This is a genomic window from Mesorhizobium huakuii (assembly GCF_014189455.1).
Lineage (GTDB): Bacteria > Pseudomonadota > Alphaproteobacteria > Rhizobiales > Rhizobiaceae > Mesorhizobium > Mesorhizobium huakuii_A.
The window spans coordinates 905,452-960,351 of the sequence record NZ_CP050296.1; the positions used below are offsets into that span (position 1 = coordinate 905,452).

The 54,900-nt window shown below is 63.9% G+C and carries 60 protein-coding genes and 6 pseudogenes (2 of these 66 cut by a window edge); 21 read left to right on the forward strand and 45 right to left on the reverse strand.

The genetic code is table 11. The features are described 5' to 3' along the window. From HB778_RS04475 to HB778_RS04550, 16 genes and pseudogenes are all read right to left on the reverse strand, one after another. A protein-coding gene (locus HB778_RS04475) for a tetratricopeptide repeat protein (protein WP_432421259.1) crosses the window boundary here: on the reverse strand, positions 1-717 show its 5' portion. The gene continues 621 nt to the left of window position 1, outside the view; only the first 717 of its 1,338 coding nucleotides appear in the window; it begins with the start codon at positions 715-717; the stop codon falls past the left edge of the window. Beyond that, positions 606-1,361 (reverse strand): annotated as a pseudogene (locus HB778_RS04480) (tetratricopeptide repeat protein); the annotation flags it as partial. The gene HB778_RS04475 and the pseudogene HB778_RS04480, both read right to left, overlap by 112 nt. 227 nt (positions 1,362-1,588) lie before the next feature. Further along, positions 1,589-2,704, reverse strand: a complete 1,116-nt coding sequence (locus HB778_RS04485) for an alkene reductase (RefSeq protein WP_183461820.1) — start codon at positions 2,702-2,704, stop codon at positions 1,589-1,591. 43 nt (positions 2,705-2,747) lie between these two features. Continuing rightward, entirely contained in the window at positions 2,748-3,038 is a 291-nt protein-coding gene (locus HB778_RS04490) for an ArsR/SmtB family transcription factor (protein ID WP_013894257.1), read from the reverse strand. 204 nt (positions 3,039-3,242) lie between these two features. Then, complete coding sequence (locus HB778_RS04495; RefSeq protein WP_432421233.1) at positions 3,243-3,617, reverse strand: hypothetical protein; 375 nt, start codon at positions 3,615-3,617, stop codon at positions 3,243-3,245. Positions 3,618-3,816: 199 nt separating this feature from the next. Beyond that, the gene (locus tag HB778_RS04500) at positions 3,817-4,260 is read right to left on the reverse strand and encodes a helix-turn-helix domain-containing protein (protein WP_183461822.1); all 444 of its coding nucleotides are present in this window, start codon (positions 4,258-4,260) and stop codon (positions 3,817-3,819) included. Between the two features lie 223 nt (positions 4,261-4,483). Next, a complete protein-coding gene (locus tag HB778_RS04505; protein ID WP_183461824.1) occupies positions 4,484-5,182 on the reverse strand; it encodes an RES family NAD+ phosphorylase in 699 nt (232 codons plus the stop codon). Then, positions 5,176-5,586 carry an MbcA/ParS/Xre antitoxin family protein gene (locus HB778_RS04510; RefSeq protein WP_183461826.1) on the reverse strand — a complete coding sequence of 137 codons (411 nt, stop codon included), beginning with the start codon at positions 5,584-5,586 and terminating at the stop codon, positions 5,176-5,178. Before HB778_RS04510 ends, HB778_RS04505 begins: the two co-directional genes overlap by 7 nt. 66 nt (positions 5,587-5,652) lie before the next feature. After that, on the reverse strand, positions 5,653-6,090 hold the full coding sequence (locus HB778_RS04515; protein WP_183461828.1) for a hypothetical protein: 438 nt from the start codon (positions 6,088-6,090) through the stop codon (positions 5,653-5,655). Between the two features lie 79 nt (positions 6,091-6,169). Continuing rightward, positions 6,170-7,603, reverse strand: coding sequence for an aldehyde dehydrogenase family protein (locus tag HB778_RS04520; protein WP_183461830.1), 1,434 nt, complete (start codon positions 7,601-7,603; stop codon positions 6,170-6,172). Between the two features lie 176 nt (positions 7,604-7,779). Beyond that, positions 7,780-8,163, reverse strand: a complete 384-nt coding sequence (locus HB778_RS04525; protein WP_183461832.1) for an ACT domain-containing protein — start codon at positions 8,161-8,163, stop codon at positions 7,780-7,782. Positions 8,164-8,190: 27 nt separating this feature from the next. After that, a complete protein-coding gene (locus tag HB778_RS04530) occupies positions 8,191-8,658 on the reverse strand; it encodes a GNAT family N-acetyltransferase (protein ID WP_183464997.1) in 468 nt (155 codons plus the stop codon). Between the two features lie 490 nt (positions 8,659-9,148). Further along, a pseudogene (locus HB778_RS04535) lies at positions 9,149-9,889 on the reverse strand (SDR family oxidoreductase). Between the two features lie 23 nt (positions 9,890-9,912). Continuing rightward, positions 9,913-10,902 carry an aldo/keto reductase gene (locus HB778_RS04540; protein ID WP_183461834.1) on the reverse strand — a complete coding sequence of 330 codons (990 nt, stop codon included), beginning with the start codon at positions 10,900-10,902 and terminating at the stop codon, positions 9,913-9,915. A gap of 52 nt (positions 10,903-10,954) precedes the next feature. Beyond that, positions 10,955-12,373, reverse strand: coding sequence for an MFS transporter (locus HB778_RS04545; protein ID WP_183461836.1), 1,419 nt, complete (start codon positions 12,371-12,373; stop codon positions 10,955-10,957). Between the two features lie 17 nt (positions 12,374-12,390). Further along, positions 12,391-12,786, reverse strand: coding sequence for a (R)-mandelonitrile lyase (locus HB778_RS04550; RefSeq protein WP_183461838.1), 396 nt, complete (start codon positions 12,784-12,786; stop codon positions 12,391-12,393). A 168-nt stretch (positions 12,787-12,954) separates the two neighbouring features. On the opposite strand from HB778_RS04550, the gene HB778_RS04555 reads away from it, so the two are divergent. The 6 genes and pseudogenes from HB778_RS04555 (at position 12,955) to HB778_RS04580 (ending at position 17,365) form a co-directional block, all read left to right on the forward strand. Beyond that, on the forward strand, positions 12,955-13,848 hold the full coding sequence (locus tag HB778_RS04555; RefSeq protein WP_183461840.1) for a LysR family transcriptional regulator: 894 nt from the start codon (positions 12,955-12,957) through the stop codon (positions 13,846-13,848). Positions 13,849-13,916: 68 nt separating this feature from the next. Further along, positions 13,917-14,293: pseudogene (locus tag HB778_RS04560) on the forward strand (ester cyclase). A 70-nt stretch (positions 14,294-14,363) separates the two neighbouring features. Beyond that, positions 14,364-14,645 (forward strand): type II toxin-antitoxin system ParD family antitoxin, encoded by a 282-nt coding sequence (locus HB778_RS04565; protein ID WP_183461841.1) that lies wholly within the window; start codon positions 14,364-14,366, stop codon positions 14,643-14,645. Continuing rightward, on the forward strand, positions 14,642-14,926 hold the full coding sequence (locus HB778_RS04570; RefSeq protein WP_183461843.1) for a type II toxin-antitoxin system RelE/ParE family toxin: 285 nt from the start codon (positions 14,642-14,644) through the stop codon (positions 14,924-14,926). Before HB778_RS04565 ends, HB778_RS04570 begins: the two co-directional genes overlap by 4 nt. A 126-nt stretch (positions 14,927-15,052) precedes the next feature. Beyond that, complete coding sequence (locus HB778_RS04575) at positions 15,053-16,117, forward strand: YeiH family protein (RefSeq protein WP_183461845.1); 1,065 nt, start codon at positions 15,053-15,055, stop codon at positions 16,115-16,117. A gap of 198 nt (positions 16,118-16,315) precedes the next feature. Continuing rightward, positions 16,316-17,365, forward strand: a complete 1,050-nt coding sequence (locus tag HB778_RS04580) for an alpha/beta hydrolase family protein (RefSeq protein ID WP_183461847.1) — start codon at positions 16,316-16,318, stop codon at positions 17,363-17,365. A 52-nt stretch (positions 17,366-17,417) separates the two neighbouring features. Here the strand turns inward: HB778_RS04580 and HB778_RS04585 are convergent, their stop codons facing one another. From HB778_RS04585 to HB778_RS04610, 6 genes and pseudogenes are all read right to left on the reverse strand, one after another. Continuing rightward, the gene (locus tag HB778_RS04585) at positions 17,418-17,915 is read right to left on the reverse strand and encodes a GAF domain-containing protein (RefSeq protein WP_183461849.1); all 498 of its coding nucleotides are present in this window, start codon (positions 17,913-17,915) and stop codon (positions 17,418-17,420) included. Between the two features lie 34 nt (positions 17,916-17,949). After that, positions 17,950-18,405 carry a GYD domain-containing protein gene (locus HB778_RS04590; protein ID WP_244661811.1) on the reverse strand — a complete coding sequence of 152 codons (456 nt, stop codon included), beginning with the start codon at positions 18,403-18,405 and terminating at the stop codon, positions 17,950-17,952. A gap of 247 nt (positions 18,406-18,652) precedes the next feature. Next, positions 18,653-19,530, reverse strand: a pseudogene (locus HB778_RS04595) (AraC family transcriptional regulator). A 410-nt stretch (positions 19,531-19,940) separates the two neighbouring features. Continuing rightward, positions 19,941-20,099, reverse strand: coding sequence for a hypothetical protein (locus HB778_RS04600; protein ID WP_179297959.1), 159 nt, complete (start codon positions 20,097-20,099; stop codon positions 19,941-19,943). 147 nt (positions 20,100-20,246) lie between these two features. Further along, the gene (groL, locus tag HB778_RS04605) at positions 20,247-21,878 is read right to left on the reverse strand and encodes a chaperonin GroEL (RefSeq protein WP_183461851.1); all 1,632 of its coding nucleotides are present in this window, start codon (positions 21,876-21,878) and stop codon (positions 20,247-20,249) included. A gap of 91 nt (positions 21,879-21,969) precedes the next feature. Continuing rightward, positions 21,970-22,305 carry a co-chaperone GroES gene (locus HB778_RS04610; protein WP_183461853.1) on the reverse strand — a complete coding sequence of 112 codons (336 nt, stop codon included), beginning with the start codon at positions 22,303-22,305 and terminating at the stop codon, positions 21,970-21,972. A gap of 246 nt (positions 22,306-22,551) precedes the next feature. Here HB778_RS04610 and HB778_RS04615 point away from each other — a divergent pair, with 246 nt between their 5' ends. Together HB778_RS04615 and HB778_RS04620 are read left to right on the forward strand one after the other, a co-directional pair. Next, positions 22,552-22,806 carry a hypothetical protein gene (locus HB778_RS04615; RefSeq protein WP_095200470.1) on the forward strand — a complete coding sequence of 85 codons (255 nt, stop codon included), beginning with the start codon at positions 22,552-22,554 and terminating at the stop codon, positions 22,804-22,806. Continuing rightward, a complete protein-coding gene (locus HB778_RS04620; RefSeq protein WP_095200469.1) occupies positions 22,803-23,069 on the forward strand; it encodes a DUF1488 domain-containing protein in 267 nt (88 codons plus the stop codon). Before HB778_RS04615 ends, HB778_RS04620 begins: the two co-directional genes overlap by 4 nt. A 67-nt stretch (positions 23,070-23,136) precedes the next feature. Here HB778_RS04620 and HB778_RS04625 read toward each other — a convergent pair whose 3' ends face one another. The 4 genes from HB778_RS04625 to HB778_RS04640 all read right to left on the reverse strand — a co-directional run bounded on the left by HB778_RS04625 (position 23,137) and on the right by HB778_RS04640 (position 25,497). Next, entirely contained in the window at positions 23,137-23,358 is a 222-nt protein-coding gene (locus HB778_RS04625) for a DUF6500 family protein (protein WP_183461855.1), read from the reverse strand. 63 nt (positions 23,359-23,421) lie between these two features. Further along, complete coding sequence (locus HB778_RS04630; protein WP_095200467.1) at positions 23,422-23,613, reverse strand: hypothetical protein; 192 nt, start codon at positions 23,611-23,613, stop codon at positions 23,422-23,424. A gap of 4 nt (positions 23,614-23,617) precedes the next feature. Continuing rightward, positions 23,618-23,824 (reverse strand): hypothetical protein, encoded by a 207-nt coding sequence (locus HB778_RS04635; RefSeq protein ID WP_183461857.1) that lies wholly within the window; start codon positions 23,822-23,824, stop codon positions 23,618-23,620. Positions 23,825-24,438: 614 nt separating this feature from the next. Beyond that, entirely contained in the window at positions 24,439-25,497 is a 1,059-nt protein-coding gene (locus tag HB778_RS04640) for a diguanylate cyclase domain-containing protein (protein WP_183461866.1), read from the reverse strand. A 665-nt stretch (positions 25,498-26,162) separates the two neighbouring features. Here HB778_RS04640 and HB778_RS04645 point away from each other — a divergent pair. From HB778_RS04645 to HB778_RS04665, 5 genes and pseudogenes are all read left to right on the forward strand, one after another. Then, positions 26,163-27,206, forward strand: a complete 1,044-nt coding sequence (locus tag HB778_RS04645; RefSeq protein WP_183461868.1) for a LacI family DNA-binding transcriptional regulator — start codon at positions 26,163-26,165, stop codon at positions 27,204-27,206. A gap of 62 nt (positions 27,207-27,268) precedes the next feature. Continuing rightward, a complete protein-coding gene (locus HB778_RS04650; protein WP_183461870.1) occupies positions 27,269-28,516 on the forward strand; it encodes an ABC transporter substrate-binding protein in 1,248 nt (415 codons plus the stop codon). Between the two features lie 197 nt (positions 28,517-28,713). Continuing rightward, a complete protein-coding gene (locus tag HB778_RS04655; RefSeq protein ID WP_183461872.1) occupies positions 28,714-29,643 on the forward strand; it encodes a carbohydrate ABC transporter permease in 930 nt (309 codons plus the stop codon). Further along, complete coding sequence (locus tag HB778_RS04660; RefSeq protein ID WP_095200463.1) at positions 29,643-30,500, forward strand: carbohydrate ABC transporter permease; 858 nt, start codon at positions 29,643-29,645, stop codon at positions 30,498-30,500. Before HB778_RS04655 ends, HB778_RS04660 begins: the two co-directional genes overlap by 1 nt. 21 nt (positions 30,501-30,521) lie before the next feature. Next, positions 30,522-32,496: pseudogene (locus HB778_RS04665) on the forward strand (glycoside hydrolase family 127 protein). A 33-nt stretch (positions 32,497-32,529) separates the two neighbouring features. Here HB778_RS04665 and HB778_RS04670 read toward each other — a convergent pair. From HB778_RS04670 to HB778_RS04715, 10 genes are all read right to left on the reverse strand, one after another. After that, positions 32,530-33,624 (reverse strand): acyltransferase family protein, encoded by a 1,095-nt coding sequence (locus tag HB778_RS04670; RefSeq protein WP_183461874.1) that lies wholly within the window; start codon positions 33,622-33,624, stop codon positions 32,530-32,532. A gap of 713 nt (positions 33,625-34,337) precedes the next feature. Then, positions 34,338-34,730 (reverse strand): DUF1801 domain-containing protein, encoded by a 393-nt coding sequence (locus tag HB778_RS04675; protein WP_183461876.1) that lies wholly within the window; start codon positions 34,728-34,730, stop codon positions 34,338-34,340. Between the two features lie 34 nt (positions 34,731-34,764). Continuing rightward, positions 34,765-35,193 carry a DUF1801 domain-containing protein gene (locus HB778_RS04680; RefSeq protein ID WP_183461878.1) on the reverse strand — a complete coding sequence of 143 codons (429 nt, stop codon included), beginning with the start codon at positions 35,191-35,193 and terminating at the stop codon, positions 34,765-34,767. Positions 35,194-35,204: 11 nt separating this feature from the next. Further along, complete coding sequence (locus HB778_RS04685; RefSeq protein WP_183461880.1) at positions 35,205-35,426, reverse strand: hypothetical protein; 222 nt, start codon at positions 35,424-35,426, stop codon at positions 35,205-35,207. Between the two features lie 39 nt (positions 35,427-35,465). Then, a complete protein-coding gene (locus HB778_RS04690) occupies positions 35,466-35,858 on the reverse strand; it encodes a VOC family protein (RefSeq protein WP_183461882.1) in 393 nt (130 codons plus the stop codon). A gap of 70 nt (positions 35,859-35,928) precedes the next feature. Then, a complete protein-coding gene (locus HB778_RS04695) occupies positions 35,929-36,360 on the reverse strand; it encodes an SRPBCC family protein (protein ID WP_183461884.1) in 432 nt (143 codons plus the stop codon). After that, entirely contained in the window at positions 36,357-36,680 is a 324-nt protein-coding gene (locus tag HB778_RS04700) for an ArsR/SmtB family transcription factor (RefSeq protein WP_183461887.1), read from the reverse strand. Before HB778_RS04700 ends, HB778_RS04695 begins: the two co-directional genes overlap by 4 nt. An 89-nt stretch (positions 36,681-36,769) precedes the next feature. Further along, positions 36,770-37,504 carry a gamma-glutamylcyclotransferase gene (locus tag HB778_RS04705; protein WP_183461889.1) on the reverse strand — a complete coding sequence of 245 codons (735 nt, stop codon included), beginning with the start codon at positions 37,502-37,504 and terminating at the stop codon, positions 36,770-36,772. Positions 37,505-37,726: 222 nt separating this feature from the next. Continuing rightward, a complete protein-coding gene (locus tag HB778_RS04710; protein ID WP_183464998.1) occupies positions 37,727-38,248 on the reverse strand; it encodes an Hsp20/alpha crystallin family protein in 522 nt (173 codons plus the stop codon). A 514-nt stretch (positions 38,249-38,762) separates the two neighbouring features. Further along, positions 38,763-39,671, reverse strand: a complete 909-nt coding sequence (locus HB778_RS04715; RefSeq protein WP_183461891.1) for a LysR family transcriptional regulator — start codon at positions 39,669-39,671, stop codon at positions 38,763-38,765. 97 nt (positions 39,672-39,768) lie between these two features. Here HB778_RS04715 and HB778_RS04720 point away from each other — a divergent pair, with 97 nt between their 5' ends. After that, complete coding sequence (locus HB778_RS04720) at positions 39,769-40,995, forward strand: MFS transporter (RefSeq protein ID WP_183461893.1); 1,227 nt, start codon at positions 39,769-39,771, stop codon at positions 40,993-40,995. Between the two features lie 228 nt (positions 40,996-41,223). Continuing rightward, positions 41,224-41,862, forward strand: a complete 639-nt coding sequence (locus HB778_RS04725; RefSeq protein WP_244661812.1) for a DUF2270 domain-containing protein — start codon at positions 41,224-41,226, stop codon at positions 41,860-41,862. Positions 41,863-41,882: 20 nt separating this feature from the next. Here HB778_RS04725 and HB778_RS04730 read toward each other — a convergent pair whose 3' ends face one another. The 5 genes from HB778_RS04730 to HB778_RS41265 form a co-directional block, all read right to left on the reverse strand. After that, complete coding sequence (locus tag HB778_RS04730; protein WP_183461894.1) at positions 41,883-42,026, reverse strand: hypothetical protein; 144 nt, start codon at positions 42,024-42,026, stop codon at positions 41,883-41,885. 168 nt (positions 42,027-42,194) lie between these two features. After that, positions 42,195-43,076: an ABC transporter permease gene (locus tag HB778_RS04735; protein ID WP_183461896.1), complete on the reverse strand. Its 882-nt coding sequence runs from the start codon at positions 43,074-43,076 to the stop codon at positions 42,195-42,197. After that, positions 43,073-44,026 (reverse strand): ABC transporter permease, encoded by a 954-nt coding sequence (locus HB778_RS04740; RefSeq protein WP_432421260.1) that lies wholly within the window; start codon positions 44,024-44,026, stop codon positions 43,073-43,075. Before HB778_RS04740 ends, HB778_RS04735 begins: the two co-directional genes overlap by 4 nt. 14 nt (positions 44,027-44,040) lie before the next feature. Then, positions 44,041-45,675, reverse strand: coding sequence for an ABC transporter substrate-binding protein (locus HB778_RS04745; RefSeq protein WP_183461898.1), 1,635 nt, complete (start codon positions 45,673-45,675; stop codon positions 44,041-44,043). A 53-nt stretch (positions 45,676-45,728) separates the two neighbouring features. After that, positions 45,729-46,052 (reverse strand): DUF427 domain-containing protein, encoded by a 324-nt coding sequence (locus tag HB778_RS41265; RefSeq protein ID WP_244661960.1) that lies wholly within the window; start codon positions 46,050-46,052, stop codon positions 45,729-45,731. 46 nt (positions 46,053-46,098) lie between these two features. Here HB778_RS41265 and HB778_RS41270 point away from each other — a divergent pair, with 46 nt between their 5' ends. Further along, positions 46,099-46,299 (forward strand): hypothetical protein, encoded by a 201-nt coding sequence (locus HB778_RS41270; RefSeq protein ID WP_244662034.1) that lies wholly within the window; start codon positions 46,099-46,101, stop codon positions 46,297-46,299. On the opposite strand, the pseudogene HB778_RS41275 reads toward HB778_RS41270, so the two are convergent. Together HB778_RS41275 and HB778_RS04755 are read right to left on the reverse strand one after the other, a co-directional pair. Continuing rightward, positions 46,207-46,503: pseudogene (locus HB778_RS41275) on the reverse strand (DUF427 domain-containing protein); the annotation flags it as partial. The gene HB778_RS41270 and the pseudogene HB778_RS41275 sit on opposite strands and share 93 nt — an antisense overlap. A gap of 12 nt (positions 46,504-46,515) precedes the next feature. Continuing rightward, entirely contained in the window at positions 46,516-47,868 is a 1,353-nt protein-coding gene (locus tag HB778_RS04755) for an LLM class flavin-dependent oxidoreductase (protein ID WP_183461900.1), read from the reverse strand. A gap of 285 nt (positions 47,869-48,153) precedes the next feature. Between HB778_RS04755 and HB778_RS04760 the strand changes: the two genes are divergently transcribed. After that, entirely contained in the window at positions 48,154-49,875 is a 1,722-nt protein-coding gene (locus HB778_RS04760; protein WP_244661961.1) for a dipeptide ABC transporter ATP-binding protein, read from the forward strand. A 172-nt stretch (positions 49,876-50,047) separates the two neighbouring features. After that, positions 50,048-50,995 (forward strand): helix-turn-helix domain-containing protein, encoded by a 948-nt coding sequence (locus tag HB778_RS04765; RefSeq protein WP_183461902.1) that lies wholly within the window; start codon positions 50,048-50,050, stop codon positions 50,993-50,995. Between the two features lie 165 nt (positions 50,996-51,160). Here HB778_RS04765 and HB778_RS04770 read toward each other — a convergent pair whose 3' ends face one another. Continuing rightward, a complete protein-coding gene (locus tag HB778_RS04770; RefSeq protein WP_244661813.1) occupies positions 51,161-51,994 on the reverse strand; it encodes a methyltransferase domain-containing protein in 834 nt (277 codons plus the stop codon). Positions 51,995-52,085: 91 nt separating this feature from the next. Beyond that, positions 52,086-52,499: a DOPA 4,5-dioxygenase family protein gene (locus HB778_RS04775; protein WP_183461904.1), complete on the reverse strand. Its 414-nt coding sequence runs from the start codon at positions 52,497-52,499 to the stop codon at positions 52,086-52,088. A 658-nt stretch (positions 52,500-53,157) separates the two neighbouring features. Between HB778_RS04775 and HB778_RS04780 the strand changes: the two genes are divergently transcribed. From HB778_RS04780 to HB778_RS04790, 3 genes are all read left to right on the forward strand, one after another. Then, a complete protein-coding gene (locus HB778_RS04780; RefSeq protein WP_183461905.1) occupies positions 53,158-53,631 on the forward strand; it encodes a hypothetical protein in 474 nt (157 codons plus the stop codon). A 93-nt stretch (positions 53,632-53,724) separates the two neighbouring features. Beyond that, positions 53,725-54,558, forward strand: a complete 834-nt coding sequence (locus HB778_RS04785; RefSeq protein ID WP_183461907.1) for an SPFH domain-containing protein — start codon at positions 53,725-53,727, stop codon at positions 54,556-54,558. Beyond that, positions 54,555-54,900, forward strand: partial view of a hypothetical protein gene (locus HB778_RS04790; protein WP_183461909.1) — the 5' portion only. It continues 191 nt past the right edge of the window; the window shows 346 of its 537 coding nt (coding positions 1-346); it begins with the start codon at positions 54,555-54,557; the stop codon falls past the right edge of the window. Before HB778_RS04785 ends, HB778_RS04790 begins: the two co-directional genes overlap by 4 nt.

A 54,900-nucleotide genomic window follows, 5' to 3' on the forward strand; every position in this document is an offset into this window, starting at 1 on the left:
CCAGCTGCGGCCCCGGCTGACATAGGCGCCGGCATCCTCCGGGTCGCGACTGATCGCCTGGTCGAAGTCGGCTATTGCGTAGTCGAACAGGCCCTTGCGGTTCCAGGCATCGCCCCGGTTCCGGTAGGCGCTGACAAATCCGGCGTCGGTCAGGATCGCCATATTGTAGTCGGCGATGGCAAGGTCGTACTGGTTCCTGGCCATCCGCACGAGCCCCCTGCCATTATAGGCCTGCGCGTATTTCGGATCGATGGTCACGGCTTGGTCGTAGGCCGATATGGCACGGTCAAGGTCGCCCTTATCCCACCACGCCAAACCGAGATTGTCATAAGCCAGCACATAGTTGGGATCGAGGGCGGTCGCTTTGACATAGTCAACGATGGCGCGGTCGACATCATGTTTCCGCGCCCACATCCAGCCGCGGCTGTTGTAAGCCACCGCGTCGTTCGGAGCGACGGCGATCGCCTGATCGTAATTCGCGATGGCACGGTCGTAGTCCCGTCTACGCTCCCAGACCTTGGCGCGGTTGCGGAAAGTCTCGGCATCGCTGGGGTCGATCCTGAGGCCTCGTCGTAGTCTGCCATGGCGCGATCGGTGTCGCCCCGCTTGACCCAGGCGTCGGCGCGCCAGCGATAGGCATCGACATGCTTCGCGTCGAGGCTGATCGCCTGGCTGTAGTCCGCTATGGCGCGTTCCGGATTGCCCTTGGAGGTCCAGGCCAGTCCAAGGTTGAAATACTGGTCGGGATTCTCGGGATCGAGAAACACCGCCTGGCTGTAGCTGGTGATGGCGCTGTCATAGTCGCCCTTGCGCAGATACGCATTGCCGAGAAGGTTGTAGACATCGCTGGTTTGCGGTTCGAGACCGATCGCCTTTTTGAAATCGGCGATCGCGCGGTCTTCGTCGCGCTTCTGGCTGTGCCAGATCAGGCCTCGGTTGCCATATGCGAGAGCGAATTGCGGATTGAGCTCTATCGCCCTGCTGTAGTCGGCGAGCGCCCGGTCATAGTCCTTCTTGTGGCTCCAGGTCAGGCCACGATTGTTGAGGGCATCGGCGTCCTTGGGATCGAGTTCGATCGCCTTGTCGTAATCCGACAGGGCGCGATCATATTCGCCGGCCGCGTCCAACGCGTTGCCGCGATCGAAATAGGCAATTTCCCGATCGCTTGCCGAGGTCGCCTTGTCCTCAATCACATTGGTGCAGGCGACGATCCGGTTGGGCGGTGCAAGCTTGTCATTGGCGCAGACATCCATACGGCTGTCGGCAGCCAGGGCGGGAGCGCCGAGCGACAGCAGGATGGCCAGACCCGCGAGAGGTTGCCGCGCCTTTACAATCGATCGCAGGAATCTGGGAAGCATCATGTCAGCAGTTTTGAAGCACAATTGCCGGTTGTTGGCCCTCTACCGACTTGATCAGGCAAATTCCTGATCGCCGCAAGTCACCGCAAAAAGAAATGCGCTCAGCCAGGCCCGGTTCCACGCCCGTGCGTCCCGGCCAGATGTTCATCCGATCGCGCATAGCGCGATGGCTGGCCGGCTCCCCCGTCGGGAGCCGGCTGCCTTGTGGGTAGGCTACTTGGGAGAGCGGCTTAGGCCGCCGTCGGATAATCCGTATAGCCCTTGGCGTCGCCGCCATAGAACGTCGTCTTGTCCGGATCGTTCAGTCCGGCGTTCCGCTTCAGCCTGCTGACGAGGTCGGGATTGGCGATAAACAACTTGCCGAACGCGACAAGGTCGGCATAGCCGTCCCCGACAGCCTTTTCGGCCAGTTCCTTGTCATAGCCATTGTTCACCAGCCAGGCGCCGTTTCCTCCGGCCTTGTGATAGGCGGCCTTCAGTTCTTCGTAGTCGAACGGCCTGTCGCCCTGGCTGAAGTCGCGGGCGCCGCCGGTCGCGCCTTCGACGATATGGACGTACGCCAGGCCACGGCTGCCCAGGCCCGCCACCGCATGGTTGAACAGCGGCTGCGGATCGGCATCCGAAGTGTCGTTGGCGGGTGTCACCGGCGACAGCCTGATCCCGGTCCTGCCGGCGCCAACGGCGCCCGTGACCGCGTCGACCACCTCGAACAGGAATCGCGTCCGGTTCTCGATGGAGCCGCCATAATTATCGGTGCGATGGTTGGTGCCCGAGCGCAGGAACTGGTCGATGAGATAGCCATTGGCGCCATGGATCTCGACGCCGTCGAAACCCGCTACCTCGATCGCCGCCTTGGCGGCGCGGCGGAAATCCTCGACGATGCCGGGAAGTTCGGCGGCATCGAGCGCGCGCGGTTCGGAGGTCTCGGCGAACTCGCCGCTGCCATCCGGCTTGACCAGGAAAGTCTTGGAGTTTGCCCTGATCGCCGACGGCGCCACCGGCTTGCCGCCGCCGGGCTGCAACGTGGTGTGCGAGATGCGTCCGACATGCCAGAGCTGCACCACGATCTTGCCGCCGGCCTTGTGAACGGCGTCGGTGACACGCTTCCAGCCGGCAAGCTGATCCGCGCCATAGAGGCCGGGCACGTTGGCGTAGCCCTGGCCCTGATGGCTGATGGCGGTGGCTTCGGTCACGATAAGCCCGGCCGTGGCGCGCTGGCCGTAGTAGGTCACCGAGAGGTCGCCGGGCACGGCATTGGGCGAGCGATTGCGCGTCAGCGGCGCCATGACGATGCGGTTCGCCAGCGCAAGATCGCCGGCCCGCAGGGGATCAAAGAGGGTAGCCATGAGAAATGCCTTTCATGCATTCGGGGGAGGATGGGGAGGATCGTCAGAGATCGGACAAGGCGGCCTGGAAGGCGGCGATGGTTTCTTCGTTGCGCTTGTAGAACACCCATTGGCCGACCCGCCGCGTCGTCACGAGGTCAGCCGACGCCAGCGTCGCCAGATGCGCCGAGACGCTGGACTGCGCCAGGCCGCGATGGTCGAACTGGCTGGCGCAGACGCCCATTTCGAGCGGATGCGCCTGCGCGGCGAAGTGCTGTTCAGGCTCCTTCAGCCACGCCAGGACATCGCGTCGAAACGGATGCGCCAGCGCCTTCAATATGATGTCGTGGTCCATCTTCACCTCGCATCGATCTCAACCGATATATAGATCGGGTGAAGACGATATGGCAGGAAATCCATGCCATTTTTCGGGGTGATCTTAGAAAGCCGCTATCCTGTATGGCGCAGAATCTGAATGTGCGCCGCAGCGAACGAGAATGGAAAAGGCTGCGTCTGTTCGAGCGCTGCCAGACCGTAAGGCACGTTGGCAGCAGGCGGGCTAAATAACTCCCGCATAGGTGCGGAGACGGCTCACAGTCTTTGGCAGACCCTGCATCTCCAGCATATCCAGATACTCGGAAACCGTTTTCGGTGGATTCTTGAGACGGAGACGGCATCGCTGTGCTGACATCAGAACAGCGGCATCATTGATCCCGAACTGATTGAAGATGAACTCGTCGGGATGGATCAGATCCAACAGGTACTTGTCGAGAACCGGCTTAGGGAAGTCCTTCAGATTGAAAGTGACAATGGCATCGGCTGCCGAAACGATAGCTGCTGCCCGGACATGCCGGTCATTTTCATCGGGGAGTGTCAAACTTGGTATCAGTTCCTGATAGCCTTCGACCAGGCAATCCGGCACGGAGCGGTTCATCAGGTCGCGCGTCCTCGCTATCTGCTCCGGCTTAAGGTCTGGCCGGTCTTTAGCGAGGTTCCGCGTCCATTCGTCATGAATATCCTCGGTCCATTTGGCTCGATACAGACTGCCCCCCGCGGCGAGTTCCAGCAGAAGGTCTCGCAACGGAGCGGGATATAGAACGCAAGCGTCGAGGACAGCGGTGTATGGAGATGTCTTAATAGCCCATCCCCAGTTCCTGAGCCTGCGCTGCCAACTCCTCCATCACTCTTTTCCGGCCGTCCTCCACGCTGCTCCGATACGTCGCCAGATCGCTAAATTTAACCCGACGATGGGTACCGACCATGTTGAACGGCAGCTTGCCTTCCTCAAGCAGACGAATGAGGTATGGCCGCGATACGTTGAGGTAGTCGGCAGCTTCCTGCGTCGTGAGTTCGGCGTGAACCGGGATTATGGTCACAGCATTCCCTTGGCCCATCTCCGTGAGAAGATGGCAAAGTAGATCGCCGACGCTTTTAGGCAGGCGTAGAGTCTCATTACCCACCTGAACGCGCAGTTCGGCGCCCGCATGCTTGCCAAGCGAAAGCTGGCGGCTGGCTTGTGCAGCCAGTTCGGCGTCATCGGCGGATGGCAGAATCGGTCGTTCAAGCAGCCTGGGCATTGTCGGCCTCCATTACTGGGCTGACAGACATTATCCGAAATATCCGAAACAAACGCAATAACCGAAAAGGCTGAAATACGTGAAACGCAGCATCCCTCACGCCTCTGGAATCCTGCAACCGCCCTCGTCGTCTCGGCCGTTCGTCCTCGCCCGATGACCAGATTCAGCGAGCCAGTCGCCGCTGGCGAGGTCGCAGCTGAGATCGGCGACGAAGCACTCGCAGTCACACGACCGCCAGCACCTTGCCGGTATCGTGCTGACGCACGAAATCCACGCGCTTGCCATCCCAGTGGTAGCTGTAGTGCCGGCCCTGCACCGGGACGGGGATGACGTCGGGCCAGAAGATGCCGATGCATTGGCCCTCAGGCATGCGCACGCTGTTCCACACCAGCCCGTCGCTGCCGGCGGCACGAAGTGCTCGCCCTTCCGCCTGCGAGGCGGTGTAATCATCGGGGTCGAGCACGCCGGGCACGGCGTTGACGTCATCGAGGTCGCGGTCGACGCTGCCGATCAGCACACGAAAGTCAGCCGTCCAGCCCGGATCTTCGCTGGTGGCGCGCATGAAATTCTGGTGGTGGTGGATGGTTTCGGCCAGCGCCACATCCTCGCTGTCGCCGGCATAATAGAGGCCGTAGCTGCCATCCGAGAAGCGCCCAGGCCGCAGCGTCGAACAATGCACGAACGGCGCCATGACGAAGCTGGCGCCGGGGCCGGACACTCGCCTTGCGGCCGTAACCTTGCCGAGGTCGCCGATCTCCAGCCGGATGCGCGGATTGGTCTTCTCCTCCACCGAGGCCAGCGCCTCCCAGTCGCGCGGATCGGCAATGTCCTCGAACAGGTCGATCGGCGGATGGATGGAGCGGATGATGCGAAACGTCTGCTGCCAGTGGACGCGGCGCCGGACCGCGAGCCCACTCACCATGCGCCACGCTCCGCATCGAGCCATTCGCGCATCGCCGCAAGGTCGGAGATTTCACCACGCAGCATCAGGTCGAGCGCCGACTGGCCGCCGAAAATGGCATTGGGCTTGCGGATCCAGGCATAGCCGCGCGCCGGCTCGGTGAAAAGATAGCGCAGGCCTTTGTGGATACCCATCAGATGCGCCATGCGTGTGCGCAGGTCGCGGTCGATCCGGCCGATGCCGCCCTCCTTCCAACGCGCCCAGGTGCGCGCCGACATGCCGCCGAGCAGGATGCAGGCCTCCAGATCGGTGAGGTTCCACGCCTTGAACAGATTGACCGTGGTACGCGCCAGTGCGCCCGCCTCTTCTTCCGAAATGGCTGACCCAACCGTGGCCGGCGTGGTGACGATGGACTGAAGCTGCATGTTGCTCACCTCTGCTATTGGCAGAGATATAGCATGTATTTGCCAATTGGCAAGAAGCGCTGAAAATCAGGCTTCTGGAATGGCAGCGTCGCGAGGCAGGATTCCGCACCGCTCCTTTGCATAATCCCAAGCGGAAAAAGGCGGATCGACCCGTCGCCCGGGCGGTGTCTTGATGAACGGATCCAGGCCAAACAGACTGTATGTCTCAAACCGCTGTTCGGCAGTTGCTCCCGGTTTGAAAGCATTTTCCAGTTCGCCGTCGACTATGGCACGGCAGTGCGCCACCGCCTCATCATAGGTTGCGAATTGTCCGTCCAAATACCGATGGCTCTCGTCACGATAATGGAAATTATCGTCGACAAAGACTTGGTAGAGACTCTCGTCGGGCTCTGACTTTTCCAGCTTCCGGCTCATCCGCGGTTCGTGTGGAAAACCAAGAATTTCCGCGACACCATCATAAATGCTCGGCAGTTGGCCGCAAGCAAAGTTCGATAAAGCCGCCACGTCAATTCCTAGATGGCGGCCTCGGATGCCAAACAGATGAAGTGGGCCGGCACTACCGCCGGCCCGAACCGCGTCGCGCCTACTCCGCCGCCTCGTACCCCGCGATGCCCTTGATCTCGAGGAAATCCTCGAGGCCATACTCGGCGTATTCGCGGCCGTTGCCCGACTGCTTGTAGCCGCCGAAGGGCAGGCCGGCGTCCCAGGTCGGGTAGTTGATGTAGACATTGCCCGAGCGCATGCGTGCCGCCACGTCGCGCGCCTTCTGGATGTCCTTGGCCTGGATGTAGGAGGCCAGGCCGTAGACAGTGTCGTTGGCCTGCTCGACCGCCTGTTCGACCGTGTCGTAGGGCAGGATCGCCAGCACCGGCCCGAAGATTTCCTCGCGCGCGATGCGCATGTCGTGCGTGACGTCGGCGAACACGGTCGGCCTGATGTAATAGCCGCGGTTGAGTTCGGCCGGGCGGCCGGGGCCGCCGGCGACCAGCGTCGCACCTTCGTCGATGCCGGCCTGGATCAGGTCCTGGATCTTGTCGAACTGGACCTGGCTGACGACAGGGCCAAGCTTGGTGTTGGCGCCGTCGGCCGGCCCGACCACGAACTTCTCCGCTGCCGCCTTCGCATAGCCCGCCGCTTCGTCGTGACGGTCGCGCGGTACGAACATGCGGGTTGGCGCGTTGCAGGACTGGCCGCTATTGCTGAAGCAGCCGGCGACGCCCTTGGTGACGGCGGTGGCCAGGTCGACATCCGGGAACAGGATGTTGGCCGACTTGCCGCCCAGCTCCTGGTGCACGCGCTTGACCGTGTCGGCGGCGGCCTTGGCCACCAATATGCCGGCCCGGGTCGAACCGGTGAACGACATCATGTCGACGTCGGGATGGCTGGACAGTGCCTGGCCGACGCCGGGGCCGTCACCGTTGACGAGGTTGAACACGCCCTTCGGCACGCCGGCCTCGTCGATGATCTCGGCGAAGATGATGGCGTCGAGCGGCGCGATCTCGGACGGCTTCAGCACCATGGTGCAGCCGGCGGCGAGCGCGGGACCCACCTTGCAGGTGATCTGGTTCAACGGCCAGTTCCACGGCGTGATCAGGCCAACGACGCCGATCGGCTCCTTGGCGATCAGCGCGCTGCCCTTGACGTGGCGGAACTGGAAAGTCTTGAGCACTTCCGCCATCTTGGCCAGATGCGCCAGACCAATGCCGACCTGGCTGTCGAGCGCCATCTGGCGCGGCGCGCCCATCTCGCGCGACACGGCAAGCGCCAGGTCCTTGCTGCGCTTCTTGTAGACGGCGATGATGCGGCTCAGGATATCGAGGCGCTCTTCCACCGAAGTGAAGCCGAATGTTTGGAAAGCGCGCTTGGCGGCGGCCACCGCCTTGTCGACATCGGCCTTGGAGCCGAGCGAGATCTGCGCGAAGGCATCCTCGTTCGACGGATCGATGACATCGAGCGTGTTGGGCACAACAGGATCGACCCACGCACCATCGATATAGAACTGCAAATTGTGTGACATGGTTTTCTCCTTGGGGGTGCCGCGTGGCCGTTCCGGCCGTGATATCCAGCTAGTGATAACGATGCACAAACGCCGCTGTCAAACGCAACCCCCGAAGTGGTTGAGCCAGCGCGCCAGTGATTGAGCCAGAGGCGTTGGGCCAGAGAACCCAGCCGTTTTCGATGGCGTGGGATGAATTACAGCACCGTGTGTCCCGCCTCGACCAGATGCTGTCTCGCCGCATCCTGATCCGCCGCCTTCACCAGCAAATGATCGCCATCGAAGGTGGACACCAGGAAGATGCCCAGCCCGTTTTCTGACAGCGGCTGGATGACCGACAGCACGATGCCGGTTTCGTCGAAAGCAAAAGGCCCCTGCAATTTGAAGGCGACCCAGTCACCATCGTGCTTGACCGTGCCTGGAACACGATCCTGCAGGCACGTGATCGAAAGCTCGTCGTCGGTCCTGGTGATGCTGACGAAGCCCGGCCCGTCCGCCCAGCCGGGAATGCTGTCGCCCGCTCCGAGCCGCGAAATCGCGTACGGCCCGGGAAGTTGCTTCAATTTGACCCTGGCCGCCATCGTCGTATCCATGCCTCCGATTGCCCGCTATCGCGTCAATCCCTTGCTCATATAGACCGTCATGCCACCCATGAATGGCTCCTCCCGGTCGATCGTATAGCCATGGCTTTTGTACAACAACACATTGGCGGCGAAGGCGCCATTGGTCAGCAGGCGCAACTCCGGGCGGCCGGCCTCTAGCGCCTTCTGCTCGGCCCGCTCCAGCAGCAGCCGGCCGATACCCCTGCCCTGCGCCTGCGGCGCGACGCAGACATTCTCGATCCAGAGGTGATCGTCGGCCAGCATGGTTTCGATCATCCCGACAATGCGGCCGTCCGCGACTGCGAGCTCGAAGGGATGCTCGGCAACGGCCTTCCCGTAATCGGCGCGCATCGGCAGCGGCTCGCGACCGATGACCGGCACCCATTTCGCATAGGCCGCGCGAACGATGTCCCTGATCGCGGCGGCGTCAGCGGGCTCGGCCGGCCGAAACCGGATGGAATCGTTTGTCATCAAAAATGCTCCAGACATGAAAAAACCCCGCCGGCGTTGTCGCGGGCGGGGCTGGAAACGAACGAACCGGATCTATCCTGCCGGGTTTATCGTCGCGCAATCAGCTTGCCGCTCCGCTTGGTGCGGCGGCGTCGCTGGGTGTAGGTGGGCGCGAGAGCGAACATAATGCCAAGCTGGCGCAGGAAGAACGGCGCTGTCAAGGTTTGGAAATTTGCGGCGCCCTCCAAACTTCGTCATCCACGGGCGGAGCAGCCGCGTAGCGGCGTCGCGGAGACCCGAGGATCCATGCCGCGACCTTGCTGACGGGTGCAGCGGAGCAGGATTCCGAACCGTGGCAACGCTTTTCAGGTCGCGGCATGGATCCTCGGGTCTGTGCCGCGTCGCTTCGCTCCTTGCTCCGCCCGTGGATGACGAAGTGTTGGGCGCTTCAGCCAATCGCCAGAGGCATACGGCTCTTCAATGCGAGCGAACGTCAAACGCCCGCGCCGCGCCCCTAATACTCCTGCGCCGTCGGCCGAAACAGGATCTCGTTGATATCGACCTCATCCGGCTGGCTCATGGCGAACACCACCGTCCTGGCGAAGGAATCGGCCGGGATGGCCACCCGGTCGTAGAGCGCGCGCACGCCCTGGGCGACATCGAGCTCGGTGACGCTGGCGGGCAGCTCCGTCGCCACGGCGCCCGGCGAGATGATGGTGGTGCGGATGTTGTAGGGTTTCACTTCCTGCCGCAGCCCTTCCGAGATGACCCGCACCGCGTGCTTGGTCGCGGCATAGACGGCACCTCCCGGCCCGACCTTGTGGCCGGCGACCGACGACACATTGATGATGTGGCCGCTCTTCTGCGTCTTCATATGCGGCAAGGCGGCGGCGATGCCGTAAAGCACGCCCTTGATGTTGACGTCGATCATCCGGTCCCAGTCGTCGACCTTGCCGCGCTCGAGCGGCGAGTGCGGCATCAGCCCGGCATTGTTGAATGATGACGTCGACGCGGCCATGTGTTTTGACCGCATGGTCGACAAGCCGCCGGACCTGGCCGACATCGGTGACGTCGGTCGAAAGGATCGCGTCTTTGCCAAGCGAAAGCTCAGCGGCCAGCGCCTCGAGCCGGTCGAGGCGGCGCGCCCCCAGCACCAGCTTCGCGCCCTCTTTCGCCAAAAGCGTTCGGCTGCTTCGCCAAGCCCGCTGCTGGCGCCGGTGATGACGACGACCTTGTCCTTGATGTTGTCGGTCATGGGATTTTCCTTCCGGTTGCGCCTCAGCGATCGATCCGTGCCGCCTGTTGCGGGGAATAGCGCTCTCCCTGCACGGCAATCGCCGAGACCGCGTTTTCGATGTCGGCAAGATCGTCCGCCGTCAGCGCGACAGCGGTCGACCCGATGTTCTCCTCGAGGCGATTGAGCTTCGTCGTGCCGGGGATCGGAACGATCCAGGGCTTTTGCGCCAGCAGCCAGGCGAGCGCGACCTGTGCCGGGATCACCTTCTTCTGCGCCGCGATTGCGACGATCGCATCGACCAGCGCCTGGTTGGCCTTGCGGGCCTCTTCTGCGAAACGCGGGACCGTGTTGCGGAAGTCGCTGCTGTCGAACGTCGTGCTGGCGTCGATGGCGCCGGTCAGGAAACCCTTGCCCAGCGGACTGAAGGGCACGAAGCCGATCCCCAGTTCTTCGAGCACCGGCAGGATCGCCTCCTCGGGTTCACGCCACCACAGCGAGTATTCGCTTTGCAGGGCCGCGACCGGCTGCACCGCATGGGCGCGGCGGATCGTGCGCACGCCGGCTTCGGAGAGGCCGAAATGCTTGACCTTGCCTTGGCTGATCAACTCCTTCACCGTGCCCGCCACCTCTTCGATCGGGACGACCGGATCGACACGATGCTGGTAGAGAAGGTCGATGCGATCGGTCCTCAGCCGCTTGAGCGAGGCCTCGACGACGTCGCGAATATGCTGCGGCCGGCTGTCCATGCCCTCATGTCCGGCTGTGCCGGTGATGTCGATGCCGAATTTGGTGGCGATCACCACCTGGTCGCGGATCGGCTGCAACGCCTCGCCGACGACCTCCTCGTTCTTGAACGGTCCATAGACCTCCGCCGTGTCGAAGAAGGTGATACCGCGCTCGAAGGCGGAGCGGATCAAGCGGACAGCATCCGCCGTCTCCATCGGAGCCCCGTAGGACTGGCTCATCCCCATGCAGCCAAGGCCGATGGCCGAGACTTCGAGGCCGCTTGTTCCAAGTGTGCGCTTTTGCATTGTCTTGATCCTTTTCGATTCTTGTTGAGGGTCGCCGGCCCGCGTCCAGCCTTCAGGCGTTCGCCCCCGTCGCCACCGCTTGCACCGCCTTGCGGGGCCGCACGATCAGGGCGCAGACGAACAGCAGCGCCAGCGCCAGCATGGCCGAGCCGGCGGTCAGCGCGGTGCCGAAGCGATAGGCAAGCAGTTCCCGGCCATCGAGCGCACCGGCGCCAACCGCCGCCACCGCAACCAGCACGGCGAGGCCGAGCGAATTGCCGAGCTGATGGGCGACGTTGACGACGCCGGAGGCGGCACCGGCATCCCCAGGCGCGACGCCGGCAATGCCCGATGTGGTCAGCGGGCTGAGCGTCAGGCCTTGCCCGGCGCCGATCAGCACCATCGGCAGCGCCACGCCGGTCAAATAGGCCGTGTCGAACGAGGCGCGACTGAGCCACGCCATGCCGAGCAGGCAGAGCGCAAGGCCGCCGGCCAGCAGCCGGCCATTGCCGAACCGGCGCGTCAACTGCGGCACAACCATCGCGACGGCGAAATTGACCATGGTCATCGGCAGGAAGGCCATGCCGGTCAGCGCCGCCCTGTAGTCGAGCACGCCTTGCAGATACAGTGTGGTGAAGAAGAAAAAGCCGATCATGGCGCCCAGGAACAGGATGCGGGCGGCATAGGCGCCGGCACGCTCGCGGCTGACGAACAGCCTGAGCGGCATGATCGGCTGCTTCGCCTTCCATTCGTTGACGACGAAGACGCCAAGCAGCAGCGCGGCACCTGCCAGCGACGCGATCGTACCGGCATTTGTCCAGCCGGTGTCGGCCGAGCGGATGAAGCCATAGACAAGTGCCGTCATGCCGACGGTCGAGGTCAGGGCGCCAATGACGTCGAGTTCGCCGGCGCGCCGCTCGGTTTCCACGATGTACTTGCGCGCGGCGATGATCATGGCAATGCCGATGGGCAGATTGATGAAGAAGCCGACGCGCCAGGAGATCCAGTCGGCAAGCACGCCGCCCAGCACCAGGCCGACGCTGGCCGCTACACCGGCCACCGCGCTGTAGTAGGACACGGCGCGGGTGCGCTCGGGACCTTCCGCGAAGGTGGTCTGCAGAAGCGCCAGCGTCGAAGGCGCCAGGATGGCGGCACCTAGGCCCTGGATCGCCCGCGCGCTGATCATCCAGGCCGCCGATTGCGCCGCACCGATCGCCAGCGAAGCAAGCGTGAACAGGCCAAGACCGACGATGAGCATCAGCCGGCGCCCCAGAATGTCACCCGCCCGCGCCCCGAGCAGCAGGAAGCCGCCGAAGGTCAGCGTATAGGCGCTCTGCACCCAGGCCAGCCCGGCATCGGTGAAGCCGAGGCCTTGGTGGATCCTGGGCAGGCCGGTGAGCACGATCGAGGTGTCGAGCACGATCATCACATAGCTGACGAGGATGATCGCCAGGATGGCTGTCTGGTGCGGTGCGGTGGCGGGCGTGGACATTTTTCTGGCTCCGGCGATCAGGCCTTGTACTGCGCGTCGCTGACATGCTCCATCCAGTCGACGGCCTTGCCGTCGAGCGCTTCCTGGATGGCGATGTGGGTCATGGCGGTGGTGGGGGCCGCGCCATGCCAGTGCTTTTCGCCGGGCTCGAAGCGAACCACGTCGCCCGGCCGTATTTCTTCTATCGGCCCGCCCTCGCGCTGCACGCGGCCGCAGCCGGCGGTGACGATCAAGAGCTGGCCGAGCGGATGGGTATGCCACGCGGTGCGCGCGCCGGGCTCGAAGGTAACGGCATTGCCGGCGGCGCGGGCCGGCGCAATGGCCGCGAACAGCGGATCGATGCGCACCGTGCCGGTGAACCAGTCGCCGGGGCCCTTGCCAGAGGCTTGCGAGCCGCTTCGCTTGATATCCATGGTCTTTTTCCTTCTTCACGCCGGGCAGGACGCTGCCACTGGCTTGAGGGGCCGCCGAGTTCGGGCAGCCGCCCATGATGGTGTCTATGTGATGGCGTCTATTTAGCCCCTGCGATTGGTCTGGATTAGGTGCTATATCCGGCATGTACTTATGAGGAATTCTCATCAATGCCGCGAGACAATCTCAACGAGCTGACCGCCTTCCTGGCGGTTGCGCGCGAAAAAAGTTTTACCCGGGCGGCGGCACAGCTCGGCGTCTCGCAATCGGCGCTCAGCCACACGGTGCGCGCGCTGGAGGAGCGGCTGGGCGTGCGGCTGCTCACCCGCACCACGCGCAGCGTGTCGCCCACCGAGGCCGGCGAGCGCCTGGTGCGCTCCGTCGGGCCAAGGCTCGACGAGATCGAGGCCGAGCTCACCGCGCTCAGCGCCTTGCGTGAAAAGCCCGCCGGCACCATCCGCATCACCGCCGGCGAGCATGCCGCCGACGCGGTGCTGTGGCCGGCGATCGCCCGGCTTTTGCCGGACTATCCCGACATCAAGGTCGAGATCATCGTCGACTACGGCCTGACCGATATCGTCGCCGAGCGCTACGATGCCGGCGTGCGGCTCGGCGAACAGGTGGCGCACGACATGATCGCGGTGCGCATCGGCCCCGACATGCGCATGGCGGTGGTCGGCGCGCCGGCCTATTTCGCCCGGCGGCCAAAGCCGCGCGTGCCGCAGGACCTGACCACCCACAATTGCATCAATCTGCGCCTGCCGACCTATGGCGGGCTCTATGCCTGGGAATTCGAAAGAGCCGGCCGCGAGCTGAAAGTGCGCGTCGAGGGCCAGCTGATCTTCAACACGGCAGGGCTGCGCATGAATGCCGTGCTCGCAGGCCTCGGCCTCGCCTATCTGCCCGAGGACCAGGTGCGCGCACCGCTGGCCGACGGCCGGCTGGTGCGGGTGCTGGCCGACTGGTGCGCGCCCTTCCCCGGCTACCACTTCTATTACCCCAGCCGTCGCCAGGCGACGCCTGCCTTCTCGCTGCTGGTCGATGCGTTGCGCTATCGGGGCTAGAACGTCTGGACTGTATTCGCGGTCGTTCTATCTTCGCGATCAAGCCTGATCTATGCGGAGCCATCGCCGTGACCGAGACCGACCTCTATCGAGGCTACATCGACTGTCTCAACAATCAGGATTGGGCGCGACTGCATCGCTTCGTTCATGACGAGGTACACTACAATGGCGACCGCGTCGGGCTATCGGGCTACCGCTCCATGCTGGAACGGGATTTTCGCGAAATTCCGGACCTCTATTTCGACGTCCAGCTGCTGATCGCCGATCCACCCTTCATCGCCAGCCGCCTGCAGTTCAACTGTACGCCAAAGGGGACCTTCTTCGATCTCCCCATCAACGGCAAAAGGTCTCTTTCAGCGAGAATGTCTTCTATGAATTTCTGGATGACAGGATCAGGAATGTCTGGTCGGTCATCGACAAGGCGGCGATCGAAGCCCAGCTTTGATGTAGGTGAATGCCTCCTTCTTGCAGGCGGTGGTAAACTTGCCTACTTTGCGCAGTAGGAGAACACACAGATGGCCAATGTCGAGAAAGTGAGCGTTGCCCTCACCCCTGAAATGGCAACCATGATGCGCGAGGTTGTCGCGGCGGGCGAATACGCCTCGGCGAGCGAAGTCATGCGCGAGGCGCTGCGCGAATGGAAATTTCGTCGGATGCAGCGTGACCGGGCCGTCGACGAGTTGGGCCGGCTTTGGGATGAAGGAATGGCAAGCGGCAACGCCGTCGACAGTGGCGAGGCTTTCGCCCGGATCAAAAGCAAGCTCGATGCAAGGATCGCCGAGCGCACGTCGCGATGACGCTTCGCCTACGACCGGAAGCCGAAGCGGATATCGAAGCCATCGCGCTCTATATCGCCGAGGACAGTCCCTCGGCGGCGTTGCGTTGGTATGATGAGATCCATGCCCATTGCCAGCGCATCTCCGATATGCCGGGAATGGGTGTTGCCCGACCAGAAGTGCGGCCGGGCTTACGCACCTTCCCTGTAAGAAATTACCTAATCCTCTATCGTCAGATCGACGATGGCGCGGAAATTGTACGCGTGGTTCATGGCGCGCGACGGTGGCAAGAATTGCTGTAGCCGGAGGGTTCGTACGACCTTTAGCCCCAACCGTTCGTAAAAATCGATCATTCCAACCAGAACAATTCGTTGGAAAGATCGTTTCAGGAATGGCATTCTCCCAGGGTACTCGCCTGGAGAATTGCATTGTCTTCCGCCACCCACATCGCGAACGATATTCCGAAAAGCCTGATACCGGCCGATCTGGCCACGGGCCGCAAGCGCCTCGATTCGATGTGGAACGGCGTCATTCCGGGCATCGTGCTGGTGGCGATGATCACGGCCGTCGCCTTCTCGGCGCACAATGTCTCCGGTCTCACTCTGTTCAGCCCGATGATCCTCGCCGTCGTCGCCGGCATGATCTATTCCAACGTGCTCGGCCTGCCGGCGCACGCCAAGGCCGGCATCGCCTTCTCGCAAAAGCGCCTGCTGCGCTTTGCCATCGTGCTGCTCGGCTTCCAGCTGACGCTTGGCCAGGTCGTCTCCATCGGCGCCGGCGGCGTCGGCATCGTCGCGGCGACGCTCGGCGCCACCTTCCTCTTCACCGTCACGCTCGGCCGGCTGATCGGCGTCGACCGCAAGCTGGCGCAGCTGATTGCCGCCGGCACCTCGATCTGCGGCGCCTCGGCCATCGTCGCCACCAACATCGTCACCGATGCGCGCGACGAGGACGTCACCTATGCCGTCGCCTCGATCACTTTGTTCGGCACCGTCGCCATGCTCGGCTTCCCGCTGCTGGCCCCTACGCTTGGCCTCGACCAGCACGCCTTCGGCCTGTGGGCCGGCGCCTCGATCCATGAGGTGGCGCAGGTCATCGGCGCGGGCTTCCAGAACGGCACCCAGTCCGGCGAGATCGCCACCGTGGCCAAGCTGACGCGCGTCGCCATGCTGGCGCCGATGGTCATCGCGCTTGGCCTGATGGCGCGGCGCAAGACGAGCGGCGACCAGTCTGCTGCACGGCCGCCCATGCCGTGGTTCGTCGCCGCCTTCGTCGCCGTCGTGGCGCTGAACAGCCTGGTCACCGTGCCAGCCGAAGTGAAGTCGGCGATGGCTCTCGCCACCACCATCATGCTGACCATGGGGCTCGCCGCCATGGGCCTGCAGGCCGACATTTCGCAGCTGCGCTCGCGCGGCCTGCGCCCGCTGGCTCTCGCCTTCTCCGCCTTCCTGTTCATCGGCTGCTTCAGCCTGATGCTGGTGAAGTTCGCCTAGGGCTCGGAGGTAGGGCTCCACGGCAACGTCCGCGCCGACCGGTCCTCAATCACGATCAAGCACGTCCTCGAACATGATCGAGGTCTCTCCTGCGTTCGTATCCGCCGATATCGCGGCATGAACACAGTACCGAACCGCTCGGGCGCCAAACCTCCAGCCCTCAGCCTTGGCGCAGGCGTTTCGGCAACGGAGATCTCAATGAAGTTCTGGACCATGCTTTGCACAATTCTCGTTTCGACGATGCTGATGTTGAACGCGAGCATCGCCGGCGACACCGTCGGCGTTCGCCAATTCGCCGCCCCGTCCAAGGAGCGCGGCATCGATCTCGACGTGACGGTCTGGTACCCGGCGCAGCCAGGTGGCGAGCCGGCAAACCTTGGCGACAGCGAGCTGTTCGTCGGCACGTCAGCCATGCGCGATGCGCCGATATCAGATGGAAAATTTCCGCTGATCCTGCTGTCGCATGGCGCCGGCCTGGCGGGGACCCCGCAGGCGCTGAGCTGGATTGCAACGCCTCTGGCCAGGCAGGGCTTTGTCGTTGCTGCCCCGACGCACCCGGGAAATGGCGGGAAGAACGGATCCGCCGCCGAGACGATGAAACTCTGGCTGCGCCCCGCCGACCTCACGGCAACGCTGGACGCGATCGGCAAGGACGGCTTTTTCGGCGATCACCTCGAGCAGTCCAAAGTCGGCGTCCTCGGTCTTTCCATGGGCGGCAACACGGCACTCGCAATCGCCGGCGCCCGTGTCGACCCGAAACGGCTGGCGGCCTATTGCGACACGGACGCGCTCAATGCCTCGCTGTGCCAGTGGGTCAGGCAAAGCGGCGTCGATCTCCACGCCATGGATCTGCGGCCCGCCGGCCGCGACAACAGCGACCAACGCATCCGCTTCGCCATGGCGATCGATCCCGCCCCGGTCGATGTCCTTGACCTCAAAAGCTTCGCCGGCATCAGCATTCCGGTCGCCATCGTCAATCTTGGCCGGCCGGGAAAAATCCCCGCGACCACCGATGCTTCCGGGATTGCGAAGGCGGTTTCAAATGCCAGCTACGCGACGATCAAGGATGCCAGCCATTACAGCATGTTCGGCGCGTGCAAGCCCGGCGCGGCGGCGATCATCGTGTCCGAAGAGATCGGTGATCCCCTGTGCGATGATGGGGGTGGTCGATCGCGTGGTGAGATTCACGCACAGTTGATTGATATGGCGGCTGTGGCGTTCGATCGTGCGCTGAAGGCGGAGCGGTAGGCTTGCGAGGCAGCGCCCTACGACGCCGACGCGTTATCTCAATGGCGAGCGCTCAATCCTCGAAAGAACTCGCCGCCGCATAGATCGCCGCCAGCGTCTCGATACCCGCCTGGTCGGCCTGGTCGAACCGCCCGGGCAGCGGGCTGTCGAGATCGAGCACGCCGAAAACGCCTTCATCATCTTCGAGCAGCACCACCAGTTCCGAGCGCGAATCGGCGTCGCAGGCGATGTGGCCGGGAAAATCGTGCACGTCCTTGATCAGCATCGAGGTGCCGAGTTCGACCGCCGTTCCGCACACGCCCTTGCCGACGGCGATGCGCACGCAGGCCGGCTTGCCCTGGAAAGGTCCCAGCACCAGTTCCTCGTCCGAGGCGAGGAAATAGAAGCCGGCCCAGTTGAGGTCGGGCACCATCTGGAAGATCAGTGCCGCGGTGTTGGCGGCGTTGGCGATCGAGTCGCTCTCGCCCTCCAGCAGTGCTTTCAGCTGAGCAGCGAGGTCGCGGTAGAATGCGGCCTTGTCCGAGGTGTCGATGGCCTTGGCCGCAAACATGGCTTGTCTCCGTGTTCAGAATCGCGGTTGCGTTTCAGCAAGCTCTCTGCACCAAACGACCACCGGACGATACTAGCTTGAATTCCAGTCGCCGCGAAAGTCGGAAGAACATGCCCTGTCCGGCATTCGGCAGCACGGCATCGAACCGTGCTGCCTTGATCAAGAAGGCAAGTCCATCAGCCGGCGGGTTTGTACGCGCCGGCAGCCTTTTGGCGGCCGCGAGCACTGCCTTCATGTCGAGTTCTTCCAGGACAACCATCTCGGTCAGCGAGCCGCTCGCTCGCACCGCAAGGGACATGCCAATCCCCGCTGACTGGTCCGGCACCTCGCCATTGACAACGACGTCATAGATGCCGCGCGTGAACATCACGCTGGTCATCTTGCCGCCAACGCTTTCAAAAAGCGCCTTGACCGCAGCCTGCCTGTCCGAACCTTGCATCAATCCTTTGGCGGCATGAGGCGCATAGTTTGCCAAGATCGTCACTTTCATGGGTATTTCCTCCAAATGTCATTGTCTCGTGCTGCTCCATAATTCGAGCGGCACGGAGCGATTTATTTTTCGGAACAATTGCAGGCGCCCTTGGACGCGTTGGCGGCCAAGGGCCCACTGCCGGACGAATATGCGCTTTGGCTAATATAATGACAATACCGGACAGGCCGATACTGCCGACAGGAAGGTGTCTGGCTCGGCCCGCGACATCGAACTCGCGCCGCTGACCCGCTATGTGGTGCTGGAGCTATTTCAGGGGCAGAAAAAGCTCAACGACCACTTCGTGGATCGGCCCGTCCGGGAGGCGGGATAGCTGTCGTTGGCAATAGACCGGAAAGTCACGCACTTCCTCGCCGCTGGCCGGAAGCCATTCACGATAAAGGTAAAGGGCGGCGGGCTCGAGATTGTTGGTGTTGCCGGGGTAGCGCAGCACCGCGCAGCGTCCGCCGGGGATCACGCCAGCCTTCATCTGCCCGTCATTCGGATCGATCGGCTGATCGGTCCCGACACAAATATCCATGCTGTAATCGGCCGCGACCGCGGCTCCCTTTCGGAACGGAAGATGTTGAAGGTCGGGCTTGTCTCGGGCGACAGGCCGGCGGCCTTGCGCCAGGCGATGAACCGCTGGATGGTGTCCTGGAGCGTTGCCCGGTCACCCCGATGCTCCATGATCGCCACCGGTGTGGGCGGCACTTCGCGGATCGTCACGTCGTCGTGGTCAAAGATTATCTGCATGAGCGTGTTCCTTGCTTTGTCGAAAGGCCCGAAGGCCATGAGCCACGCTCCCCAGTCGGGAGACTTCCGAAACGACGAAGGCGATTGTCCGAACCGTTGCCGAAAGGCGCGGGCGAAGGCATCCGGTGCGTCGTAACCGGCATCCATCGCTATGTCGGTGACGCTTTCGCTCCCGGCAAGCCTGTACGAAGCGCGCTTCAAGCGGGCGAGCTGGACATAGCGATGCACGGACACCCCGAAGGTTGACGTGAACTGCCGGTGGAAATGGTATTTCGAGAACGCCGCGACGCCGCTCAACGCTTCCAGATCCAGATCGCCATCCAGGTGCTGGTCTATGTAGTCCAGCACCCGCTGCATCCTGGCATGGTAGTTTTCAAGCGCCGCCTTCAACGTCTCTTCTCCGTGGCAACACCAGATAGGCGCTCCCGCACATGTCACGCTCGACCGATCTTGCGGTTTGACACGGGATCGACCGGTGCCGCCAGCGCACTCTTACAGGCGCGGCGGATGCGTCCGCGCCGCATGTCAATCATCGGCGCGTGCTGAATGGCATCTTCTGGCTGATTCGATCCGGCACGCCGAGGCCGGCCGCAAGGCTGCAGGCGGCATCGTGACCGAGATGGGGCATTCCCCGGGGCATGCGATGATCGACCAGCGCACTGTGGACCGGGCGCCGGTTCGCCGCGGTATCGGTTGACGGAGAGGCAGGATGGATGCAGGCCGTCGGTCGTCAACGATCACGCCACCGGCTGCTTCCGCCGATCGGAGGTTGCGCCCTGATCGGGGCGCCGCCAACCACCCTACATCGGGCGTTTGGGCTCGCTCTTTGGCGACGTTGCCGTGTCTGAATCGGATTTCTTGTGCTTGTCGGCGGCAATCCTGCGGATGCGGTCGAAGCGGCTTTCCTCGGTGGTTTCGGTCGTTACGACCGTCTGTGGCTTCTGCACGAACGTGATCATGGATCCGTCTCCTGGGCTAGAGGCCTGCGCGCCGGGAGAGAATCCCCCGGCGATAATAACTAACTTCAGTGAGCAGCCGGCGTGGCTGATTCAGATCAGGCCTGGAGGGCGGCTTCGATGAAGCCACCCCGCAGACCGGCTGAATCGTTAGTAGCCGCCCATGCCGCCGCCGCCGCCACCCGCCGGTGCGGCATCCTTGGCGGGAATGTCGGTGATCATAGCTTCGGCGGTGATCAGAAGGGCGGCGATCGAACCGGCGTCCTGCAGCGCGGTGCGCACCACTTTCGCCGGGTCGACGATGCCGGCCTTGATCATGTCGACATAGGTCTCGTTCTGGGCGTCGAAGCCCTGATTGTGGTCCTTGCTGTCGGTGAGCTTGCCGACGACGATCGAGCCTTCGACACCGGAATTCTCGGCGATCTGGCGGATCGGCGCTTCGAGCGCGCGCAGCACGATCGAAATGCCGGCGGTGACATCGTCATTGGCGCCGTTCAGGCCGGCAAGCGCCGACCTGGCGCGCAGCAACGCCACGCCGCCGCCGGGCACGATGCCTTCCTCGACCGCCGCGCGTGTTGCATTCAGCGCGTCGTCGATGCGGTCCTTCTTTTCCTTGACTTCCGACTCGGTGACGCCGCCGACGCGGATGACGGCAACGCCGCCCGACAGCTTGGCGAGCCGCTCCTGCAGCTTTTCCTTGTCGTAGTCGGAGGTCGTCTCCTCGATCTGGCCCTTGATCTGGGCGACACGTGCCTGGATCGTCGCCTTGGTGCCGGCGCCGTCGATGATCGTGGTGGTGTCCTTCTCGATCAGCACGCGCTTGGCGCGGCCGAGCATCTCGATGGTGACGTTTTCGAGCTTGATGCCGAGATCCTCGGAAATCATCTGGCCCGATGTCAGCACGGCGATGTCTTCCAGCATCGCCTTGCGGCGATCGCCGAAGCCAGGCGCCTTGACGGCCGCGACCTTGAGGCCGCCGCGCAATTTGTTGACGACCAGCGTGGCCAGAGCCTCGCCTTCGACGTCTTCCGAGATGATCAGCAGCGGCCTGCCGCTCTGCACCACCGCTTCGAGGATCGGCAGCATTGCCTGCAGATTGCCGAGCTTCTTCTCGTGGATGAGCACATAGGGCTCTTCCAGCTCGACGCGCATCTTGTCGGCATTGGTGACGAAATACGGGCTGAGATAGCCGCGGTCGAACTGCATGCCTTCGACGACGTCGAGTTCGGTTTCGGCGGTCTTGGCTTCCTCGACGGTGATGACGCCGTCATTGCCGACCTTGTCCATCGCCTTGGCGATCATGTCGCCGACGGTGGCGTCGCCATTGGCGGCGATGGTGCCGACCTGGGCGATCTCGGCCGACGACTTGACCTTCTTGGCTTTCGCCTTGATCTCGACGACGACGGCGGCGACCGCCTGATCGATGCCGCGCTTGAGATCCATCGGGTTCATGCCGGCGGCAACCAGCTTGGCGCCTTCGCGCAGGATCGAGGCGGCCAGCACCGTGGCGGTGGTGGTGCCGTCACCGGCAAGGTCGTTGGTCTTCGAGGCCACTTCGCGCACCATCTGCGCGCCCATGTTCTCGAACTTGTCGGCAAGCTCGATTTCCTTGGCCACGGTGACGCCGTCCTTGGTGATGCGTGGCGCGCCATAGGCCTTGTCGATGATGACGTTGCGGCCCTTGGGGCCGAGCGTGACCTTCACCGCATTGGTGAGGATCTCGACGCCGCGCAGCATGCGGTCACGCGCGTCGGTGGCGAATTTGATTTCCTTGGCAGACATGATTTTTATCCAGTTCGGTTGATGAAGGCAGAGCCTCCATGATCAATCTCTGAGCGTCCTTGCGCGTCCCGAAGGACACGCGGCGCGCTGATCAGGCAGCCTTCTTGGCGGCGACAGTCTTCTCGGTGGCTGCCTCGCTCTTGTCGATGACACCCATAATGTCGGCTTCCTTCATGATCAGCAGGTCCTCGCCGTCGATCTTGACCTCGGTGCCCGACCATTTGCCGAACAGGATCAGGTCGCCGGCCTTGACGTCAAGCGGCACAAGCGCGCCGTTTTCGTCGCGTGCGCCGGGACCGACGGCGATGACTTCGCCTTGCTGCGGCTTTTCCTTGGCATTGTCGGGAATGATGATGCCGCCCTTGGATTTGATATCGCCTTCGGCGCGCCGGATGACGACGCGGTCGTGGAGTGGCCGAAACTTCATGAAAACTTCTTTCTGGGGCCAGCTTAGGCGGCCGCTTCCCCATATAGGCGCTTTGGCACTCGATAGATAGGAGTGCCAAAAATTATTCGCGGACCCGATGAAATATTGAAAAGTATTATTTCGACCGGCGATTTCGTGATATCGCGAATGGCATAAATAATTCAAAAAATTGAATTTTGCCGATCAAGCGCCTATTTATCGGACAAGTTCACTTTCACGATTTCAAACGCAAGGGAGATTTGTTCGATGGCCGACGGCAATCAGACGATCATGGAAAAAGCTGAAGCCCGCTTCGTCGACAAGCAGAAGAAGACGGCGGAGAAAAACAAGGCAACCGCCGAATACATGTCCGAAGCGAAGGCCAGGGAGATCAAAACGGCGAAGCTCAGGATTTTGCGGCTGGCCAAGGAAGAGGCCGACCGTGTCGCCGAAGCCTTGAACCCGACGCCGAAGAAGAAGCGGGCGACCAAGAAGGCCGCCACAACGGAGGTCAAGACATGAGCCTGACATTCCCCAACCGCAGCCGCAGCTATGACGAAGCCGGCAAGCGCATCCGTTTCGTCGGCCATGACGGCATGTTCCAGATTTCCTTCTCGGTCGCCGCCGACGCGATGACCCGGATGCAGCCGGCAACCGCGGCCAACGAGGCAGGTTACCTCGCGACATTCGACACCGAGAGCAGCGTCATCCGCGGCGTGGCGTCGAAGGCCTACGACCGCACCCGCAAGAGCATGTATGTGCTCACGGCCGCCGACTTCGGCTGATCAGCCCAATGCATGTCGCTCAAAAGTGACCCCGGTTTTGAGACAACGACATGCATAGAAACAAAGATTAAACGTCGATGCCCTCGATCATCGTGCGTATCTTCGCGGCCTTTTCGAAATGATCGAGGCGGTGGGTTCTGATCCACCATTCCGCTGCTTCCATCAGCAGTTCGGGGTCGTCATTCCTGTTGGCGAAAAACGCGTAGAACGACACGCCGACGGCGGGCCCCTTCTCGGAGATCTTGCGGTCGCAGACCTCCAGTATCTTTTGCCTCAGGCTCGCTCTCACGGGAATCCCCTGGTTTTGGTTCGGCGGGTCTTGGCCCAGCCTTTGAGCCGGCAGCAGGAACGTTCAATCCTTGCGCTCCGCCCTCTCCCGGCGCTTGATGTCGCGGACATTCATCTGGTCGAGCATGGCGTTGGCGTCGCGCGGGGTCATGCCGACCATCACTCTTTGCCGGACTTCGACCGGCTGGCCGGTGAAGACATCGATGATGGCCCAGCTCTGGGGCAGATCCATGCGCAGCGCGTAGCGGTTTGCCATGGTCCTAGCCCTGCATCATGAAAAACACCGCACCCAGGACCACCATCGTCCAGGCGATCACCGACAGCTTCAGCGCCATGCCGCCATGCGCGGCCAGAAGCTCCCGCAAGCGCGGCACGATGCCTGCCGGCGAGGCAGGTGCGGCCAGAACAGCCACACGTGTCTTGACACCGAGTTTTCCAAAGACCGGCAGCAGTGGCGGTTCACGCACGAAATAACCTCGAATGTCGGGGAAAATCGGAGCGAGCAAGCTCGCGCCCTTCCATAGCACTCTTTTCGCGGGCGCCTTGCATGCCAAATGCAAATAGGTGGTTTTAACCTCGGCTCTGCGCCGCCTGGGACGATGGCGCCGAGATGTCCCTGCCCAAGCCGCCAAAGATGCAAGTCCGCAGGTCGTCGCCTTCGCTCTCGAAGGTTCGACGCAGCTTCTCAGCTGAATGATTTTGGAGGCCTCGCCTCGGGATCGAACCGAGGCTTCAGAGATTTGCCGTCTCCAGCGTAGCCGCTCCGCCACGAGGCCATTGCGGTCGACCTAACGGGCAAATGGTTGCGGAAAAGTTAAGCCCGAAGGTTCTTCTGTCGGCACTTTGCGAAATGTCGCCTGGCGTCGTCGCGGCACCGCTGTTCGGCAGGCACTGCGCCACCGAAACCCAAAAGGAACGCGCGGCGCCACGGGAGTTGAAACGCCGATCCGCGCGGGCACAGGTGACCGGCAAGCCGCGACCCAACGGGTGATGCAAAACATCAACCCTCAGCCTTAACTCTTTGTTCTCAAGAACTTCAGGGCGGGAAGCCGCTCCGGCTTTCCTGAAAGCCTGCAGCCCCTCACGCCGCGGCACTGCGGCCTTTCGCGCCGGCCTCGGCCTTGAAGATGCGGAACGTCTTGCGGCCCGCCGCCTTGGCGGCATAGAGCGCGGTGTCGGCCTGCGCGAACAGATCGCAGGGCGCGCCCGACCCGGCAAAGGCAATGCCGACCGAGGCACCCAGCCGCAGCGACTGGCCGCGCACCACGACCGGCTTGCCCACCCTCTCGATGATCTCGCGGGCCACGCCGGAAACGGCAGCCCGGTCGAGATGCGACCCAAGCAGCACCGCGAACTCGTCGCCGCCGACGCGCGCCACCAGATCCGCCGCGCCGCAGCCTTCGGCAAGCCGCTCGGCCGCCGCCTTCAGGCACTCGTCGCCGACGACATGGCCGAACGTGTCGTTGACCGCCTTGAAGCCGTCGAGGTCGATCAGAAGCAGCGCGCCGAGCGGGCGGCTGGCATCCGCCTGCGCCAGCCGCGCCTGGAAGCGCGCGCGGTTGGCAAGCCCGGTCATGGCGTCGAATTCGGCGAGATAGCGCATCCGGTCCGACAGGATCTTCTCCTCGGTGATGTCCTGCTTCATGCCGAAGATGCGCACCGGCACATCAGCCTCGCACTCGACGGTCGCGGTGATGCGAATCCAGCGGCTGTGTCCGGCAAAGGTGGTGATCTCGGCGTCGAGCGTGAAGCCGCTGCGCTCGGCGATCGCGCGGCTGCGCAAACTGTCCAGCGCCTTGCGCGACTCTGCCGGATAGCACTTGATGATTTCGCTGCGGTCGAGCGTGGCGCCACGGGGCAAATCGAACAGATCGTAGACCACATCGGTCCAGTGCAATTGTTCGCTGGGCAGGCTGCATTCCCACACGCCGATCCGCGCGGCGGCCGAGGCGCGGTCGAAGATCTTGCGGCTATGCGCCAGCGAAACCTCCTGCCTGGCGATGAGGGCGGCCTGGGCCGCGAGTTCCGCCTTGAGGCGAGCGATGGCGGTAGCATCGGGGTGCCGTTTGTCGGCGCTGTCGTGCCCTGCCCGTTTGCCGGGCCGTGCCGGGCCTTTCGGGGCGTATGAGGTATCGGGCATGGTGGGACTCCTGGCGGGCGACCACCATGGCGCAACAGCCCTTAAGACTTCGCTGACAATCCCTGGGTTCCTCGCCCCACGGGAGTGGCTACGGAATGCACGCATCTTCTGTGATTGGCGTGACTGATCGGCCCGAGGCTTGATTGCCACGTGGTTCCCCCAATCCGTCGCTGCTTCGCAGCGCCACCTTCCCCTCCGGAGGGAAAGGAAGGGAGCCTTGCTGGACGAGCGTTGACGGCAAAAAGCCTGGCGCCTTTCCTCTACCCCGTCGATCGGGGGGTCCGAAGGACGGGCGAGACCCGTGGCTCGCCCCGGCAGGTGGCTCGGCGAAGCCGAGACGGAGTGGGGGTCGACCAGCGCAGCATAAGACAATGCATGCGCCAAGCTTCTATGCACGCTATCGCCAAAGACCAGCTGCCTGGAAATGTGTGCATGCCGAAGCCAGTCCCGTGGGGGCGAGGCCCCCGGGCCTTGCCAGCCTCAGCCCTTTCTCTTCCCACAGACAGACCTTCGCCACTTTTCCCCTTGAACGCTCCCCCAATCTGGCCTAGCCTTGACTTGAGAAAAGGTTTTTCCAAACATCTCCGATCGGGCTCGGCCATTGGCCGGGCCTTCTTCGGGCCTGTAAGAGAAAACCTTTTCCCAACTAAGGATTCCCTTGCGCGATGGCAGCGGACGATCAGCCTGTTCCGGTCTTTCCCAAGCCCGTCACCTTGCGTGACGTGGCGGCGCGGGCCGGCGTCAGCGTTGCCACCGCCTCGAAGGCGCTCAACGACCAGGGGCGCATGACCGCCGAGACCCGCGAGCGCATCCGCGAGACGGCGCGTAGCCTGGGCTTCCGGCCCAACAGCCTGGCGCAGAGCCTGCTCAGGCGCCGCTCCTTCACCGTCGGCCTGCTCACCAACGATACGTATGGCCGCTTCTCGCTGCCGCTGATGTCTGGCATTTCGGACGCGCTGGTCGACAATGGCGTCTCGGTGTTCCTGTGCAATGTCGAGGAGGATCCGCGGCTGGGCCAGCTGCATGTCGAGGCCATGCTCGACAAGCGCGTCGACGGCATCATCGCCACGGGGAAACGCATCGACCGCCATCTGCCCGTCGATCTCGCCAATCTGCGCATCCCGGTGATCTACGCCTTCACCCAGCCCGACCCCGACGCCGTCGCCTTCGTCTCGGACGATGCCGGCGGCGCGCGGCTGGCGGTGGAGCATTTCTGCCGGCTTGGCCGCAGGCGCATCGCCCATGTCAGCGGGCCGGCGAGCTTTGCCGTGGTGCACGCCCGTGCCCAGGCCTATCGCGATGTGCTCGCCGAAAACGGCCTGCCGGTGACCGAGCCGCTGCTCGGCTCCTGGTCGGAAGCTTGGGGGCATGAGGCGGTGGCGCAATTGTTCGACGGCCAAAGCCAAAGGCCGGACGCCGTCTTTTGCGGCAACGACCAGATCGCGCGCGGTGTCATCGATGCCCTGCGCGAGCGCGGCCTCAACGTTCCCGGCGATGTCGGCGTCATCGGTTTCGACAATTGGGAGATTGTCGCCGAAGCCACGCGCCCGCCGCTGACCTCGGTCGACATGAACCTGGTCGCCCTCGGCCGCGAGGCCGGGCTGACCCTGCTTTCCCTGGTCGGCGGCCAGCTCGCCGCGCCGGGCATTCGAAAACTGCCGTGCCGGCTGGTGGTGCGTCAGTCCTGTGGCCGCTCACCGGACGGCTGAAACGCAGCGCCGCGTGATCGGCGCCAAGCCGCGCACAGCGGCCAACCTTGGAGGAGGAGAAGATGAGGAACCTGATTGCCAAACTGGCCCTGGCCACTGCCGTTCTTGGCAGCGGTCTCGGCGCCGCCGCCGCCGACACCGCCAACATCTGGGTGCGCGCCGACGGCTCGAACTTCATGCCGCGCATCGTCGACGCCTTCAACAAGGCGCACAAGGACCAGATCAAGCTCGACATCATCCCCAATGCCGAGATCATCCCGAAATATGGCGCGGCCGCGGCCGGCGGCACGGCGCCCGACGCGCTGTCGCTCGACCTGATCTACACGCCCTCCTTCGCCGCCGCCGGCCAGCTGGAGGACATCACCGACTGGGCCAAGTCCCTGCCCTATTTCGCCAGCCTGTCGCCGGCGCATGTCAAGACCGGCACCTACAAGGACCATATTTACGGCCTGCCCTTCTCGGCCGACGCCTCGGTGCTGATCTGGAACAAGAAACTGTTCAAGCAAGCCGGTCTCGACCCTGAAAAAGGCCCGACCAACTGGGCCGAGATCGCCGCCGATGCCGAGAAGGTCAACGCGCTTGGCGGCAACATCAAGGGCTTCTACTTCTCCGGCAATTGCGGCGGCTGCAACATCTTCACCTTCACGCCACTGATCTGGGCCTCGGGGGGCGATATCCTCAGCGAGGACGGCTCCAAGGCGACGCTGGACAGCCCGCAATTGCGTGGCGCCATCGATCTCTACCGCTCGATGGTCAAGAAGGACCTGGTGCCGGCAGGCGCGCAGACCGACACCGGCGCCAACTTCTTCGCCGCCTTCGCCGCCGGCAATATCGGCATCTCGCCCTCCGGCGCCTTCGCCATCGGCGCGCTCAACACCCAGTATCCCAATGTCGATTACGGCGTCACCTTCCTGCCGGGCAAGGATGGCGGCTGGTCGTCCTTCGCCGGCGGCGACAATTTCGTCGTCACCAAGGGCACCAAGAAGCTCGCCGTGGTGAAGGAGTTCCTCGACTTCGCCTATTCGCTGGAAGGCCAGACGATCCTCGCCAAATATGGCAGCCTGCCGGTGCGCGGCGACATCGCCAAGGACGCGCTGAAGGATCTCGACCCGCGCTACCAGATCGCCGCCGAGGCCATGGCCAAGGGCAAGACCCCCTATTCGGTGGTGTTCAACGATCTGATCAACTCGGCCAACGGCCCGTGGACGCAGATGGTCAACGAAGTCTTCTTCGGCGACGATGTCGACGGCGCGATAGCGAACGCGCAGGAGACCATGCAGTCGATCATCGACCAGGCGCCGCAGAAGTAGCGGCCGCCTGCCGGCCGCCCGCCTGTCTCCCTGGGCGGGTGGCCGGAATGGTCCTTACCCTCCCCCTTGTGGGGAGGGTCGCTGCGAAGCAGCGGGGTGGGGGTCTGCGCCAGTCCCCCACCCGGACCTGCGGTCCGACCTCCCCACAAGGGGGAGGTAGGGCGGCCAATTGGATCCGACGCAAGAACAGGCAAGGCATGACCACCATCGCAACAACCACCACCGCCCCACCCCGCGCCAGAAAACTCGTCGGCGCCGGGCGCCGGCAGTGGATCGGCCTGCTCTACGTCGCGCCGGCCGTGGCGCTGGTCATGGTGTTCTTCGTCATCCCGCTCGGCATGACGGCCTGGATGTCGCTGCACAACTGGCCGCTGATGGGTGAGCATTCCTTCATCGGCCTCGACAATTATGTCGCCATCCTGCGCGACACCAGGTTCTGGAACGCGCTCAAATTCACCGGCTACTACACCGTGATCGTCACCATCGCGATCTTCGCCATCGCCTTTCCCCTGGCGATCTTCATCGAAAAACCGCGGCCGCTGACCAACCTCTACCGCACCTTCTTCTTCATGCCGGCGGTGGTCGGCTTCGCCTCGGCGAGCCTGCTCTGGTCATGGCTGCTCAATGTCGATTCCGGCCTGTTCAGCCCGGCCGCCTACGACCTCGGCCTGATCGACAAGAAGTTCAACCTGCTCGCCACCTTCCAGCCGGCCTTCTGGTCGATCATCGCCATGGTGGTGTGGAAGGTCGCCGGCTTCACCATGATCATCCTGATGACCGGCCTGCAATCGATCCCGCAAGACCTGCAGGAGGCCGCCGTCATCGACGGCGCCGGGCCATTCGCCAGGTTCCGGGCGATCACCTTGCCGCTGATGCGCCGCACGCTGGCGCTGGCGCTGATCCTGTCGGTCGCCGGCTCGATCCTTGCCTTCGACCAGTTCTACATCATCCTGCGCGGCGGCCCGCGCAACCAGACGCTGACGGCGGTCTACTGGATCTTCAACCAGTCCTTCGTGTCGTTCAAGCTCGGCTATGGCGCGGCACTCTCCATGGTGCTGCTGGTCATCCTGGTGGCGCTCAGCCTCATCCAGCTCTGGCTGCTGCGCAAGCCCGAGGGGCTCGACTGATGGCGCAGGCGATATCAGCCAGGGGCAAGCTCGCCGCGCGCTTTGCCCGGCACTCCACCGGCATCATCGCCTCGGTGCTGTTCGTCGCGCCGATCGTGTGGACGGCGCTGTCGGCCTTCAAGCCGGCGGCCGAAGCGCGCCTGCCGCCGCTGCCGCCCTGGCCGACCACGGGCTTCTCGCTCGAAAACTACGCCACGCTCAACTCCTTCGGCGACGGGCTGTGGGCCTCGGCGCAGAACAGCATCTACGTCTCGGTGATGACCGTCATCCTGTCGGTCATCGTCAGCGTGCTCGCCGGCTATGGTTTTTCGCGCTTCCGCTTTCCCTTCAAGGACCTGTTCTTCGTCCTCATCCTGTCGACGATCATGATCCCGTTCCAGTCGATCCTGACGCCGATCTTCCTGGTGCTGACCAAGCTTGGCCTGCACAACACGCTGACCGGCCTGGTCGGCGTCTATGTGACGCTGCAATTGCCCTTCTCGATCTTCATGATGCGCAACGCTTTCGACGCCGTGCCGCGCGAGATCGAGGAGGCCGCGCGCATGGACGGCGCCGGCAACGCCACCATGCTGGTCAAGGTGATGCTGCCGCTGGTCTGGCCAGGCGTCGTCACCATCGCGCTGTTTGCCTTTCTCGGCGCCTGGAACGAGTTCCTCGCCGCCCTGGTGCTGATGACCGACCAGTCGAAATTCACGCTGCCGGTGATGATGACGGCACTTCAGTCGGGCCGCTTTGGCGCCATCGACTGGGGTGCGGTACAGGCGGGCGTCACCGTGATGATGGTGCCTTGCCTGATCCTGTTCCTCGCGCTGCAGCGCTTCTACATCCGCGGCCTGATGGCCGGCGCCGTCAAATAACAGATCGAATGGAGTGAGTTCATGACTGCATCGCCCAAAACCGGAAAACCAAAGCTCGCCTTCCGCCCGCTGCCGGTGCCGCAGGTCGACGTGCACGGCTTCTGGGGCGACCGCGCAGACGCGGTGGCGACCCGCACCGCCGACATCCTCTACGAGCGCTGCGTCGAAGCGCGCATGCTGGAGCAGATAGACCCGGACCGCCCCTCGCCCGGTGTTGTCATTCCCTTCCACTCGCCCTCGCCCGACGAAGCCGACCGCCAGGGCGCCGAATTCACCGGCTCGACGGTGACGACGCAGATGTTCTGGGATTCCGATCTCGGCAAGACGATCGAGACCGCGGCCTATTCGCTCTACCGGCGCAAGAATCCCGAGCTGGAGAAGAAGATCGACGCCGTCATCGACATGTACGGCAGACTGCAGCAGGAGGACGGCTATCTCTCCAGCTGGTACCAGCGCATCCAGCCCGGCAAGCGCTGGACAAACCTGCGCGACTGCCACGAGCTCTATTGCGCCGGCCATCTGATCGAAGGCGCGGTCGCCTACTACCAGGCGACGGGCAAGCGCAAGCTGCTCGACATTATGTGCCGCTACGCCGACCACATCGCCTCGGTCCTGGGGCCTGAGCCTGGCAAGAAGAAAGGCTATTGCGGCCATGAGGAGATCGAGCTGGCGCTGGTCAAGCTTTCGCGAGTGACCGGCGAGCAGAAATACATGGATCTGGCGAAGTACTTTATCGACCAGCGCGGCCAACAACCGCATTATTTCGACGAGGAGGCGCGCGCCCGTGGCGCCGACCCCAAGGCCTATCATTTCAAGACCTACGAATACAATCAGTCGCACAAGCCGGTGCGCGAGCAGGACAAGGTCGTCGGCCATGCGGTGCGGGCCATGTACCTCTATTCGGGCATGGCCGACATCGCCACCGAATATGGCGACGACACGCTGCGCGTCGCGCTTGACCGGTTGTGGGACGACCTCACCACGAAAAAACCTCTACATCACCGGCGGGCTCGGCCCGTCGGCGCACAATGAGGGTTTCACCAGCGACTACGACCTGCCCAATGAGAGCGCCTATGCCGAGACCTGCGCCGCCGTCGGCCTGGTGTTCTGGGCAAGCCGCATGCTCGGCATGGGGCCGAACGCCCGCTACGCCGACATGATGGAGCGGGCGCTCTACAATGGCTCGATCTCCGGCCTGTCGCTCGACGGCTCGCTGTTCTTCTACGAAAACCCGCTGGAAAGCCGGGGCCGGCACAACAGATGGAAATGGCACCGCTGCCCCTGCTGCCCGCCCAATGTCGGGCGCATGGTCGCCTCCATCGGCAGCTATTTCTACAGCCTGTCCGACGATGCGCTGGCCGTGCACCTCTATGGCGACTCCTCCGCCCGCTTCGACATAGCGGGCATTCCTGTGAGCCTGACACAGGCGAGCCGCTATCCCTGGGACGGCGCTGTCGAGATCACGGTCGAACCGCAAACGCCGGTGGAGTTCACGCTCCACCTTCGCGTTCCGTCATGGAGTTCAAAAGCGAGCCTTAAGGTCAATGGCGAGGCGGTCGACCTCGAAGACATGACCAGCGACGGCTATGCCGCGATCCGCCGTGTCTGGAACAAGGGCGACCGCGTCCGGCTCGATCTCGAAATGCCGATCGAGCGGCTCTACGCCAACCCCGAGGTCAGGCAGGATGCCGGCCGTGTCGCGCTGTCGCGCGGGCCGCTGATCTACTGCGTCGAGGCATCCGACAATGACAGCCGGCTGCATCGCCTGACCCTGCCGCGCACGGCAGGGATAGAGGCGCATGAGGCGCCCGAACTGCTGGGCGGCGTGGTGACGCTTTCAGCCACGGCGCGGGCCGATGCCGGCGACGGCTGGCAGGGCGGGCTCTATCGCTCCGAACCGCCGGCCAGCGTCGAGACGCGCCTGACCGCCATCCCCTATTACGCCTGGGACAACCGCGAGCCTGGCGAAATGCTGGTGTGGCTGCGCGACGGCTGAGGCCGGCCGTAGGCTTCAGGCCTTGCGGCTCGGCTATGTCCCGCTTGATTGCGCGGCGGCGGCAGGCAGCGCCGTCTTCGGTGCGGCTTGCGGCGCGCTGTTGTCGATATGCGCCCAGGCCGGCCGCTCGAACAGGAACATGCCGAAGCCGATGCGTTGGATGATGAGGTAGAGCACGACAGGGCTGATGATCGAGACCAGCAGCACCGCCAGGCTGAGCATGCCCGTGTCGGTCAGCAGGCCGCTTGCCAGTGCCGCGCCGCGGAACAGCGACATCGGGATGGTGAAGGCGACATAGACGACCAGCGAATGTTCGCCGAGCCAGCGCAGCCATTCCATGACAGGGAATGTCGACAGGAAGCCGCCAAGCACGCAAAGCGCCACGGCGCCGGCGACGGCCAGAGCGAGATGCAGCGGCGGCCATGCCGCCAGGCCCATCTGCATGCCGACCGGCTGCATGGCATAGCCCGGCGAATAGACGAGCAGGCCGTTGACGACAGCCCACACAAGCAGACCGGCGACGGCCAGCATCGGGCGGGGTTGCGTCCATTCGACGAGGCGGAACACCAAAGGTGCCATGACGAAGCCGACATAGAAGAATACGAAATAGGCCGCGAATTGTTCGACCGCATAGCTGTCGGGATGCGGCGCCCACATCTGCAAGGCGGCTGCACACGGGATGACGATCCAGCCGGGCACGCGAAACTGCCGCAAAAGCTTAGCGGCAAGGCCGAACACCGCCAGCATGTAGATGAACCACAGCACGCCATAGGGCTGGATGACGGCCATTGCGAGGTCATGCAGCATGCCGCCGGGATCGCGGCTGAAGATACCGATCTTCAGCCCGATCGAGATGATCGCCCACAGCACGTAGAAATAGAGATAGTGGACGACACGCCGGTCGATATAGCGCCGCCACGGCCGGTCGATCACCTGCGACAGGAACAGGCCGGAGATCAGGAAGAATTCCGGCATGCGGAACGGCGTCGCAAAGCCGATGACATAGTGCAGGAAGCCGACGCCGCCGGTGTACTCGCCAGTGTTGTAGGCCGAATACATCATCACCACGAGGATGATCGAGAGGCCTTTGGCCGTGTCCACCCACGGCATGCGCATCGGGCTGTTCATGGCGAATCCATCCGGGGCCGGCCAACGCGGCCAGCCGTCACTCCGAGATGTCTAGCACCATCAAGCTTCCCAGATCGTAAACGCGGCCGGTTTTGCGGGGATGGACATCTCTCCTCTTACACGGCTACGTCATGCACACATTTCCAAGCGGCTGGTCTTTGGCGATAGCGTGCATGGCAGCTTGGCGCACGCATTGTCTTATGCTGCGCTGGTCGACCCCACTCCGTCTCGGCTTCGCCGAGCCACCTGCCGGGGCGAGCCACGGGTCTCGCCCGTCCTTCGGACCCCCGATCGACGGGGGAGAGGAAAGGCGCCAAGCTTTTTGCCGTCAACGCTCGTCCAGCAAGGCTCCCTTCCTTTCCCTCCGGAGGGGGGAAGGTGGCGCTGCGAAGCAGCGACGGATTGGGGGAACCACTTAGCAATCAAGCCTCGGGCAGATCAGTCACGCCAGTCACACAAGATGTATGCATAGCGCAGCGTAAACGGGGCGAGAGGGCTGGCGGGCGCCGTCGCCGCATTGTTTGCAACGCTGGCGATTGGCGAAAGCGGCGGCGACAGCATCCTTCGCCCCGTTTACGGGGGAGTTGAGGAGCGGTCCGCGAAGCGGACGAAAAGCCAATTGCTTGGCTTTTCGAGTGACGAACGTTCGGCAGGACAGTGAGGGGCAGCGCTGACCTCGACGGTTATGCGCAATGGCCTATGACGCAGTAGAATTATTTTCGGGACTTGGATGTGTTCAAAGTGATGGCAGCCCGCACGAGCGACTTCAACGCCTCTTCGTTAACCTCTTCACCCTTCTGAAAATCAATAGCCCGCCGCGTATTGCCTTCGAGGCTGGAGTTGAACAGGTGCGCCGGATCGGGCAGTGCCGCGCCCTTGGCGAAAGTCAGCTTGACGACGGTCTTGTAGGTCTCGCCGGTGCAGATCATGCCGTCATGCTCCCACACCGGCACGCCACGCCATTTCCACGTCTCGACCACCTCGGGATCGGCTTGATGAATGAGCGCGCGCAGCCGGCCAAGCATCTCGCCGCGCCAGTCGCCCAATTCCCTAATCCTGCCGTCGATCAGCTCCGAGGGAGATTTGCTCTCCTGCGATCCGGTCATGCTGTCTCTCCTCAAAATATGAACAATAGAGCGCTCACATGCGCTCGCCAGGCAAGTGGCTGGCCTGCTTCACCCAGGCGCTGAATTGCGCCTCGTCGAATGCGTCGTCCTCATGGATGTTGAGGTAGCGCGTGTCCTGGCTCCGGGATTCACCCGGTGGCACCGGCTGCAGCGAGGTGCCACGAAAGAAGGCCACCTTGATGTATTTGGTGAAGCAATGGACGCCGAGGAACCAGCCCTCGCCCTCGACGCCATAGAGCGGCGAGTTCCATTTGACCGCCTTCTCGACACCGGGCACGGCACGCGAGATGAGCGCGTCGAGCCGCCCGCCCATCTCGCGCGTCCAGCCCGGCATGGCCGCGATATAGGCCAGCACCGGAGCATCGCCATAACCCTTGGCGATCTGTGGATTGCCGCCGGAAAGCAGTTTTGGCTCAGCCTTGGCGGCTGTCGACCTGGCCATAGGCTTTCCTCCTACCCGTTGACGCGCTGCACGCTGCGTCCTTTCCCGACATAGGGCAGCACGAACATATAGAGGCCGCTGAACAGCATAAGGAAGAGCGGCGGCAGTGGCGAATAGACCACCCAGGCGGGCGGCTGTCCAAACGCCATGGTGACGAAATTGGCGACGACGGTCGCCGTGAAGATGATCGACAGCCAGCGATGCGTCTGCCTGATCCAATTGCTCCAGTCCAAGATGACCTCCTCTGAAAAAATGCGTGAAACCGGGCGCTGCTACCAGCGCGCCAGTTGGGTGATCTGGATGAGATTGCCGCAGCCGTCGTTCAGCTTGGCGATGGTCGAGCCGGTCACCTCGGTCGGCGCCATGGCGAACGTGCCACCGCGCGCCTTGATGCGCTCATGGTCGCTCTTGACGTCATCGGTGAAGAACATCACCGCCGGTTGGCCCTGCTCGAACATCGCCTGCTGATAGGCCTTGGCCGCCGGCTGGTTGTTGAGCGCCAGTTGCAGCTCGGTGCCCTCGGGTTCATCAGGCGAGGCGACCGTCAGCCAGCGGAACGGCCCGTTGCTGAAATCGGCCTTCTTGGTCAGGCCGAGCACGCCGGTGTAGAAGGCAAGCGCCTTGTCCTGGTCATCGACATAGATGCTGGTCAGTTTGATCTTCATCGTCTTCCTCCATAGGTTTTGCTGGCGGCGGGCCGCCTGGTTCGTCAGCTGTGGTTTTCAAATCGGCTGGTCAGTCCGTCCGGTCGAGAAGCTCTTCCAGTTTCTCGAAGAATTGCGGCCAGCCGGTTCTTGCGCCGCCATAGGCGCGCCGCTGATCGGGGCGGAAGCCGGATTGCTCCATGCGCAGATGCGTTCCGGTTGATGTCGGGGTCAGCGTGAAGGTCACCACGCTCCTCAAATCGAAGGCCGGGTCCGGATGCGCGAGGTTCCAGGTGTAGGACAGCGTCTTGTTCGGCTCGACGGCCAGCACCTCGCAGTCCAGCACGCCGCCCCAATCGGCGCTGATGTTGAAGCGGTGGCCGACATCAGGCTTGAAATCATTCTTCATCAGCCACTCCTCGATCAGATGCGGTTGCGTCAGCGCGCGCCAGAGTTTTTCCGGCGGATGGGAAATCTGCCGCTCGACGACGACAGTGCGGGTCTCCTGGGCACTATCGTTCACTGGTCCATCCTTTTGAGCAAATCCTCGAGATCGTCGAACCGGCTTTCCCAGAACCCGGCCATCTCACGTGTCCAGTCCATCAGCGGCGCCAGCGCACTAAGCTGCGCGCTGTAATGCGTCTGGCGGCCTTCATGGCGGTCACGCACCAGCCCGGCCTGCTTGAGCAGGCCGAGATGCTTCGACACGGCCGGCTGCGAGACGCCGGACTGGCTCGTCAGTGCCCCCACCGTCTGCTCGCCCTGGCGGCACAGCCGCTCGAAGATCGCCCGCCTGGTCGGGTCGGCGAGCGTCCTGAAAAGCATGTCATGGGTGTCTGGCATCTGCAATCGATAACCCGTTGGCTATTGGTTGACGTATAACCACAGGGATATATGTTCGTCAAGAGCAAGATTGGAATGGGCGGAAATGGCTAGATGTCGGCACCGGCGCTGCTGATCTCCTGTGCCACCAGTTCCTGCAGCTGCCACAGATTGCGGTCGCGTATGCCGCAGGCGTCGAGGTGACGGATGGTCTCGAACAGATATTGCGCACCCGAGCCCCAGTGGCCGACGGCCCTGGCCAAAGTCGCCGCGACCGCCTCCTTGTCCAGCTTGCCGGCATAGCGCGGATTGGCAGGATCGACGACGAAGCCGAGTGCCCGGCCTTCCCCGCTCTCGGTGCTGACCCGCAGCCAGCGCGGCACGTTGACGGCGGGCAGGATGGTCATCTCGCGGCGCAGCAGCGCCTCCAGATTGGCGGCAACCGGTTCGGCGATTTCGAACACCATGCCCTGGCACTGGCCGCCACGATCGAGTGCCATCATCAGGCCGGGCTGCTCCGGTGTGCCGCGAAAGCGCTGCACGGTGAAGCAGAACGACCGGTGCCAGCCGCGCGCCACCGCCCGTTCGCCACCCCGCACCTCGCCGGCCGGCTTCCACAGCAGCGAGCCATAGGCGAACAGTTTCAGCGGTCCGGGCGGTGCCGAGGCCAGGATCTCGTCGCGAAACCGCGCGTAGTCGGCGTCCAGCATGTAGACCATGCCCGGCGTTGGCCCGGCATCCTCGACCATGCGCATGGTCCGCGCCACCAGCGCCTCGGTCAGCGCCATCGGCGCCTTGTGCGGTGGTGCCTTGCGCGGCGATGCGGCGGAAATGGCCTTGTTCATCCTTGCGCTCCCAGCCTTGCCGCCATGTTGCCGAAGGCTGCGGGATTCTCAAGGGCGACCGGCGCGAAATCCGCCGGCCAATGCCGGGCGTGCGCGGCACGCACGCCCGGCTGGTCTGTTCTAGAGCAATTTCAGGAAAAGCGTGAAACGGTTTTCCGTCCGAAATTGCGTCAAAACAAAGAGTTAGAGCAGTTCACCGTTTCCGTGAAACGGTGAACTGCTCTAGTGCTTGGTGCTCTTGCCGCCGATCGGAATGCGCTTCGCCTTGCTCTGCGCCTTCTCGGACTTCGGCAAGCTCACGGACAGGACGCCGTTGCGGAAATCGGCCGCGACCTTGTCCTCGGCGACTTCGAAGCCGATCGGGATGCGACGTTCGAAGCGGCCATAGTACCGCTCGGAGAACTGACGCTCCTTGTCGTCGGTTTCGGAGTGTTTTTCGCCGCGCAACGTCAGGACGCCGTCATCGAGCAACACCTCGATGTCCTTCTCCTCCATGCCGGGTATTTCGGCTGTCACGCGGATCTCCTTGTCGGTTTCGGAGATTTCCACGCTGGGCCAACCGGTGCCGGACGAAGAGAACCTGCCCATGGACGGAAGCCGCGCCTCGAAGCCGCGGAACATGTCGTCGACCAGGCGGCTCATCTCGCGATGCAGGCCCATGAACGGGTCCCGGTCGCCTTCGCGAAAGAGGGTCGGAGACTGGCTGGTGTCGCGGCTCCACGGCATGAGATCACGAATGGTCATTGCACTTTCTCCTTTCTTGATCCTGTTTCTGGTACGTACGTTTGTATGCACTGCCTGCCATGCTCCGGAGGACAATACACCGTCTGAAGCCGGCATCGCTGCCAGCCCCATCTGTGCTTGCTGTTTTCGCTCTGCTTCTGGTCCGATCCGCTCAACCTTTGGGAACGCCCTCGCCCGCCGCGGGTCTCCCGCAACGTCATCGCCTCCGGCACATGATGCCCGAGTTCGACGGTCACAAGACCATCGCCCAACGCGGCGTCGCCCATGAAGCTGACGCCCGCGTCTGCACCGGCCCCATCCGGCGCCGGCATGGTCGATCTGGGGTTCGTTGCGAGGGGGTCAAGACCTGGTAATGCAATGTGATCGTCGAATTGCAAAGCCTGCCTAACACCCCATGCGCCTGCGATATCCTCATAGGCCTGGTCAGCATTCGAAAACATGGGCTTGAACGACTGGCTGCACGATCTGCGCGAACGATAGGTCTTTCACACAACAACGGCCAGATGGCCTCCCGCTACGACAGCAGCGGCATCGGCACCTTCAGCCCATCAATCAGCGCATCCCGAAACAGCGCGATCGGGCGGGCCAGCCGTCCGGCGGGCGGGCGGTGCAGCAGCCAGGCGCGCACTTGCGGTTTGAAGTCGGGGCAGTCGATGACCTCCACTCTGTCGCGCCAGCGACTGTCGGCGAAGGCGCCGGGCGTGACGATGCCGATGCCGTGGCCGCGCGCCACCAGCGACATTCTGAGGTCGACGCTGAGCGCCTCCACCCCGACCTGGAACGGCAGCCTCGCCGCCTCGAAACTCTGGCGGATGAAGGCGCGAAAACCGCAGCCGTTTTCGTTCATCACCCAGGCAAAGCGCGACAGCGAGGCAAGGTCGGCTTTCTTAGGCACGCCAAGGCTGGGCGACGCGACCAGCAGCACCGACTGCGCGCCGAGATCGTCGCAGACCAGTTCGTCCGGCGGCGCCAGGCCTTCGGCAAGACACACCGCCACCGCGTCGAGCTCGCTGCGCGCCACCTGCTCCACCAGCCTTGGCGACCAGCCCGAGGTGATGCGCAGCGTCAGCTGCGGAAAGGCGGCGCGCAGGCTGTCGAGCGGCAGCGCAAGTGCCGCGTCGGAGAGATAGGGCATGATGCCCAAGCGGAACTCGCCCTTGACCTCGGCTTGCGGCGACACGCCAGCCCTGAGATCCTCCAGCGAGCGCAGCACGCGCCTGCCATGTTCATAGGCCTCGCGTCCGGACGCCGTCGGCTTCAGCGGCTTCGACTGGCGGTCGAGCAGTGCTGTCGCCAGCCCATCCTCCAGATTCTGGATGCGCCGCGTGACGCCCGGCTGCGTCAGGTTGAGCCTGGCCGAGGCGCCGACGATCGAGCCGGTTTCCACCACGGCGATGAAGGCTTCGAGATCATGGATGTTCATGCGTATCTCGCATAATCATTATCGATTTGATTGAATTATAGCATGATAATGCTTTGGCATAAAGTCCCCTCACAATATGCAACTTCTTGAGGACTCCATGCCTGACACCAATGATGGCCAGCTGTGCGAACGGTTGCCGGCGGCGAGCACCATCACCGGCCCGCAGACGCTGCTGTTTGCCGCCTCCACCGGCATCATCGTCACCAATCTGTTCGCGCCGCAGACACTGGTCGGGCTGATCGGCCCGTCACTCGGTGCAAGCGCTGCCAGCGTCGGCCTGGTCGCCATGGCGACGTTGCTCGGCTATGCCGCCGGCCTGTTCTTCCTGGTGCCGATGGCCGATCTCGCCGAGAACCGCGCGCTGATCCTGCGCATGCTCCTGACGGCCGCCCTTGCGGCTGGCGTCGCCACCTTCGCACCCACCATCGCCTCGCTGCTGGTCGTCCTGTTCGTCCTCGGCGCCGCCTGTTCGGCGATCCAGATCCTGGTGCCGATCGCCGCCTCGATGGCGCCACCCGGCGAGGCCGGCCGCGTCATCGGCGACGTCATGAGCGGACTGATGATCGGCATCCTGCTGGCGCGGCCGCTGGCCAGCCTGATCGCCGATTCCTGGGGCTGGCGCGCTTTCTACGGCCTTAGCGCCGGGGCACTCCTCCTGCTCGCCTGCGTGCTTGCCTTCACCTTGCCGCGGCGGCGCCCGGAGGCGAAGTCGACCTATGGCGCGCTGATCGCCTCATTGTTCGGTCTGCTGCGCGACGAGCCGGTGCTGCGGCGCCGAGCGCTGACGGCGGCGCTGGTGATGGCGGCGTTCAGCCTCTTCTGGACGGCGGTGGCCTTGCGCCTCGCACAGCCGCCCTTCGGCCTTGGCCAACGCGGCATTGCGCTGTTCGCACTCGTCGGCGCCGGCGGCGCGGTGGTCACACCGCTGTTCGGCCGCGCCGGCGATCATGGCTGGACGCGATCCGCCACCATCTTCTGCCATCTCGTGCTGATCGGCGCGATGGCGCTGGCCGCCTGGGCTGGCTCCAGCGACCCCCTAACCGGATGGCTGCCGCTGGTGCTGATGGGCGCCAGCGCCGTGCTGCTCGACATCGGCGTCACCGGCGACCAGACGCTCGGCCGCCGCGCCGTCAATCTCTTGCGGCCCCAGGCACGCGGTCGCCTCAACGGCCTGTTCGTCGGCATCTTCTTCATCGGCGGCGCCATCGGCTCCTTGCTGGCCGGCATCGCCTGGAACTGGGGCGGGTGGCCAGCGGTCTGTGCCATCGGCGGCGCCTTTGGGCTCGTCGCCCTGCTGGTCGACTGGATCGGCGGGCCGGAATAGGCACTCGCGGACCCGCGATCTTGCGACCCTGGCACGCCGCTACCGGGGCAGGATCGCCGCCGTCAGCGGGAGCGGGCGAACAATCGCGCCAACCGGCGAATCGCGCGAACCGATGCATCGGCCGCCGGGGAACAATGTTGCCGGCAAAGCGTTTTGATCCTTGCCGGAGGACGTCATGAACGATGCGTCGGCAAAACCCGCGGGCCTGTCCTTTCATCGACGGAGCGCGTGAACACGCTGTCGCATTTCCACCGCGCCGAGATCGCGCGCATGGCTGGATGGCGCGATCGCCTCGACAGGACCACGAACTGGGCGATCACCGTGGTGGCAGCAATGCTTTCGGTGTCGCTGTCCACGGCCAGCGCGCATCACGGCGTGCTGCTGTTCGCCATGCTGCTGATCCTGCTGCTTCTGTGGATCGAGGCGCGCCGCTACCGCTTCTTCGACTTCTACCGGGCCCGCGTGCGCCAGTTCGAGCGCCACTATTTCGCGCAGATATTTTCGCCGCAGCCTGACTTCGCCTCGGATTGGCTGCTCATAGTCGGCGAAGGCCTGCGCGCGCCGAAGTTTCTGCTGTCGCACCGGGCCGCGTTGGCACGCCGCCTGCGGCGGAATTACATCTATCTCTTCATGATCCTGTTGCTGGCCTGGGTGCTCAAAATAACGACCCCCAGCCTTCAGGCCGGGGTTGTCGGGACCGGCTTCGTCGGCTCGCTCCGCTATGCTGTCGACAGCGCCGCCCTTGGCCCCATTCCCGGCGTGGCGATCGTGGTCGGCGTGGCTGCATTCTATGCCTGGCTGTTCGCCATCGTGCTTTTCGCGTCCGGCGGCGACGGCGAGCTCACCTTCGGTGACGTCCATGTCTGACATGGACGCCTGACTTCGCTCTATATGCCGAAAAACTGCCTGCCGATCATGTAGCCCAGCGCCGCCACGACCAGCGGAAACAGCGCCGGTGCAGCCTTGCTGAAGAAGGAAGGTTTTGTGTCGTTGGGCGGCACATAACGTGCATTGCCGAGATTCTTGGTCATTGCCTACCCCGCGCCAAACCAGTCAGTTTCGCGCATGTCGTTATCCCAAAACCGCTGCGCGGTTCCGGTCGACATGCATTAGAACACGCTCATTAACAGCATGGCCGAATTAACGGGTTGCAAAGAAATTAGATCGAATCGCCGACTTTGCGTGGTGAAATTCGCAACTCATTTGTCGCTGTTCTCGAACGCCCCGATGCCTTGCGCGATCAGGTTGGTGGCCATCACCAGCGAGATGATGGCGGCCGAATTGAACACCACCACCCACCATTTGCCGCCGGTGAGGAAGCCGTAGCCGTCGGCGATGGCGAGGCCCCAGTCGGCCGATGGCGGCTGGATGCCGAGGCCGAGGAAGCTCAGCGTCGCGATCGAGAAGAAGGCATAGCCGAGCCGGGTGATCAGTTCGATCAGGATGGTTTCCCGGAAATTGGGCAGGATTTCGAGGAACATGATCGCCAACCGTCCTTCGCCGGCGAGCCGCGCGGCGCTGACATAGTCGCGCTCGCGCTGTTCGCGCGCGGCGGTGCGCACGGTGCGCGCCACCAACGGCGCATAGGCAAGACCGATGACCAGGATGACGGTGAGCTTTGACGGGCCGATCGCCACCAGCGCCATCGTCACCAGCACGATGAAGGGCAGCGACATGACGGCATCGAGCAGCCGCGCGCCGACGGCGTCAACCAGGCCGCCGAAAGTGCCGAGCACCAGGCCGATGACGCTGCCGGCGGTGACACCCGCCAATGTCGCCAGCGGCGCCACCAAAAGGATGTCGCGCGAGCCGACGACGATGCGCGAAAGCACGTCGCGTCCGAGCTGATCGGTGCCGAACCAGTGCACCGCGTCGGGCGGCGTCATCATCGACAGGAAATCCTCGGCATAGGGATCGAACGGCACGAATTGCGAGCCGGCAATCGCGCAGGTGACCCAGAACAGCAGCACCACTGAGCCGATCACGGTCGACGGCGCCACGTCGGGCAGAAGACCACGCAGCCGGCCGATCCAGGAGAGCCTGATGTCGCTGCGCACCGGAGACTGGGCGAGATCGGTCATGGCGCGTTGCGCCGGCGCTGGCGCGGATCGAGCAGCGCCTGCAGGAGATCGCCGATCGCGGCTGTCGACACGAAAATCGCAGCCATCACCAGCACGCCGGCCTCGAGCATCGGGAAGTCGCGTGCCTTGGCGGCGCTCAGCACCAGATTGCCGAGACCCTGTATGCCGAACAGCGCCTCGATCACCACCAGCCCGCCGAGCAGGAAGCCGCTTTGGGTGGCGATGACCGCCACCGTCGGCACCAGCGCGTTGCGCAGCACATGCTTGAACAGCACCTGCGCGGGGCTCAACCCTTTCAGGATCGCGGTGCGCGTATAGTCCGCGCCGCGCGCCTCGATCACCCCTGCCCTGGTCATGCGCGCGACATAGCCGATCAGGTTCAGCACCAGCGGCAGCGCCGGCAGGATGAGATGGTAGCTGGACGTCCAGAAGCCGGCCCCGTCCGGCGCGGCACCGGAGATCGGAAACCAGGCCAGCCACAGGCCGAAGACCATCAGCAACAGCAGGCCGGAGACGAAGTCCGGCACGATCGAGAGCGAGACACCGGTCAGCACGATCAGCCTGTCGGCAAGGCTGCCCGAGCGCAGTCCCGCGACGACGCCGGCGCCGATGCCGATCGGCACCAGGAACAAGAGCACGACACCGGCCAAAGCGGCTGAATTCTTGATGCTCGACAGGACGAACGGCGCCACCGGCGCGCGCATCGACAGCGAGTCGCCGAAATCGCCCGCGATCGCCCGGCTGAACCAATGCCAGTATTGCTGAAGGATCGGCTGGTCGGTGCCGAGCTTGCGGTTGAGTTCGGCGACCGCCTGCGCATCAGCGAACGGGCCGAGCATGACGCGGCCGACATCGCCGGGCAGCACCTGCCCGGCGAGGAAGACCAGCGCGCTGACCAGCCATAGCGTCAAAAGCAGCGCGCCCGCGCGAGCCGCCAGTGGCCGCACGATCGCCATCGAGGCGATCACACGAACGACACCTTGTCGAGCAGCAGATGCGAGATGGCGGTGAAGCGCACGCCCTCGACCTTCGAGGAGACGATGCGGCTATATTGCGAGAAGTAGCTGATGATCAGCGGCGTCTCGTCGAGCAGCAGTGTCTGGATCTTGCCGGCGGCAAGCCGTTGCGCCTGCAGGTCGCGGGCCTTGCCATACTCAAGCAGCAGCGCGTCATAGGCCGGGTTGTTGAAATGCGCCGCGTTCCAGGCGCCCGAGCTCTTCAGCGTCGCGTTCAGGAAGATGTCGGGCGTGCCGCGATGGCCGAAATCGGTGATGCCGAGATTGGAATCCAGCCATGGCGAGCTGCCGAACGTCGCCGAGCCGTAATAGGCATCCTGCGGCAGCACGTTGAGCTTGATGTCGATGCCGGCCTTCTTGGCGAAGTTCTGGATGATCACGGCATAGTCGGGAATGTCGTAGGCGCGTTCGGTGGTCAGCGTCACCTCGAAGCCGTTGGGCACGCCGGCTTCGCCGAGCAGGCGCTTGGCCTCGGCGATGTCCTGCTTGCGCTGCGGCACCGCCGGATCGGCCGACGGAAAGATCGGCGCGAACGGCGTGTCGTTGCCGACGATGGCGCGGCCCTTGAGCAGACCCTTGACCACGGCCTCGCGGTCGATGGTCAGCGCCAGAGCGCGGCGCACGCGCTTGTCGGTGAACGGTGCCTGGTCGGTGCGCAGATGCGCCGGATCATGCGAGCTGGCCTGCACGCTGAGCAGCTTGAAATTGGGATTGCCTTCGATCGCCAGTTCCAACCGAGTGGTGCTGGGGATGACATCGAGCTGGCCGGCCTGCAGCGCCAGCACCTGCGCCTGCTCGTCGTCGAAGAACTTGATCTCGACGCGGTCGGGCAGCGCCTTGTCGCCCCAATAATCCGGGTTGCGCACGAAGCTGGCGCCTTGCTTGGGCCGGAAGGATTCCAGCTTGAACGGGCCGGTGCCGTTGAAAGTCTTCTCGAAATCGCCGGCATAGTCGGCCGGCACGATGACGGCATTGTAGACGTCGGAGGAAACGTAGAACGGGAAGTTGCTGTTCGACTGGTCGAGATCGAAGGCGACGGTCTCGTCGTCGACGACCTTGGCGCCGCCCTTGGAGAGGATGCCCTTGTAGGCCGACAGAGCGGACGAGCCGCTGGCCGGATCGACCAGCCGTTCGAAGCTCGCCACAACGTCCTTGGCGGTGACGGTGCGGCCATCATGGAACTTCACGCCCGGCCGCAGCTTGAACGTCCAGCGCTTGGCCGTCTCGTCGGCTTCCCACGACACGGCAAGCTTCGGCTGCAACCCGTCCTTGGGATCGTCGAGGATCAGATATTCACCGACCTGGCTGATCACGCCGATGCTGGCGGGGTCGGTTATCGTGACGGGATCGATCGCCTTGGTCGGCTGGCCGAGGCCGACGCGGACCGTGCCGCCAGTGGTCGCCGCGCGCGCCGCGCCTGTGAAGAGCCCCTGCGAAGCGGCAAAGCCGGTGAGGCCGAGAAGCGCGGCATATTTCAGAAGGTCGCGGCGCTTGAGGAAGCCTTGCGCATATTCATCCACCGCGACATTCCAGATGTCACCGGACTGGTTGCGCAGCAAATCGATGTCGGAACGTTTCGTCATTGTTTGCCTCTTGTAAATTCTGGTGAGAATGAAGATTGGGAAGAAAGCCGCCGTCAGGCCGGCTGGCCGTCGAGATGGATGCGGTCGACCGCCTGCGGATAGAAGGCGATCAGCCCTTTGATTTTGGGCATTTCGTCGATCGGGTCGCGGTAGCTCCAGGCGATGTCGGGACGAACCGAACCGTCCTTCAGCAGCCCCGACCAGTAGGAGGCGATGCCCTTGTAGGGACATCGCGTCGTCGAATTGGACGCCGTCAGCCGCTCCAGCCGGATATCCTCCGGCGGCAGGTAGAAACGCGTCGGCAGATGGGTCTCGAACAGCAGCACCGGGCGCTTGGCTGTCGGCGATGATCTCGCCGTCGAACCAGACCTGCACATGGCTTGAACTCTGCAGCACGTCGATGCGCGCATAGGGATCGCGGGCGTGGACGAAGACCTCTTCTTCCTCCTCGAACCACTGGTCGACCGATTTCCATGTGAAGGCGATGCGGCCGGCGAGCGGCGCCAAATTTTCATCAGGCGGCGCTGTGAACGACCACGCCGCATTGGCGGCGCGTTTGTCGCCGCTGTCTATGTCCCAATACGCGGTCTCGCCGCCGACCGCGTGTGGCTCGCGATGCAGTGAGGGTTTCAGCACCGACGGATCGACCGAGGACGGCGGGAAGAAATAGATCGGCAGGAAATGGTTGGAGCGCAGCACCAGCACATTGCGGCTGTCGGCGATGGTGCGGCCGCCGAATTTGACACGCACACGCTTGGGGCTGTGCAGCACATTGACGAGCCGCGGAGCGGTGGCTTCGCGGGGTTGAAGATTTGGTGCTGCGGTCATGGCTGGTCCCCCTCAGGATACGGCGCGCGCATTGGCGCGCTGCTCGGCGAAACGGTTGGCGGGGCGGGCAAGGCCAAAGCGGTCGCGCAAGGTGCCCGGCGCATATTCGGTCGGCACCAGGCCGCGCCGCTGCAGTTCCGGCACCACCTGCTCGGCGAAATTCACCCAGTCCTCGGGCAGCAGCGGGAACATCAGGTTGAAGCCGTCGGCGGCACCCGCGACGAACCAGTCTTCGAGCTGGTCGGCGATCTGCTTCGGCGTGCCGGCAACCGTTGGCACCGAGCCGCTGTTGGCGAGCTTGCGGGCAATGTCGCGCAGGCTGAGATTCTGCTTCGACCATTGCTTGACCCGGTTGAGCGAGGTGCGCCCGCCATTGAAGGTGCTCTCGTCCGGCAGTGGCGGCAGCGGCCCGTCCGGCGGATAGGCCGAGAGGTCGATGCCGCTCCAGCTCGACAAAAGGTCGATGCCGACCTGGTCGGGAAGCAGGCTCTGCAGATACTCCTGCTTGTCGCGGCCTTCGGCCTCCGAGGCGGCAACGATCGGCAGGATGCCGGGCAGGATCTTGAAGCTCTCCGGCCGCCGGCCGTGACGGGCCAGCCGCTCATTGATGTCCTCGCGGTATTTGATGCCGTCTTCCCTGGTGCTGTAGATGGCGAAATGCGCATCCGCCTGGGCAGTGGCGAAATTCTTGCCGTCCTCGGACGAGCCGGCCTGGACGATCAGCGGATGGCCCTGCGGCGGCCGCGACACGTTGAGCGGCCCGCGCACCTTGAAGTGCTTGCCCTTGTGGTCGACCGGATGGACCTTGTCGGGGTCGGCGAAGTAGCCCGTCTCCTTGTTGATGAGCAGCGACTCGTCTTCCCAGCTGTCCCACAGCGCCTTGACGATATCGAGGAATTCGCCGGCCCGCTCATAGCGGAAGGCGTGTTCGATATTGCCGTCGCGACCGAAATTGCGCGCCTCCTCGTCCATCGCCGAAGTGACGACGTTCCATGACGCCCTGCCCTTGCTGATATGGTCGAGCGAAGCGAACATGCGCGCGACATTGTAGGGCTCGCTGTAGGAGCTCGACGCTGTGGTGATCAGGCCGATATGCTTGGTCACGCCGGCCAGCGCCGACAGCAGCGTCAGCGGCTCCAGGCGGGCATTGGCGTAATGGGCGACGCCGCTCTTCACCGAATCCCAGATCGACACGTGGTCGGCGACGAAGATGGTGTCGATCCTGGCCCGCTCGGCCGCCTGCACCAGTTCGCGATAATAGTCGAAATCGAGCACCTCGCGTCCCGGCGCGCGCGGATGGCGCCATGACATGCGATGGTCGCCCTGCGGGTTGAAGAAGAACGCGCTGAGGATCATGTGCGACATGCCGGTCCCTTCCCTTCGCTGCGGAAAATCGGCGGCGTAGCGGCCTGTGGCCGTGCCCCGAAAATCTTCCTGCCCTCGAAAGTTAGATTGCGCTGAAACTTAATTCGAGTAATTTTATAGAGATTGTTCTCTACCAAAGCGGAAGCGATTGCCCTTGATCGCCGCGCGCGCAGAAAGTGGTTTCCGGTCGTCCCATGTCCTCAGTTCTAAACGTCGAGCACCTCTCCGTTTCTTACAGGGGGAGCCAGGCACATCCACCGTGCGGTCGATGACATATCGCTCAGGATCGGCCAGGGCGAAGCGCTCGGGCTGGTGGGCGAATCCGGCTCCGGCAAAAGCTCGGTGGCGCTGGCGGTGCTGCGCTATCTGCCCAGGCATGCCCGTGTCGAAGCCGCGCAGCTGGCGTTCGAAAATCGCGAGATCCGCGACCTCTCGACCAACGAACTCCGACGGCTGCGCGGCGACCGCATCGCCGCTGTCTACCAGCATCCGGGCTCGGCGCTGAACCCGAGCATGACCATTGGCGGCCAGATCACCGAGACGATCCTGCGCCACCGCCCGATGCATCATGACGATGCGCTTGGCCGCGCGGCCCAGTTGCTCGGCCGCGTTCGCGTCGCCAATCCGGAGCGGATGTTACAGCTCTATCCGCACGAACTGTCGGGCGGCATGCAGCAGCGCGCCAACATCGCCATCGCGATCGCGCTCGACCCGGCGCTGCTGGTGATGGACGAGCCGACGACGGCGCTCGACGCCAGCGTCCAGTCCGAGATCATCGCCATCCTCGACGATCTGCGCCGCGAGCACCGCACCAGCATCCTTCTGATCAGCCACGACATCAACCTGATCCGCCGCTCCTGCGACCGGGTCTCGGTGATGCAGTCTGGCTCGATTGTCGAAACCGGGGCCGCGGACGAGGTGTTCGACAACCCGCGCCACGCCTACACACGGGCGCTGGTCGCCGCCATTCCAACGCTCAACCGCACCAAGCGCGACGGCAGGTTGGCCGAGGATGCGAGCCCCGTTGACATGACTTCGGATGCACCGGCCGGAGAACGAGCAGAAAGCACCTCGCCCGCGGCGCAACGCGAAATCGCCGTCTCTTGCCGTGGGATAAGACAATCCTTTGGCGGCCAGCCGGTGCTGCACGGCATCGACCTCGACATCGCCAGCGGCGAGACGTTCGGCCTGATAGGCGAGTCCGGCTCCGGCAAATCGACGCTGGCCCGCATCGTCACCGGCCTGCAGCCGCCGACGGCGGGCACAGTCGAACTGTTCGGCAAGACGGTGGCGCCGCTGGTCGAACGGCGCCAGCCAAGCGAGCGGCGCGACGTGCAGATGGTCTTCCAGTCGCCCGACCGCACGCTCAACCCGCGCAAGCGCATCAGCCGCATTCTTGGCCGCCCGCTGCGCCGGCTGGCCGGCTTGCCGCGCCGTGCCGTGCCGCAGCGCGTCGGCGACCTCCTGGCCTCGGTGCGTCTTGCCCGCACGATGGCGGAGCAGAAGCCCGGAACGCTGTCGGGCGGCCAGCGTCAGCGCACGGCCATTGCGCGGGCCTTCGCCGGCCTGCCGAGACTGGTCGTGCTGGACGAGCCGACCTCGGCGCTCGACGTCTCGGTGCAGGCGACGGTGCTCAACCTGCTCAACGATCTGCAGAAGAGCAAGGACACCGCCTATCTCTTCATCAGCCATGATCTCAGGGTGGTGCGCTACATGGCCGACCGGACCGGCGTGCTCTATCGCGGCCGCTTGGTCGAGACCGGTTCCTCCGACCAGATCTTTGCCGGCCCCAACCACCCCTACACGCAGATGCTGCTGGCGGCGTCCTCCAACGACGGGCAGGCGACGACCATGGCCGAAGCGCAAGCCGCCGTCGAAGCCGGCCCGGGCGGCTGTGCGTTCGCCGGCCGTTGCCCCTTGGCTGACGCCGGCTGCCATGCCGCGGAACCTGTCGCCCGGGAAGTTGCAGCAGGCCATTTCATCGCCTGCTGGAAACGCGCCGGCTGAGCGAGCCGTCCCGCCGGCACGGCATTCCAGCCTATCCGCCCTGCCCTGTCCGGTCGGGTGCATCCCTGCCGTTGCGGCAGAGATAATTATCATGTTAAGTTCTTGATCGTTGCATAAGCCCGCGCCACAATCCCGCACCAAGTCGGGAAGGCTTGTTTGGAGGAGGAAACACATGCACGCCCACCATGTGAGCGTCGCCGATGGCGAGGCTTTCCTGTCGACATCGCGCCTGCTGTTCGGCCCGATCACCCAGCGCTTCCCGCGCGGCACGGTGCCGTCGATCCCGCAACTGGTGTCGGTCAATCTCGGCGCCTGCCGGCTCTCCGAGATCAAGGCCAATTCGCATCTGGTGGTCAATGACCGGCTGTTCTGGCGCAGCTTCGATCCCGACGCGATCAAGATCCTGATGCAGATCAGAGGCCGCAGCCGTTTCGAGCAGCAGCAGGTCGCCGTCGACCTCGGCCCGCAATCGGCAATCATCTATGACCCGGTGCGCAGCTACTCCCTGCAGAACCTCAGTGATGTCGACCAGCTCATCCTGCAGGTGCCGCGCTCGACCTTCGGCGACGACACGCTCGCCCGCCTCTCTGCCCCGCTGCCACTGCCCGGCAAGGAAGACAGCCTGACCCACATCGTCTCCGGCCTGATGCAGATGGCGATCGGCGAGGCGCACAGGCTGGACGAGGCCGGCAGCCGGCGCGTCGGCGACAGCCTGATCCAGCTGGTCAACGGCCTGATCCAGGCCAAACCGATGGCGCCGGAATTCCGCCGCTCGCCGCTCGAAGCGCTGCGCGAGCGCATCGTCGCCTATATCGACGCCAACCTCGCCCGCAGCAGCCTGTCGGCCGAGGACATAGCCCGCCATATGGGCTGCTCGCGCCGCTATTTGCACCGCGCCTTCGAAGGCGAAGGCGCCACGCTCGAACGCTTCGTCTGGGACCGCCGGCTGGAGCGCAGCAAGGAGGAATTATTGTCCCCCGCCCGCGCCTCGGCCTCGATCTCCGAAATCGCCTTCGCCTGCGGGTTTAACTCGAGCGCGCATTTTTCGCGGGCCTTCAAGAGCCGCTATGATGTCGCGCCGCGGGAACTGCGCGAACGGCTGCGGGCGGTGGTGCATTGACGCACGAACTTCGATGAAAGTTCCGCGCAACCACCGACAGCGCCAGCCGTCGCGGCAGAGCGCTAGAGCAATTCCAGGAAAAGTGTGGGCGGTTTTCCGCCAGGAATTGCGTCAAAACAAAGAGAGTTAGAGCGGTTCGCCGTTTCCATGAAACGGTGAAACGCTCTAAAGCCGGCAGACCGCCATGACAAAGAACTCGCGGTAGCAGAAGTCCGGATCGTCGAGCAGGCGATCCGGCCGGTCCTTTAGGTCCTGCCAATAGGCCTGGTCGGCGTCAGGCAGGGCGTAGCCCGGCGCGACGCTGGCAAGATAGGCCAGCAGGTCGCGAACATAGTCGCGCGTGAAGCGAGGCGCGGGCGCCCAGCGCTCGACCAACCAGCCCTTGCGACTGACGACCTCCAGGCCCGCCTGCCGCAGACGCGTCGGAAGCGTCGAGCCGCAATCGGTGCCGAGCACGCCTCGGTCGCGAAATCCCTGCAGCCTGGCTGCCATGAAGCGCGCGAACAGGGCCCGATCCATGGGCAGGATCTGCAGGATAGTCGAATCGAAATCCTTGACCGCGAAGATGCCGCCCGGCTTCAACACGCGTTTGGCCTCGCCGACGGCAAGCTCGAACTCGGCGGGCGTCAGATACTGCATGACATTGGCGGACCAGACACAATCGAACGATGCGTCGGCGAATGGCAGCGACAGGATGCTGCCGACATGCGTGGCAATTTCCGGCGGCCGGGACAGCGTGCCTGCGAGCGCCTCGACCCGGGCGATGTTTTCGGGCGCGAGGTCAAGCGCGGCGATGAAGCCGGATGGGCCGACGGCCCTGGCGATGAGCGGCAGGAAGCTGCCGCTGCCGCAACCGGCGTCGAGCACGCGCCAGCCCGGGCGGATGCCGGCGTCGAGCAGTGCCGCCTCGTATTCGGGCCGCGACGATTCGAAATGAAGGTCGAGCCAGCCGGCCTCGCTCGCTTCGTGACCGGTGGACGTTTCGTTTCTGACAGACAAATCACTCCCCCGTGATGGCGCATTGCAGATAAAAGCGGGCCGAACGGCATCACGCAATGGCAGTGCTGGTCTGCGTGGAACCGACGCCGGTCTACGCCGGCAGCGACGGCTCGGTGTTGACCTCCAGCGCCTCTTCCGCCTCGTGATCGTCCGGAAGGACATCGCCATGCACCCCCAGCGGCCGGCCGATCCAGACCGGATCGACCAGATGGTCGCGCTTTGGGTTGCTGGTGTTCGGGTGGATGAGGATGCTCAGGCCGCCATGGTTCAGCATCAGCCACGGAACGAGCGTGCCGAAAATCTCGTTGGCGAAGGAGACCTGGTACATGGGCTGGTCATGCGGGCCGACCTGTTTGTCGTGCCAATTGCCCAGGCGCACGCGGAACCGCTCTGCGATGCGCAGCCGCAGCCATTCGGCATGCTGCCGCTCGGCCTGCCCGACGAAGTAGATATGGGCGTGATAGCTGGCGATCTCGGCCAGCGGCCGTGGTCTGTCTTCGCTCATCTCGATGCCCTCCCTAGCAGCGTGGCGACCATCCGCCCATTGAGCCCAAGAACGCGGTTTAAGCAAGGTCACCTGGCCGCTCCTGAGGATCGTGTCTGCGGCTAATGGCATATGGCAGCGCCAGCCCCCTCTCCGTCTCGGCTTCGCCGAGCTACCTCTCCCCCATTTCATGGGGGCGAGGAACCCAAGCTTTCAAAGGTCGCGACCTCGACAGTTAGCGTTTCCTCGCCCCCACAAAGTGGGGGAGAGGTGGCCGCGAAGCGGACGGAGAGGGGGCTGGCGCTGCCATATGTGATAGCCCCTGCCCCGACCCAGGGAGAACGATCTTGGTGCTTGCCGCGGCTTTCCCATCGCGAACACCAGCACCGCCCGCGACCATATTCGCTCTCGATAATGTGTATGGCTGCCCTTCGAGACTTCCCTTATCAACGACGCAGCTTTTGCCCATCCATGGTTCCTGGACAGCCCCGTTCGGGAAAGAAATGTGTTTGACGCGTTAACTGGGAGGGAAGTCGACAGGCGCCGCCATTGATCCGCCGAGCAGCGGAAGGTGGATCGTTCGTGCCTGAGGACGAGCGTGCGGCGCCAAAGGCGCGCTGAACGGGCGGAACATCTTCAATCCTGCAATCAACGCTGACCACGGAACGGGGCTGGTCGAATGTCGTTTTTTGTCTTTGCACTCATCTTCGCATTCATTCTCTGGCGGCAGCTGGGCAAGAGCCGGCGCCCGGAAGGCGGCGTTCAGTCGGGCGCTTCGCCACTGGCCGCGTCCACCGACGACGATCAGGTCGAGGACATCGCCACCGATGTTGCCGGGCTGGTGTCGAGCTTCCTCGGCCAAAACAGCAAGGACCTGATCGAGCAGGCCGTGGGCCGGGCCATGCGGGACTCCGGGATCGGGACCGACCGCAAATCCACCGAGGCGATAGAGCCGGTCAAGAAGGCAGTCTCGTCAAGGACGACGGCGCCGCAGCCGCGCGACAAACAACGGGCAAAATATCTGCTCGACGGCGACGGCGGCTACCGCCAGCGCAGCGACCGCACCGCCCGGCTGCAGCAATCCTTCGGCGGCAAGGGCCTGTGTTCGCCCAGGCATTCGGGGCCGGCGAAAGCGCGGCAGACCAATCGCTGAGCGGGTGGCGGAGCCAACCGGCTCCGCCTGGCCGCACGTCAACAGGATCGGGCACGCGCAGGGCGTGCCGGTACATCAGGAGGGGAATTCATCATGGCAATCACCAGACAGGTCATCACGTCGCTGCAGCGCGACGGCACGGACGCGCTCGGCACCAGGACCGTGGCGATGAAGATCGTCGACGAGAGCATCGTCTCAGGCTCGCTGCTGACGGTGGAAAGCAACCATTTCTGCATCCTGAAGTCGCGCGGCGCGGTGCTCAACGTCTACGAGACCGGCCAATATGCGCTGCAGACGCCGGACAAGCCGCTGGTCGGATCGGTCGTGCAAGGGTTTTTCGGCGGCTCCTCGCCCTGGGTCTACGAGGTCATCTACATCAACCGGTCCAAGCTGCTGGTCCGCAACGAGGGCGTGGCGACATCAGCCGAGATGGCGGAGATGTCCTATGTCGTCGACTACTACATCCACATCGACAGCAAGGAAGAGGCGCTCGATCTCATCACCCACATGCCGTTCGCCGGTGCCGTGATCGACACCAAGGAAATCGCCGACTACGCCGGGCCGGCCATCGAGCAGGCGATCAACCAGATCATCCAGATCACCAAGATGGAGAACGTCAACGAGCGCATCAGCGACGTGCGCGAGGCGGTGAAGGCGCACCTCACCGATTTCCTAAAAGTCTACGGCATTATGCTGAACGACCTCAAGGTGCTGATCATGCCGCGCGACGAGCGCATGCGCGAACTGATCTCGCTGCAGGCGATAGGGCTCACCCCGATCGAGTCGGTCCGCTATTATCTGGCCTTGCGCATGGCCGACAAGGGCCTGGTTTCGGCGCCCAACGCAGCCGCCGGCGTGCCCTTCCACATAGGCGGCCAGCCGACGGGCTTTTATCCCCTGGGCGACGAGGTGGGCGCGACAAGATGAGCCGCTTCTACGAAGCCGGGCCGCTCGCCAGGGTCGGCATCAACCTGTTCTATGGCTACGGCTACAATTTCTACCGCCAGGAAAACCAGCTGCGCGCCGACGACCAGCGCGTGCGCCAGATGGCCTGCTCGCTGCTCAACCGCGCCCGGGCAGGCCTCGACGAGGCCGAGGCCCGCTACCGCCGCGAGAACATCCCGCCGCCGACGCGGGCCAACCCCTTCCCCGACGCGGCAATCGTCGCCAACGCCCAGGCGCTCGAGCGCCTGGGCCGCGAGGTCGGCGCCCTGGAAGGCCTGATCCGCCACCAGCCAGTGCCGGAAAACGACCGCATGACCCAGCGCT

Excerpts from the sequence above, each read along its gene's own strand:
- HB778_RS04620 (WP_095200469.1), top strand. The coding sequence starts at position 22,803 with ATGAGCCTGACATTCCCCAACCGCAGCCGCAGCTATGACGAAGCCGGC.
- HB778_RS04765 (WP_183461902.1), top strand. The coding sequence starts at position 50,048 with ATGCACGCCCACCATGTGAGCGTCGCCGATGGCGAGGCTTTCCTGTCG.
- HB778_RS04630 (WP_095200467.1), bottom strand. The coding sequence starts at position 23,613 with ATGGCAAACCGCTACGCGCTGCGCATGGATCTGCCCCAGAGCTGGGCC.
- HB778_RS04510 (WP_183461826.1), bottom strand. The coding sequence starts at position 5,586 with ATGCAGCTTCAGTCCATCGTCACCACGCCGGCCACGGTTGGGTCAGCC.
- HB778_RS04700 (WP_183461887.1), bottom strand. The coding sequence starts at position 36,680 with ATGCCAGACACCCATGACATGCTTTTCAGGACGCTCGCCGACCCGACC.
- HB778_RS04545 (WP_183461836.1), bottom strand. The coding sequence starts at position 12,373 with ATGTCCACGCCCGCCACCGCACCGCACCAGACAGCCATCCTGGCGATC.
- groL (WP_183461851.1), bottom strand. The coding sequence starts at position 21,878 with ATGTCTGCCAAGGAAATCAAATTCGCCACCGACGCGCGTGACCGCATG.
- HB778_RS41265 (WP_244661960.1), bottom strand. The coding sequence starts at position 46,052 with ATGTGCAGGTCTGGTTCGACGGCGAGATCATCGCCGACAGCCAAGCGC.
- HB778_RS04495 (WP_432421233.1), bottom strand. The coding sequence starts at position 3,617 with ATGAACCGCTCCGTGCCGGATTGCCTGGTCGAAGGCTATCAGGAACTG.
- HB778_RS04680 (WP_183461878.1), bottom strand. The coding sequence starts at position 35,193 with ATGGCCAGGTCGACAGCCGCCAAGGCTGAGCCAAAACTGCTTTCCGGC.
- HB778_RS04585 (WP_183461849.1), bottom strand. The coding sequence starts at position 17,915 with ATGTTTGCGGCCAAGGCCATCGACACCTCGGACAAGGCCGCATTCTAC.
- HB778_RS04565 (WP_183461841.1), top strand. The coding sequence starts at position 14,364 with ATGGCCAATGTCGAGAAAGTGAGCGTTGCCCTCACCCCTGAAATGGCA.
- HB778_RS04570 (WP_183461843.1), top strand. The coding sequence starts at position 14,642 with ATGACGCTTCGCCTACGACCGGAAGCCGAAGCGGATATCGAAGCCATC.
- HB778_RS04580 (WP_183461847.1), top strand. The coding sequence starts at position 16,316 with ATGAAGTTCTGGACCATGCTTTGCACAATTCTCGTTTCGACGATGCTG.
- HB778_RS04660 (WP_095200463.1), top strand. The coding sequence starts at position 29,643 with ATGGCGCAGGCGATATCAGCCAGGGGCAAGCTCGCCGCGCGCTTTGCC.
- HB778_RS04745 (WP_183461898.1), bottom strand. The coding sequence starts at position 45,675 with ATGACGAAACGTTCCGACATCGATTTGCTGCGCAACCAGTCCGGTGAC.
- HB778_RS04485 (WP_183461820.1), bottom strand. The coding sequence starts at position 2,704 with ATGGCTACCCTCTTTGATCCCCTGCGGGCCGGCGATCTTGCGCTGGCG.
- HB778_RS04600 (WP_179297959.1), bottom strand. The coding sequence starts at position 20,099 with ATGATCACGTTCGTGCAGAAGCCACAGACGGTCGTAACGACCGAAACC.
- HB778_RS04730 (WP_183461894.1), bottom strand. The coding sequence starts at position 42,026 with ATGACCAAGAATCTCGGCAATGCACGTTATGTGCCGCCCAACGACACA.
- HB778_RS04490 (WP_013894257.1), bottom strand. The coding sequence starts at position 3,038 with ATGGACCACGACATCATATTGAAGGCGCTGGCGCATCCGTTTCGACGC.
- HB778_RS04675 (WP_183461876.1), bottom strand. The coding sequence starts at position 34,730 with ATGACCGGATCGCAGGAGAGCAAATCTCCCTCGGAGCTGATCGACGGC.
- HB778_RS04540 (WP_183461834.1), bottom strand. The coding sequence starts at position 10,902 with ATGCAAAAGCGCACACTTGGAACAAGCGGCCTCGAAGTCTCGGCCATC.
- HB778_RS04610 (WP_183461853.1), bottom strand. The coding sequence starts at position 22,305 with ATGAAGTTTCGGCCACTCCACGACCGCGTCGTCATCCGGCGCGCCGAA.
- HB778_RS04505 (WP_183461824.1), bottom strand. The coding sequence starts at position 5,182 with ATGGTGAGTGGGCTCGCGGTCCGGCGCCGCGTCCACTGGCAGCAGACG.
- HB778_RS04735 (WP_183461896.1), bottom strand. The coding sequence starts at position 43,076 with ATGACCGATCTCGCCCAGTCTCCGGTGCGCAGCGACATCAGGCTCTCC.
- HB778_RS04550 (WP_183461838.1), bottom strand. The coding sequence starts at position 12,786 with ATGGATATCAAGCGAAGCGGCTCGCAAGCCTCTGGCAAGGGCCCCGGC.
- HB778_RS04525 (WP_183461832.1), bottom strand. The coding sequence starts at position 8,163 with ATGGCGGCCAGGGTCAAATTGAAGCAACTTCCCGGGCCGTACGCGATT.
- HB778_RS04755 (WP_183461900.1), bottom strand. The coding sequence starts at position 47,868 with ATGTCGCACATGATCCTCAGCGCGTTCTTCTTCAACCCGCAGGGCGAC.
- HB778_RS04710 (WP_183464998.1), bottom strand. The coding sequence starts at position 38,248 with ATGACCATTCGTGATCTCATGCCGTGGAGCCGCGACACCAGCCAGTCT.
- HB778_RS04555 (WP_183461840.1), top strand. The coding sequence starts at position 12,955 with ATGCCGCGAGACAATCTCAACGAGCTGACCGCCTTCCTGGCGGTTGCG.
- HB778_RS04520 (WP_183461830.1), bottom strand. The coding sequence starts at position 7,603 with ATGTCACACAATTTGCAGTTCTATATCGATGGTGCGTGGGTCGATCCT.
- HB778_RS04670 (WP_183461874.1), bottom strand. The coding sequence starts at position 33,624 with ATGAACAGCCCGATGCGCATGCCGTGGGTGGACACGGCCAAAGGCCTC.
- HB778_RS04655 (WP_183461872.1), top strand. The coding sequence starts at position 28,714 with ATGACCACCATCGCAACAACCACCACCGCCCCACCCCGCGCCAGAAAA.
- HB778_RS04705 (WP_183461889.1), bottom strand. The coding sequence starts at position 37,504 with ATGAACAAGGCCATTTCCGCCGCATCGCCGCGCAAGGCACCACCGCAC.
- HB778_RS04500 (WP_183461822.1), bottom strand. The coding sequence starts at position 4,260 with ATGCCCAGGCTGCTTGAACGACCGATTCTGCCATCCGCCGATGACGCC.
- HB778_RS04690 (WP_183461882.1), bottom strand. The coding sequence starts at position 35,858 with ATGAAGATCAAACTGACCAGCATCTATGTCGATGACCAGGACAAGGCG.
- HB778_RS04650 (WP_183461870.1), top strand. The coding sequence starts at position 27,269 with ATGAGGAACCTGATTGCCAAACTGGCCCTGGCCACTGCCGTTCTTGGC.
- HB778_RS04715 (WP_183461891.1), bottom strand. The coding sequence starts at position 39,671 with ATGAACATCCATGATCTCGAAGCCTTCATCGCCGTGGTGGAAACCGGC.
- HB778_RS04615 (WP_095200470.1), top strand. The coding sequence starts at position 22,552 with ATGGCCGACGGCAATCAGACGATCATGGAAAAAGCTGAAGCCCGCTTC.
- HB778_RS04785 (WP_183461907.1), top strand. The coding sequence starts at position 53,725 with ATGGCAATCACCAGACAGGTCATCACGTCGCTGCAGCGCGACGGCACG.
- HB778_RS04775 (WP_183461904.1), bottom strand. The coding sequence starts at position 52,499 with ATGAGCGAAGACAGACCACGGCCGCTGGCCGAGATCGCCAGCTATCAC.
- HB778_RS04780 (WP_183461905.1), top strand. The coding sequence starts at position 53,158 with ATGTCGTTTTTTGTCTTTGCACTCATCTTCGCATTCATTCTCTGGCGG.
- HB778_RS04645 (WP_183461868.1), top strand. The coding sequence starts at position 26,163 with ATGGCAGCGGACGATCAGCCTGTTCCGGTCTTTCCCAAGCCCGTCACC.
- HB778_RS04590 (WP_244661811.1), bottom strand. The coding sequence starts at position 18,405 with ATGAAAGTGACGATCTTGGCAAACTATGCGCCTCATGCCGCCAAAGGA.
- HB778_RS04720 (WP_183461893.1), top strand. The coding sequence starts at position 39,769 with ATGCCTGACACCAATGATGGCCAGCTGTGCGAACGGTTGCCGGCGGCG.
- HB778_RS04640 (WP_183461866.1), bottom strand. The coding sequence starts at position 25,497 with ATGCCCGATACCTCATACGCCCCGAAAGGCCCGGCACGGCCCGGCAAA.